Genomic DNA, 54,774 nt, shown 5'->3' with positions numbered 1-54,774 from the left:
CGCGGTGGTCCGCACCGTCGCGCCGACCAGGGCGGCTGCGAGATGGCGGATGTCGACCTCGGTGCCGACGGTGACCCAGCCCGGCTGAAGCGCAGGGCGGATCGCATCGCCCGACGTCATCTCCATCTCGAGGATCATCATCGGCGTCGCATAGACAAAAGGCATGCCCGGCACGAAGTGCCCGACCGTGCGCTCCACTGGGACCACCAGCGTGCGCTCCGCGCTCATGCCTGTCGTGATGAAGTCGCGTGCGTCCATGGTGCTTGCTCGTCATTCCGGGGCGCGCGAAGCGCGAACCCGGAATCCAGAAGTTTACAGCTCGAGATTCCGGGTTCAGCCCTAACGGGCTGCCCCGGAATGACGCTAACGCGTCACTTCTTCGCAGCCGCCGCGCGCTCCACGAACGTCTTGCCGCCCTTCATCTTGTGGCGGAGCGGGGCTTCGTTGATCTGGATGACGACGGCATCGGCGTCGACGCCGAGATTCTTCACCAGTGCCTGCGTGATGTCACGCATCATGCCGGCCTTCTGTTCATCGGTGCGGCCTTCGGCCATGCTGACGGTGATCTCAGGCATCGTTTTCTCCCTGCTGCTGTCGTCATGATCGGGCTTGTCCCGATCATTCAAAGTCGTGTGCATCAAACAGGACGTGGATGCCCGGGACAAGCCCGGGCATCAGGCGATGCGCGAATAGCTAGCCCCAGCTCACGTCATGGCGCGCCAGCACCTCGCGCACCTTTGCGACGAGATCGGCTTCGCCGCACGAGAACTGCGCCGGGCGGCTCTCGCGCCATTCCTGGTTGGAAGCAATCGCAGCGGCCGCTTTCGCGCCTTCGATCAGGTCCTTGATCTGCAGCTCGCCGCGCGCCTTTTCGTCCGAGCCCTGGATGATGACGCAAGGGCTGTTGCGGCGGTCGGCATATTTGAGCTGGTTGCCCATGTTCTTGGGATTGCCGAGATAGAGCTCGGCGCGGATGCCGGCGGTGCGCAGGCTTGCCACCATCTTCTGGTAGTCGGCGACGCGGTCGCGGTCGAACACGGTGACGACGACGGGACCGAACTCGGGCCGCGTGTCGAGCTTGCCGAGCAGCGTCAGCGCAGCCTGGAGCCGCGAGACGCCGATCGAGAATCCGGTCGCCGGCACCGGCTCGCCGCGGAAGCGCGAAACGAGGCCGTCGTAGCGGCCACCGCCACCGACGGAGCCGAAGCGTACCGGGCGGCCCTTCTCGTCCTTGGTGTCGAGCAGGAGTTCGACCTCGTAGACGGGGCCGGTGTAGTATTCGAGGCCGCGCACAACGGAGGGGTCGATCTTGATGCGGTCCGCACCGTACCCCGACGCCATGACCAGCTTGGCGATCTCTTCCAGCTCGCTCACGCCGGCCTGACCAACTTCGCTCTTGGCGAGGTAAGCTTCCGCCGCGGCAATGGCTTCTTTCCAATCGTCGCGCGGTTTGGTGATGGCCAGAACAACGTCGGCCTCCGCCGCGCTCAAATTGGCGCCTTTCGTGAAGTCGCCCTTGCCCTCTTCGCCACCATCCCACCTGCCGGGACCGAGCAATTTACGCACCTCATCGGCGGGAAACTTGTCGAGCTTGTCGATTGCGCGCAGCACAGTCAGCCGGCGTGCGGCATTCTCGTCGCCGGCAAGTCCAATGGCTTCCAGAACACCGTCGAGCACTTTTCGGTTGTTCACCTTCACCACGTACTGGCCGCGCTGAACGCCAAGCGCCTCCATCGTGTCCGCAGCCATCATGCAGATCTCGGCATCCGCCGCCGGCGTTGCCGAGCCGACCGTGTCGGCATCGAACTGCATGAACTGGCGGAAGCGGCCGGGGCCGGGCTTCTCGTTGCGGAAGACGTAGCCGACGCGGTAGCTGCGGTAGGGCAAGACCAGACCGTCCGTCCCGTAGCGCTCGCCGACATAGCGGGCGAGCGGCGCGGTCAGATCGTAACGCAAGCTGATCCACTGCTCGTCGTCGTCCTGGAACGAGAACACGCCCTCGTTCGGGCGGTCCTGGTCGGGCAGGAACTTGCCGAGCGCGTCGGTGTATTCCATCGCCGGCGTCTCCACCGGCTCGAAGCCGTAGAGCTCGTAGACGGCGCGGATCTTCTCGACCATCTCGCGCGTCGCCCGGATCGCGGCGGGATCGCGATCCTCGAGCCCGCGCGGCAGGCGCGCCTTCAGTTTCTGGGGTTTTTTGGGTTTTTCGGCCATGCGCGGCGTTTACCAGCCGACGCGCGAGGCGGCAACCGGGGCGGCAAGCCGGGGGGCCCCAAGTCCACCCGCCTCGGCGTCATTCCGGGGCGATGCGCAGCATCGAGCCCGGAATCTCGAGATTCCCCGGTGCGCAACTGCGCACCTCAGGTCTGGTCCTTCGGACCATCCCGGAATGACGACTGCTTCCCTACGGCTGCTCCATGCGCGCCCGGAGGGCGTCCGCATCCGCCTTCGGCAGCGACTTCAGCGTCGGCTTGATGGTTTCGCCGCCGACGATCTTGCCGTTGCGCATGAACATCCAGTCCGAGATGTCGGCTTCGCTGAATGTGACCTTATCGCCTGCCCGCTTGCCGGGCAGATCACGCGGTTCGTTGGCGAACACGCCCGAATAGGCCCCGTTCGGCAGTTTCTTCACCTCGGCGATCCAGATGTGCTCGCCGCCTTTGCGGGTGAAAAAGCGCACTTTCAGGGCGTGCCCGGTTTCCGACGGCTTGGGCGCCTCATAGGACGCCCAGAAGGTCGGGAGGGTGCCGCGGGCGCGTGCGATCGCGGTGTTCATCTCGGGGTCGGTGGTGCGCACATCGACAACGGGCGAGCGGTCTTCGGCTGCGACCTCCGGCTTGGGGCCGATGGTCAGGATGCCGAAGACGGTGATGCCGGTGATTGCGGCGAGGACGACCCATTTCAGGGGCTGGGAAAGCGTGGATGCCATGATCGCGATGTCCGGATGCGTCAATATCTCCGGGCTTTGTCGCGGGATCGTGGCGGGGCGTTCATGATGCCCGCTCTTCGCCTCTCCCCGCTTGCGGGGAGAGGCCGGAATGCGCGCAGAACGCGCGGATTCCGGGTGAGGGGTACTCTCCGCGAGTCCAACTGCCAGCGTCCCCGTGGAGACTCCCCCTCATCCCGACCCTCTCCCCGCAAGCGGGGAGAGGGAGAAAAATCAAAACACCTTGCGGATCCAGTTGTGGGGATCGTTGGTGCGGCCGTACTGGATGTCGACGAGCTGCTTGCGCAGGCCCATGGCGACCGGGCCGGCGGCGCCGCCGCTGATCTCGAAATCGCCGCTCACCGAGCGCACCTTGCCGATCGGCGAGATCACCGCCGCGGTGCCGCAGGCGAAGGCTTCCTTCAACTTGCCCGAGGCCGCATCCTTGCGCCACTGGTCGAGCGAGTACGGCTCCTCGCGCACCGTCTTGCCGGCATCCTTCGCCAGCGCGATGATGGAGTCGCGGGTGATGCCGGGCAGGATCGTGCCGAGCGGCGGCGTCGACAGCGAGCCGTCCTCGAACACGAAGAAGATGTTCATGCCGCCGAGCTCCTCGACGTAGCGGCGCTCGATCGCATCGAGGAAGACCACCTGATCGCAGCCGTGCTGAATGGCTTCCGCCTGCGCACGCAGACTCGCGGCGTAATTGCCACCGCACTTGACGGCGCCGGTGCCGCCGACCGCGGCGCGCGTGTAGTTCTCCGAGACCCAGATCGACACCGGCGCAGGTCCGCCCTTGAAATAGGAGCCGACCGGTGAGGCGATCACCGCGAAGATGTATTCGGACGACGGCTTGACGCCGAGGAAGGTCTCGCTCGCGATCATGAAGGGGCGCAGGTAAAGGCTGCCCTCGCCGCCCGGCATCCAGGCACGATCGATGCGCACGACCTGCTCGACCGCCTCGATGAAGACGTCTTCGGGCAGCTGCGCCATCGCCATGCGATCGGCCGAGTCCCTGAAGCGCCGCGCATTGGCGTCGGGGCGGAACAGGTTCACGCCGCCGTCGTCGCGCTTGTAGGCCTTGAGGCCCTCGAAAATTTCCTGGGCGTAGTGCAGGACGGCGCCGGCCGGATCGAGCTGGAAGTTGGCGCGCGCCTCGATGCGCGCCTCGTACCAGCCGCCCTTGGCCTGGTTGTAACGGACGATCGCCATGTGGTCGGTGAAGACCCGCCCGAACCCGGGGTCCACCAGCTTGGCGACGCGGTCCTTTTCTGGAGTAGGATTGGATGCGGGCTGGATGTCGAATTTCATGCTCATGTCCTTGGCTCCCGCTGCCGGTAGCGGCGCTGTTCTGGCGCCCGCCTGCCCTGTTTCGGGTCCGGCTGGCTTGATTAGAGTTGTGGCCGGGCCACCGCCAGCCTTGTTACGGCCGGTTTCCGTGGCCAGCATGTCGCCGAGGACATGCTTTTGCGGAAGGCGGAAGTCCAGTATGTTTTGTCGAAATGCCGCTCGACAATCGCACGGTAGATCTGATCCGGCCGTCGCCGCCTGTCCGGCTCTCTCCGGCCGCCTCAGCTTCGATGCCACCCGACGCGAAACGATCTAAAATTTCGTGCGGGCTGATCGTTTTGTAACATTGAACCCAAGATACGTCAATATGCCTGACATAAATTTCGCGACTCCCCCTCAAGACGCTGCCGAGCCCCGGCCGGCGGCAGGCGATGGAGGCAATTTGCGCTGGGATATCATCGAGCTGCTGTTCTTCGCCTATCGCGACTTCGTCGGCGATCCCGACCAGGAGCTGGAGGCGTTCGGCTTCGGCCGGGCCCATCACCGCGTCATGCACTTCGTCTACCGCTATCCCGGGCTCAAGGTCGCCGATCTCCTCGACGTCCTGCGCATTACAAAACAGTCGCTCGGCCGGGTGCTCAAGCAGCTCCTGGACGAGGGCTATATCGTGCAGAAGACCGGCGACAATGACCGCCGCCAGCGCCTGCTCTACGCAACGCCGAAGGGCGAGGCGCTGGTGCAGAAGCTCGCCGGGCTCCAGACCACGCGGATCACCAAGGCGCTCGCCGAGATGGCGCCGCAGGATGCGGAGACCGTCAAGCGCTTCCTGCGCGCGATGATCGATCGCGACGATCCGGACAAGGTGCTGGAGACGATCTTCGCCTCCGTCAATCAAGACCCAAAGGAGTGACCGTGCCACTCGCTGCCACGCTCGCCCGTCCGCCGGTGCAACCGGCCGACGACGCCCCGCATCTCCTGCTGGTCGACGACGACCGCCGCATCCGCGATCTGCTGTCGCGCTTCCTCGCCGGCGAAGGCTATCGCGTCTCGACCGCGGCGAGCGCCAGCGATGCGCGTTCGAAGCTCATGGGCCTGCATTTCGACCTCTTGATCCTCGACGTCATGATGCCTGGCGAGACCGGCTTCGACCTCGCCCGCTTCATCCGGACGTCCTCCTCGGTGCCTATCGTGATGCTGACGGCGCGCCACGAAGCGGAAGCCCGCATCGAAGGCCTTCAGATCGGCGCCGACGACTACGTGGCAAAGCCGTTCGAGCCGCGCGAGCTCGCGCTGCGCATCAACAACATCCTCAAGCGCGCCGCCCCGCCGCCGCAGGCAGCGGTGGTGGAGAAGATCGCGTTCGGCCCCTACGTCTACCATCTCGATCGCGGCGAATTGCGCCAGGGCGAAGAGGTCATTCACCTCACCGACCGCGAGCGCGAGATGCTGCGGATTCTCTCGGAGACGCCGGGCGAGACCGTGCCGCGCAGCGCACTGACCGGCAATGGCAGCGTCAACGAGCGCGCCGTCGACGTGCAGATCAACCGCCTCAGGCGCAAGATCGAGACCGATCCCGCCAATCCGCTGTTCCTCCAGGCGGTGCGCGGCATCGGCTATCGCCTGGTGGCCTCGCCTTAAACCGCAGTGAAGCGCGACCGATGAGCACGATCGATACCGGCCTGACGCTGCTGAAGAGCGCCGCCGGCCGCGTCTCCGCCGCCAATGGCTGGATGGGCAATGCGTTCAAGGGCTGGATGCCGACCGGCCTCTATGCCCGCGCGCTCCTCATCATGATCGTGCCGATGGTGATCCTGCAATCGGTCGTCGCCTTCGTGTTCATGGAGCGGCACTGGAACACGGTGACGCGCCGCCTGTCGGCCGCAGTGGTGCAGGACATCGCCGCGCTGATCGACATCTACAAGGGCTATCCGCAGGACAAGGATCGCGACCAGATCCGCCGCATCGCGCAGCAACGCCTCGGACTCGTGGTCGACTTCCTGCCCGCCGGCGACATGCCGCCGCCAGGACCAAAGCCGTTCTTCTCGCTGCTCGACCAGACGCTGTCGGTGCAGCTCGGCCGCCAGATCGGGCGCTCGTTCTGGATCGACACGGTCGGCCGCTCCAACCTCGTCGAGATCCGCATCCAGCTCGACGACGCCGTGATGCGCGTGTTCGCGCAGCGCAGCGCCGCTTACGCTTCGAACTCGGAGATCTTCCTGTTCTGGATGGTCGGCACGTCCTCGATCCTCTTGATCGTCGCAGTGCTGTTCCTGCGCAACCAGATCAAGCCGATCCTGCGCCTTGCCGATGCCGCCGAAAGCTTCGGCAAGGGCCGCGAGGCGCCGAACTTCAGGCCGCGCGGCGCGCGCGAAGTGCGACGCGCGGCGGTCGCCTTCCTCGAGATGAAATCGCGCATCGAGCGCACGATGGAGCAGCGCACCGCGATGCTGGCCGGCGTCAGCCACGACCTGCGCACCATCCTGACCCGCTTCAAGCTCGAGCTGGCGCTGATCGGCGACAGCCCGGAGCTCGAAGGCATGCGCAAGGACGTCGACGAGATGTCGATGATGCTGGAGGACTACCTTGCGTTTGCCCGCGGCGATTCCGGCGAGCAGTCGCAGCCGACCGACATGGCGCAGGCGCTCGAGGAGCTGCGCAGCGATGCCGAACGCCACGGCCACGCTGCAACCGTCGCATTCAACGGACTGCCGGTGGTGACGGTGAAGCCGGCCTCGTTCAAGCGCTGCCTCGCCAACCTCGTCACCAATGCGGCGCGCTACGGCAAGAGCATCGCCATCACCGGCCAGCGCGATCACCGTTATCTGACCGTCACGGTCGACGACGACGGCCCGGGCATCCCCGCGCATCTGCGCGAAGAGGTGTTCAAGCCGTTCCTGCGGCTGGACAACGCCCGCAACCAGGACGAAGGCGGCACGGGCCTTGGCCTCGCCATCGCCCGCGACATCGCCCGCTCGCATGGCGGCGACATCACGCTGGGCGACAGCCCGATGGGCGGATTAAGGGCGAGCGTGCGGATACCGGTGTAACTGCCGTAGCCCGGATTTCGCTACGCTCCATCCGGGCTACAATCTCGCCTACTTCGGCAGCAGGGCCTTCAGCTTGTCGACGTCGCGCACGTTCATCTTGAAGCCGCCGGGCATCACGATGTCGCCGGGCTTCTGGTCCGGCTTGCAGGCGCCCAGCCATTTCGCTTCGAGCGTCATGGTGGTGTCGCGCCCCGCCGCGCCGGCGGCGCCGCCTTGCGCGTGCGAGGTGGTCTTCACCGTATAGGCCGAGTTGAAATCGCCCGTGATCTCGGCGTGCGAGGTGGTGCTGATGCCGGCGACGCTGCACTCGGAATCGCTGACATAACCGGTCGCGGTCTTCTTGATGTCCTGCTTGGCGCAGATCTGCTTGGCCATCGGGGAGACGTTGTTGTTCATCTCCTTGTCGACGGTCTCGTCGGTGCAGTGCTGCATGGTCATTTCCGGCATCTGCGAGCCGGTCCTGACCATTTTCAATTCCCACAGGCCGGCCTTGCGCACCGGCAGATCGTCGGCACTGGCGCCGCCTGCCGACACCACAAGGCAAAGGGCCGAGCCGAGCAAAGCAAGTTTGCGCGTCATGTGGGAAGCTCCCGGCTGAGAGATCGCTGCGTTACGAAAACGCCTCAGTACAGCGTGCGGATCGGCTGGTTGGCGGCGCCATAGGGCACCCAGCGGCAGGAGAACGAGATGTAGCCGCCCTCATAGGCCTGCACGCCGAGGAATTTGACGACCTTGCCGTACCGCGCGCAATGATCGACCGCGACCTGCCGCGCATCGACCTGATTGGCCATCGAATAGGCGATGATGCCGCCGGTGTCGTTGCCCTTGAACGGGGGCACAGGAAGGATATCGGCGCGCGCCGACTGGCCCGCCATCATACCCAGGGCAAGAAGGCCCGCGGCCGCAATGATTCGCATTCCCGTTACTCCAATTGGTTGGCGCCAGTTTACGGTGCCGGGACGGAAGTGAAAAGAACTGAAGCCCTGTCGGATGCGACGTTCTGGTCAACTCCTGGCCAAGTGTTGCCGCGCTGCACTTGACCTCACCCGCCCTTCGCGGCACCGTCCGACCTCCGCAGATCATCTGTCTGGATTGCCCATGCGCGCCTCGACCTCCCTGAAATCGCTCCGCTTTGCCGCCGTGCTCGGCCTCATGTTCGGGGCGCTGTCGCTCGGTGAGGCCAGGGCCGCCAATCCGCTGGAGCTGAATTTCTGGCTGAGCGGACCGCGCTATGACGGCAATGTGGCAGATTGCGACAAGGCGCTGCCGACGATCGCCACCCAGTTCTGGGAGAAGGAAAGCGCCTTCTGGAATTCCTCGTTGAAGATCACCGGCTTCTCCGCCGTGCACGAGACCGCGTTCCGACCCTGGCAGTCCGACAATATTCCGCGCCGCTATTGCACCGGCGAGGCCATGCTGAACGACGGCAAGGTGCGCAAGGTGCATTTCTCGATCATCGAGGATGGCGGCTTCGCTGGTTACGGCAATGGTGTCGAATGGTGCGTGGTCGGACTCGACCGCAACTGGGCCTACAATCCGGCCTGTCGCGCCGCCAAGCAGTAATTTGACAGCCCTGATTCGGACCGGGCCAGCGGCCTGACGAGGGCCGCCCGAATTTTGTTCTTGAAATGTTCTTATCGCCTGCTAGGCTCGATTGCACAGTCTAGTTGAGGGGCGTCGCCATGTTTCATTCCAGATTGCATTCGTTCTCCCGCCTGATGATCTCGCTGACCCTGGCCTTGACCTTTGCCGCCGGGCTGGTCTTGCCGGCGGGCGTCGCGACAGCGCAGGACAGGCGGCAGAACGCGCCCGGCGAATTCGATTTCTATGTGCTGTCGCTCTCGTGGTCGCCCTCCTTCTGCGAGGAGGCGGCGGAGCGCGGCGGCCGCTCCCAGATCCAGTGCAGCGGCCGGCCCTATTCCTTCGTGGTGCACGGGCTGTGGCCGCAATATGAGAACGGCTTCCCGGAATATTGCCAGCGGCCGGCGCCGCGGCTGAACCGCAGCATCGTCTCCTCGATGCTCGACCTGATGCCGGCGCCGGGCCTGATCTTCAACGAGTGGGACAAGCACGGCACCTGCTCGGGGCTCGCCGACCGCAGCTATTTCGAGACGATCAGGAAAGCGCGCGCCGCGATCAAGATTCCGGCCGAATATCTGGAATTGTCGCAGGCCAAGACCGTGGCGCCTGCCGACGTCGAGGAGGCCTTCATCAAGGCCAATCCGGGCCTCGGCAGCGCCGCCGTCTCGGTCACCTGCAACCGGACGCGGCTGTCCGAGGTCCGCATCTGCCTCAGCAAGGACCTGCAATTCCGCGCCTGCGAGGAGATGGACCGCCGCGCCTGCCGCCGCGACCAGGTGACGATGCCGCCGATCAGGGGTGGGTAGCTGCTAAATCAGCTCCGTCATTCCGGGGCACGCGAAGCGTGAACTATGGTGCGCAGTTCGGTGCTACGTACCGCCCCGGAATGACGGGAGTTACTTTCATCGCGCGATGTCGTAACTCTCCGCCATGAACTACCGTCACGCCTTTCATGCCGGCAACTTTGCCGATGTCATCAAGCACATCGTGCTGGCGCGCATCCTCACTTATTTGCAGGACAAGCCGGGGGCGTTCCGCGTCATCGACACCCATGCCGGCGCCGGCCTCTACGATCTCGAAAGCGACGAGGCGCGGCGCGGTGGCGAATGGCTGACCGGCATCGCGCGACTGATGCAGGCGCGCCTGTCGAACGAGACCGCGGCGCTGACAAAGCCCTATCTCGACATCGTCCGCGCCTTCAATCCGAAGGGCGAGCTCAAGGCCTATCCGGGTTCGCCGCTGATCGCGCGCGGCCTGCTCAGGCCGCAGGACCGCCTCGTCGCCTGCGAACTCGAGCCGAAGGCACGCAAGGCGCTGATCGACGTGCTGCGCCGCGACGAGCAGGCGCGCGTGGTCGATCTCGACGGCTGGGTGGCACTGCCGGCCTTCGTGCCGCCGAAGGAGCGGCGCGGGCTCGTGCTGATCGACCCGCCGTTCGAGGCAAAGAACGAGTTCGAACGGCTGGGCGAAGCCTTCTCGGAGGCTTTCGCAAAATGGCCGACCGGTATCTATGTAATCTGGTATCCCGCCAAGAGCCGTCGCGCCACCGATACGCTGGCACAGCTCGTGGCGCGGCTCGCAGCCGCAGCAAAGCCACCGGGCAAATGCCTGCGCCTCGAGTTCAGTGCCGCGCCGCAGCTTGACGGCGCAGCCCTCACCTCCACCGGACTGCTGATCGTCAATCCCCCTTACACGCTGCATGGCGAGCTCAAGACGATCCTGCCCGAGCTCGAAATGCCGCTCGGCCAGGGCGGCGCTGCCAGATTCCGATTAGAGGTGCCGAGGCCGTAACACTCCGGCATTCTTGGGAAAAATATGCAGGAGCCGTAGTCAATCTGCAAAGAACCGTATTATGCTATTTCCGTGACTGGCTTTACGTTCCGCTTCCGCGAATGGTTGCGGCGGAGTGAAGGCCTAAGAAAGATCCGGCCGGACCGAAAGGTCCGCCCAAGGATGGCCAGCTCCCGGGCTCCGTACGGCCCGGTCATGTCGTGACGTGAGTCTGCGTCACGACGGAGGAGCAATGAGGGGGAGTTTCCCGATGGCCATGACGGGAACGGTCAAGTTCTTCAACGGCGAGCGCGGCTACGGCTTTATCAAGCCGGATGACGGCGGTCGCGATGTCTTCGTTCACATCACTGCTGTGGAGCGAGCGGGACTGAAGGACCTTGCCGAAGGACAGCGTATTACTTTCGAAGTCGAACCGGACAAGAAGGGGAAGGGACCGAAGGCGGTCAATTTGGTCATCCTCTCCTAGCGGGCCTGACGCAAAAAAACCTGGCGCAAAAAAAGTCCCGGCCGCGAGCGGCCGGGAGGTTATTGTCCGGTATTTTCTTATTTGGCTATCAGAAGTGATAGTTGACGCCTGCGCGCACAACGCTGGCGGTATAGCCGTTTGACACGCCTGTAATTGCGAACTGACTCGTCGACAGATCGATGTAGAGATATTCGAGCTTGGCGCTCCAGTTCGGCGCGAGGCCGACTTCCGCACCGGCACCGATGGTCCAGCCGGCGCTGGTGTGCGACTCCGTCCAGCCGAAGGTCTGCGCGCGCAGTTCGCCGAAGGCGAGGCCGGCGGTGCCGTAGAACAGCACGTTGCTGAAGGCATAGCCGGCGCGGCCGCGCAGGGTGCCGAACCACGGATTGGAGAACTTCCAGGGCGCGAAGGTGTCGTCGGCGCCAGCGGCCTGGATGTCGCCCTCGACGCCAAACACCCACGGCCCGTTCTGGAAATTGTAGCCGGCCTGAATGCCGCCGACGAAGCCGGACGGCTTTGAGGGATTGTTGTCGACCGAGCCCCACTCATAGCCGATGTTGCCGCCGAGATACGGACCGGCCCAGCTATAGGCGTTCAGCGGCTGGTTGACGGTATAGGGGGCACGCTGCCCGTAACTGAGATCGGCGGCCTCTGCCGAAGCTGTCCAGCCGGCGGCAACCAACGCGGCTGCGCCCACAACGAGCCTCTTCATCACACACTCCAACGCAACTGCCGCAACCGGTGCGATGCCGGCGCCGCCGCGCCATGTCGCATGGTTACGGAACCAAGACCTTTTCGCGTAAGATTTATCGAGAGTTTTAAGTTAAAGGGCTGTTAAGACCCGTTACCGCGCGCTTAACAGACTTAAGGAAGCGTTACCGGGAACTGCGCCGCCATCCTGTGCGTGCAGCATGGCCGGAACTTCAAATCGGTCCCCCCAGCGCCTAAATTCGTCCCATGGTTCACGATTCCACCGACGATCCGGACGACACCCGCGTTCGCAAATCAAGGCGCGGCACGGCACTGGATGCCCCGCCCCAGGAGACGGCACCGCCGGACCTCGATCCCGCCACCACGGGCGGCGACGACGAGGACGACGCGCTTCTGCCTGACATCCTGGAAGAGAGCGGCGCAGTCGGCGAAGAACCGCTGGCGAGCGGCCACGAGGCGATCGAGCGCGCGGTCCGGCTCGCGCCGACCTCGCCCGGCGTCTATCGCATGCTCAACGCGAATGCCGACGTGCTCTATGTCGGCAAGGCCAAGAACGTCAAAAAGCGCCTGTCCAACTACGCGCGCCAGAGTGCGCCGCAGCCGGCGCGCATCCTGCGCATGATCGCCGCCACGGTGACCGTGGAGATCGTCTCGACCAACACCGAGACCGAAGCGCTGCTGCTGGAAGCCAACCTCATCAAGCAGCTCCGGCCGCGCTTCAACGTGCAGCTGCGCGACGACAAGTCGTTTCCCTATATCCTGATCACCGGCGACCACTGGGCGCCGCAGATCCTGAAGCACCGCGGAGCGCAGACCCGGCCCGGACGCTATTTCGGCCCGTTCGCCTCCGCAGGCGCCGTCAACCGCACCATCACGGCGTTGCAGCGCGCGTTCCTGATCCGCTCCTGCACCGATTCCTTCTTCGAGAGCCGCAGCAGGCCCTGCCTGCTCTACCAGATCCGCCGCTGCGCCGGTCCCTGCACCCGCGAGATCGATTTCCCCGGCTATACGACCCTGGTGCGCGAGGCGACCGACTTCCTCTCCGGCAAGAGCCATGCGGTGAAGCAGGAGCTCGCCGGCGAGATGGAGAAGGCGGCCAACGAGCTCGAATTCGAGACCGCCGCGCTCTACCGCGACCGCCTTGCCGCGCTGTCGGCGATCCAGTCGCAGCAGGGCATCAATCCGCGCACGGTGGAGGAGGCCGACGTGTTCGCCATCCACCAGGAGGGCGGCTTCTCCTGCGTCGAGGTGTTCTTCTTCCGCACCGGCCAGAACTGGGGCAACCGCGCCTATTTCCCGCGCGCGGAGAAGACCTTTACGCCCGAAGAAGTGCTCGGCTCCTTCCTCGCCCAGTTCTACGACGACAAGCCGCCGCCGAAGAACATCCTGCTTTCGCATGAGATCGAGGAGAGCGAGCTGCTTGCCAACGCGCTGTCGATCAAGGCCGGCCACAAGATCGAGGTCACCGCGCCGAAGCGCGGCGAGAAGAAGGAGCTCGTCGCCCATGCGCTGACCAATGCGCGCGAGGCGCTGGGCCGGAAGCTCGCGGACACCGCGACGCAGGGCCGCCTGCTCGACGCCATGGCGACGACGCTGAGCCTGCCGCATGCTCCCAAGCGCATCGAGGTCTACGACAACAGCCACATCCAGGGCACCAATGCGGTCGGCGCCATGATCGTCGCCGGCCCGGACGGCTTCGTGAAGAACCAGTACCGCAAGTTCAACATCAAGTCGGAAGGGCTCACGCCCGGCGACGACTACGGCATGATGCGCGAGGTGCTGGAGCGCCGCTTCAAGCGCCTCATCAATCCGCCCGAGGAGGGCGCCAAGGTCAAGGACGACGATTTTCCGCAATGGCCCGACCTCGTGATCATCGACGGCGGCCGCGGCCAGCTCAACGCCGTCCGGGAGATCTTTGCAAATCTCGGCCTGACCCGGGTGTCGCTGATGTCGGTCGCCAAGGGGCCGGACCGGGATGCCGGCCGCGAGACCCTGTTCATGCCGGAGCGCGAGGCGATCAAGCTCGAGCCGCGCGACCCCGTGCTCTATTTCATTCAGCGCCTGCGCGACGAGGCCCACCGCTTCGTCATCGGCTCGCACCGCAAGCTGCGCAAGAAGGACATCCGCGAGGCCGGTTTGCAGGAGATTCCGGGCATCGGCCCGTCACGCAAACGTGCCTTGCTGCATCATTTCGGAACCCTGAAGGAGATCGAACGGGCCTCGATCGCCGATCTCGGCAAGGTTCCGGGGGTGAGCGCCGAAAGCGCCCGCAGGATTTTCGAGTATTTCCATCCCCAGCCGGGGTGAACTAAGGGGTCCGCAGCCATATGGTCGTCGCATCCTGCACCCCATTTGGGAGCGGGACGGTTGACCTTCAGGCTTGAGCGGTATTGGTAGGACGGATGAACATCGCCACGACACGAGGGACGACCAGCCGCGCGATGTCCCTCCCGAACATCCTGACCTATGGCCGGATCGCCGCGATCCCGGTCGTGGTCGGGTGCATCTACGCGCAGTCGATTCTGGATCAGCCGCTGTGGCTGCGCTGGGTCGCGGTCGCCATTTTCATCGCGGCGGCAGTCACCGATTACCTCGACGGCTATTACGCGCGGATCTGGAATCAGCAATCGGCGTTCGGCCGGATGCTCGATCCGATCGCCGACAAGCTGCTGGTCGCCTCCTGCCTGCTGATGCTGGCCGCCGACGGTATCATCCATGGCTGGTCGCTGTGGGCCGCCATCGTGATCCTGTGCCGCGAGATCCTGGTCTCGGGCCTGCGCGAATATCTCGCCGCGCTGCGCGTCAGCGTGCCCGTCACCAAGCTCGCCAAGTGGAAGACCACGGTCCAGCTCGTCGCCATCGGCTTCCTGCTCGCGGGCGAGGCCGGCGACCAGGTCGTACCTGTCGTGACCCAGATCGGCCTCTTGCTGCTGTGGGCCTCGGCGATCCTCACCATGTACACCGGCTACGATTATTTCCGCTCCGGCATCCATCACCTCATCAAGGAGGATGAGGTATGAAGGTGAAATATTTTGCCTGGGTGCGCGAACGCGTCGGCAAGGCCGAGGAAACCATCGAGCCGCCCGCGACCGTGCGCACCGTCGAGGAGCTGATCGCCTGGCTGTCCGGCCGGAGCGAGGCCTATGCCTATGCGTTCGAGAAGCCGAAGGTCATCCGCGCCGCGATCGACCATGCCCATGTCAAGTCGGACGCCGCAATCGCGGGCGCCCGCGAGATCGCGTTCTTTCCGCCGATGACCGGCGGCTAGGCCCATGACTTCCCCTGCGACCACCGGCCCCGTCACCATCCGTATTCAAGAGGACGATTTCGACATTGCGCGCGAGATCGCGCTCCTGACCAGGAGCCGGACCGACATCGGCGCGGTCGTGAGCTTCTCCGGCATCTGCCGCGGCGACGAGGATAGCGCGAAGATCGCCGCGCTGACGCTCGAACATTATCCCGGCATGGCCGAGGAAGAGATCAAGCGTCATGTCGACGAGGCAACCACGCGCTGGCCGCTCAACGGCGTCACGGTCATCCATCGCGTCGGGCGGTTCATGCCCGGCCAGAACATCGTGCTGGTGCTGACCGCCTCGCAGCATCGTCAGGCCGCATTCCAGGCGGCCGAGTTCCTGATGGACTATCTCAAGACCAGCGCGCCGTTCTGGAAGAAGGAAGAGAGCGCCACCGGCACCGGCTGGGTCGAGGCCCACGCCCGTGATGACGAGGCCGCCGCACGCTGGACGAAATCCTGATGGCAAGAGCTTCGAAAAAGACCGCGCGCGGCCGCGCCGCGCCAAAACTTGCGAAGGTCGGCCGCGGCGAGCTTGTCACGCTCATCGACTACGTCCGCTATGCCGTGAGCCGCTTCAATGAAGCCAAGCTCGCCTTCGCGCACGGCACCACCGATCCGGTGGCGGAAGCGGCCTTCCTGGTCTGCGAGGCCCTGCATCTGCATCCCGACCAGTTCGAGGCCTTTGCCCACGCCCGCGTCACCGCCGCGGAAGGCAAGACCCTCCTCGACCTGATTCATCAGCGCGTGACCACGCGCAAACCGGCCGCCTATCTCGTCAACAAGATCTACATGCGCGGCCTGCCCTTCTATGTCGACGAGCGCGTCATCGTCCCGCGCTCCTACATCGGCGAACTGCTGGATTCGCATTTCGGCGGCGACGGCGAGGCCGGCTCGCTGATCGACGACCCCACGGCCGTCGAGCGCGTGCTCGACCTCTGCACGGGTTCGGGATGCCTTGCCATCCTCGCCGCGTATCACTTCCCGAATGCAACGGTCGATGCCGTCGACATCTCCAAGGGCGCGCTCGAAGTCGCCGCGCGCAATGTCGGGGAGCACGGGCTCGATGAGCGGGTCACGCTCCATCGCGGCGACCTGTTCGCCCCGCTCGGCGATAACAGATACGACCTTATCATCACCAACCCGCCTTACGTCGATGCGGAAGGCATGGCGGCCTTGCCGCCGGAATGCCGAGCCGAGCCGAAGCTTGCCTTCGACGGCGGCGTCGACGGTCTCGACGTGGTGCGCCGGATCCTGCGCGACGCCCCTGAGCACCTGACGCCGGACGGCGGGTTGATCTGCGAGATTGGCCGCGGCCGCGAATTGGTCGACGAGGCCTTCCCGGAACTGCCGCTGCTCTGGCTGGACACCGAAGACTCCGAAGGCGAGGTATTCTGGATCGCGGCCGCCGATCTCGACTGATCGGCCGCCGCGGCGGCACTCCGCGCGGAACAAGTCAAATCCCGTCACGTTCATCCCCGACGAATGTCTCGCTCTCGGAGGATGTCCGCATGCTCGCGCCATCGGGCGAATTGCTGCGCGTCGGCGTGGCGCTGAAACTCAACCATCTCAAGCGTGCCGCCCGGTCCTACTTGCGTGACCGCACCAGCCAGGCCACGGGACGGGCGACGTCCTATGCGGTCGCGGCCGGCCTGTTCGCAGTGGCCGGGCTGTTCCTGATCGCGGCCTTCTTTGTCGGCCTGGTCGCCCTGTACCGCTGGATCGCGATCACCTACGGACAGTTCTGGGGCTTCGGTGCCGTCGGCGCCGTGCTGTTGGTCCTGGCTGCATGCTGCGGCGGCGCGGCTCTGGCCCAGATGAACCGTCGGGACAAGCCGATCGTGCCGCTGGCCAGCCGCCTGCGCGTTGCAATCGCCACCCCGCGGATTCCGCGCGGAACGGTCAAGCAGGCGGTGAAAGAGGTCGCGACGACGATTCCCCTGGCGCCGCTCGCACCCGGCGAACGCAGCCATGGCGGCAACACCCGGCCCGTGCGCGCCAACCGTCCCGTGCAGCTGGGTCTGATGCTCGCAGCCGTCGGGCTGCTGGGCTTCACGGCCGCGCGTCGGAGACGGCACGGGCACGGATTGGACGCTTGAGATGCCCGCGCGGCGCTCAGGGCAGCTCGACTCCTGGCTGCTGATCGCCACCACGGCCGTCTTCGTGCTGACCGCCGAGCGCTACTTCCAGGACCCCGGCGTGGTCCGGCCGGGGCCTCCGCAAGACCACCACAATGGCGAGGCGAATGCACCGGAAACGAGCCCGGCGCGTGCGGCCGTCCAGCCCGGCCATCGCCGCGGTGCGAAGAGTCCCCTCGCTATCCCCTGGGCCGGCTGGAAGGATATCTTCTGGCGTACCTATCAGCGCATCGACGACGATCGCCTGCTCGCCACGGCGGGCGGTGTCGTGTTCTTCGGGCTGCTCGCGATCTTCCCCGCAGTCACCGCGCTGGTCTCATCGTACGGCCTGTTCGCCGATCCCTCGACGATCAGCGCCAATCTGCAAACGCTTGCGGCGATGCTGCCCGAGGGCTCGTTCCAGATCGTCGAGGACCAGGTCGCGCGTGTGGTGTCGAAGGGCAATACGACGCTTGGTGTCACCTTCCTGCTCGGCCTCCTGCTTGCGATCTGGAGCGCCAATGCCGGCGTCAAATCGATCTTCGATGCCCTCAATGTCGCCTATGAGGAGCGCGAGAAGCGCAGCTTCATCCGGCTGAACTTGGTGTCGCTGGCCTTCACGGCCGGCGGCATCGTGGCACTGCTGCTGATGGTGGGCGCCGTCGTCGCCTTCCCGCTCGCGCTCGATCATCTCGGCCTGGCGCCCGAAAGCAAGTTGATCGTGGCGCTGGCACGATGGCCGCTCCTGTTCCTCATCCTGCTCGTGGCGCTTGCCATCCTCTACCGCTTCGCACCCAGCCGCGATGCGCCGCGCTGGCAATGGCTGAGCCTCGGTGCGGTGGCGGCCGCCCTGCTCTGGATTGCCGGCTCTGCCTTGCTGTCCTGGTATCTGTCCGAGTTCGCCAATTACAACGCCACCTACGGCTCGCTCGGCGCGGCGATCGGCCTGATGATGTGGATGTGGATGTCCGCGATCGTCATCATGTTCGGCGCCGAGCTGAACTCGGAGATCGAACGGCAGACCCTGCGCGACACGACCACCGGGCAACCGAGGCCGCTCGGAAGCCGCGAGGCGGTCTCTGCGGATACGGTCGGCGCCGCCGCCCCGGCCTGACCTCGCCGCGAACGGACCGCTATCCCCTCGAATCAACAATGATGTTAGGGTCACGCGGCTTGGGGGAGCATGAGGCGTGACGGGTTCGCACAGTAACCCGTGTTTTCCCGGGTGAGGCAGTCAGCTCTTGAGGCGTAACGCGCGGCATGATTCGCATTTCGACGATCTTCATCGCCATCTGCATGGTTCTGGTCGCGGCCTCGCTCGGGCTGGCGCTCTACGCGGTCGCCGGCATCAGCGGAACCGAATCCGCGATCGTGGCGCTGACCGCGCTGACCTTCCTGATCCTCTACAACGCGGTGTCGATGCGGCTGCGCGACCGCAGCGACGTCGGCAGCCAGATCGCCGACCTCTCGCGCGGCACCGCCGACCTCGCCCGCCAGGTGGCCGAATTCGGCCGCCGGTTGGCTGCGATCGAAGGGCGTATCGCCTCGTCCAATTCGACCAATTCCGACCGCATCCAGTCGGTGGTCGGCGAGATCAACGAGCTCGGCGGGCTGGTCAGGCAGCTCGCTTCCACCGTGTCGACCCATGAGGACCTGCTGGCCGGCGCGACGCCGCCCTCTCCCGCTCCGGTCGCAAGGGCGGAACCGGAAGCACCGATCGACCTGATCGCGCCGCTCGGGGAGCAGCCGGTGGCGCCACCACCGCTTCCCGCGGCTCCCCCGCCTCCCGCAGCGCAGCCGCGGCCGGCACCGTCAGTTCAGGCCCAAACCGCCCATCCGGTTCAGACTGCCAACGGACGCAACCAGACCCAATTGCTGGCGACGCTGCGCAGCGCGATCGACGAGAACCGCGTCGACATCTTCCTCCAGCCGATGGTGACGCTGCCGCAGCGCAAGGTGCGGTTCTACGAGGCGGTGACACGGGTCCGCGACGAGCGCGACCAGTTGATCGCCGCCGAGGAGTTCATCAGCATCGCGGAGGCCTCGGGCCTGATCGGGCGTGTCGACAACATGGTGATGCTGCGCTGTGTGCAGGTGCTGCGCCGCCTCATGGTCCGCAACAAGGACGTCGGCGTGTTCTGCAACGTCGCGGCCTCCACGCTCGGCAATTCCACCACCTTCGCGCAATGCCTCGACTTCCTCGAAGCCAACCGGGCGCTGGCGCCGTCGCTGGTGCTGGAGTTCAAGCAGTCGACCTTCCGCAATCTCGGCCCGGCCGAGTCCGAGAACCTCGCCGCGCTCGCCCAGCGCGGCTTCCGCTTCTCGATCGACCATGTCACGGATCTGCGCATCGAGCCGCGCGAGCTCGCCGACCGCGGCGTGCGCTTCATCAAGGTGCCGGCCACGCTGTTGCTCGATCCGAGGCAGGCCTCGACCTCCGACATCCACCCGTCCGACCTCTCCGACCTGCTCGGCCGCTTCGGTATCGACCTGATCGCCGAGCGGATCGAGGGCGAGCGCGCCGTGGTCGATCTGCTCGACTATGACGTGCGGTTCGGCCAGGGGTTCCTGTTCGCGCCGCCCCGGCCATTGCGGCCGGAGGGGGCATCTGCTACCGGCGGGGCCTCGCCGAACCAGGCGCAGGACATTCAGGGATCCAATGTCTCCGGCACACCCAGCCCAGGCGCGACGTCAGCCGCTCCTCCAGCACAACGCATCACCGGCAACGCGGCGCTCGCGCGCCGCATCTGATCGGCCGTGCGCATCATGACCACGCTGCATTTCGCCGAAAGCCTGCGCGAGCTCGTGGGCGATGTGGACGTCGTGCTCAGCGACATCTGGGGCGTGGTTCACAACGGCCTGGAATCTTTCCCCGAAGCCTGCGAAGCGCTGCACACCTATCGCAGCCGCGGCGGTACGGTAATCCTGATCACCAATGCACCGCGCCCCGCCGACTCCGTACAGCGGCAATTGCGCAAGCTCGGCGTCGCCGACGAGACCTATGACGCGATCGTCTCGTCAGGCGATCTGACCCGGCTCTACGTCGCCGAGCATCCCGGCCGCAAGATGTTCTGGCTGGGCCCCGAGCGCGACAACTCGATCTATCGCGGCCTCGATGCGGTGACCGCACCGCTGGAAGAGGCCGACTACATCGTCTGCACCGGCCTCTATGACGACGAGACCGAGACGGCGGAAGACTATCGCGGCATGATGCTGAAGGCGCGCGAGCGCAAGCTGACGCTGGTCTGCGCCAACCCGGACATCGTGGTGGAACGCGGCGACCGGCTGATCTATTGCGCCGGCGCGATCGCCGAGCTCTATCGCGAGCTCGGCGGCGAGGTGATCTTCTACGGCAAGCCGCACCGGCCGATCTACGAGCGCGCGATGGCGCTCGCCGGCGAACGCCAGGGCCACCAGATCGACCGCAGACGCGTGCTGGCGATCGGCGATTCCGTCCGCACCGACCTCACCGGCGCGCGCGAATTCGGCATCGACTGCCTGTTCGTCACCCGCGGCATCCATGCCGAGGAGTTCGAAGGTCTCGACCAGCTCGACCCGGCGTCCGTGATGGAATTGTTCGGCCACCCGCCGAAGGCGCTGATGCGTGAATTGAAGTGGTGACGGCATAGCCGTCATCCCGGGATGGTCCGAAGGACCAGACCTCAGATGCGCAATTGCGCATCGGGGGATCTCGAGATTCTCAGGTGCGCAATCGCGCACCATAGTTCGGTGCTGCGCACCGCCGCGGAATGACACTCGCAATGCAGAAGGCCCGGGACGAGCCCGGGCCTTGCGAATTCAACCGATAGCCCAGGCGCGCTTACGCGCTCGCCATGTCCGGGAAGACCGCCTCGATCTTGGTCTTCAGCGTCGCCGCGTTGAACGGCTTGACGATGTAGTTGTTCACACCGGCCTTCTTGGCCGCGATCACGTTCTCGGTCTTCGATTCCGCCGTGATCATGATGAAAGGCGTGGTGGCGAGGTTCGGATCCGCGCGCACCTCGCGCAGCAGGTCGTAACCCGTCATCGGCTCCATGTTCCAGTCGGAGATCACGAGGCCGTACTTCTTGCCGCGCATCTTGTTCAGCGCCGCCGAACCGTCGCTGGCATCGTCGATGTTCTCGAAGCCAAGCTGCTTCAGCAGATTCCTGATGATACGGATCATGGTGCTGTAGTCATCCACCACCAGAACCGGCATCGACAAATCAACCGCCATCTCGACTCCCCCAACGCAAACTCAGGAATATTACGATCGGAGCCGCCAGGCCGGAGGCCCGTGCAGTTCCACGTTTCAAGGACTAGCACCAAGGCGTTAAACAGCGCGTTAACTGCCGCCGCCCCCGAAGAATTGAAATGGCGTTCAATGCCGCCGCCTCCCCCCGCTTGACTTCGCCGGGCGGGTCACGCCACGGTCCCGGCCGGTCCCGCCGGCTCGAGAATTTCCCCTGATGGCCCCGCATTTTACCGTTATCCGCGACACCACGCCGGATTCCGCGATCCCCCGGGGCGCCGTGGTCGCCATGGGCAATTTCGACGGGGTTCATCTCGGTCATCGCGCCGTGATCGCAGCGGCCCTGGAGATGGGCCGGGCGCATGGCCGCCCTGCGCTGGCGTTGACCTTCGAGCCGCATCCACGGCGGTTTTTCAGCCCCAACACCCCGCAATTCCGCCTGACGGACGAGCGGGCCAAGCTGCGGCTTCTGGCCGGGACCGGGCTCTCCGGCGCCGTGGTCATGACCTTCGACAAGGCGAGAGCCGGCACCAGCGCGCAAGATTTCATTCACCATGACCTGATCGGACGTCTCGGCGTCAGCGCAATCGCGGTCGGCTACGACTTCCATTTCGGCAAGGGACGGGTCGGCTCGCCGAGCCTGCTGGTCAACGAGGCGCCCCGGCTCGGCATCGAGGTCGACGTGCAGCCGCATGTCGATTTCGACGAACGGCCGGTTTCCTCCAGCGCCATCCGGATTGCGCTCGCCGAGGGCCAGCTTGACGAAGCCACCACCATGCTCGGCGCCCCCTGGTTCATCACCGGCGAGGTGATCCATGGCGAAAAGCGCGGCCGCGACCTCGGCTACCCCACCGCCAATATCCGCCTCGACGCCAATTGCGGCCTCAAGCACGGCATCTATGCGGTGCGGGTCGGCCGCGGCGCCGAGCGCCTGGACGGCGTGGCGAGCTTCGGCCGCCGCCCGACCTTTGACAATGGCGCCCCGCTGCTGGAAATCTTCCTGTTCGACTTCAAGGGCGACCTCTATGGGCAGGCGCTCGACTGCGCCTTCGTCGGCTTCATCCGCGAGGAGCTGAAGTTCGACAGCCTGGAGACCCTGATCCGCCAGATGGACGACGATTCCGCCCGCGCCCGCGCCATGCTGGCCGCCGCCCCCGACGCATTTCCGCGGCTGGGCGTCATCGATTGAGGCCGAAAACCGGCCTGCCGGACCTTTGCGCTTCCTCCGCCCGGCTGCTATGGAGTGCCCATGTTTGCGGGGCGCATCATAGGGATTAGCGGCCCGGCTTCCGCCTGAGCCTGAAGGCTCGGCGCAAGACCGGGATTTCGTCGTTTCACCCCGCGATTCCGCATCGCCATCCGTTCCCGCGCCCTTCCGAGCCAGTCAGCCTCATGTCCGAAAAGCCGCAAAAGTCCGAAAAGTCCGAAGCCAAAGACTATTCGAAAACCCTGTTCCTGCCGCAGACCGAATTCCCGATGCGCGCCGGCCTGCCGCAGCGCGAGCCGGAGATCCTGAAATACTGGAACGACATCGGCCTCTACGACAGGCTGCGCCAGGAAGCCGAGGGCCGCACCAAATTCGTGCTGCATGACGGCCCGCCCTACGCCAACGGCAACATCCATATCGGCCACGCGCTGAACAAGATTCTCAAGGACGTCGTGACCAAGAGCCAGCAGATGCTCGGCTTCGACTCCAACTACGTGCCCGGCTGGGACTGCCACGGCCTGCCGATCGAATGGAAGATCGAGGAGGAGAACTACCGCAAGAAGGGCAAGCAGAAGCCCGACTTCCGCGACTCCGCCGCGATGGTCGCGTTCCGAAAAGAGTGCCGCGCCTACGCGACGCACTGGATCAACGTGCAGCGCGAGGAATTCAAGCGCCTCGGCATCATCGGCGACTGGGATCATCCCTATCAGACGATGAGCTATCCAGCCGAAGCGCAGATCGCACGCGAGTTGATGAAGTTCGCCGCCAACGGCACGCTGTATCGCGGCTCCAAGCCGGTGATGTGGAGCGTGGTCGAGAAGACCGCGCTTGCGGAAGCCGAGGTCGAGTACGAGGACTACACCTCCGACATGGTCTGGGTGAAATTCCCGGTCACCTCGCCAGCGCACGGCGCGCTCGCCTCCGCCAGCGTCGTGATCTGGACCACCACGCCGTGGACGCTGCCCGGCAACCGCGCCATCTCGTTCTCACCGAAGATCGCCTACGGCCTCTACAAGGTGACGGATGCGCCTGCGGACAATTGGGCGAAGACCGGTGATCTCCTGATCCTGGCCGATGCGCTGGCCGCAGAAGTGTTCAAGCAGGCCCGCGTCACGACCTATGAGAAGGTGCGCGAGTTGCCGGCGGACACGCTCGACGCGGTGGAATGCGCACATCCGCTGAAGGGTTTTAGCGGCGGCTACGAATTCACGGTGCCGCTGCTGCCGGGCGATCACGTCACCGACGATACCGGCACCGGCTTCGTGCACACCGCGCCCGGCCACGGCCGCGAGGACTTTGACGTCTGGATGGCGAATGCGCGCGAGTTGGAAGCGCGCGGCATCAACACCACGATCCCCTACACCGTCGACGAGAACGGCGCTTTCACCGACCACGCGCCGGGTTTTGTCGGCAAACGCGTCATCAACGACAAGGGCGAGAAGGGCGATGCCAACGAGGCCGTGATCAAGGCGCTGATCGACGCCGGCAAGCTGCTGGCCCGCGGCCGCCTCAAGCACCAATATCCGCATTCCTGGCGCTCGAAGAAGCCGGTGATCTTCCGCAACACGCCGCAATGGTTCATCGCGATGGACAAGGACATCAGCGCGAACGGCCATGCGAAGAAGGGCGACACGCTGCGCGCCCGCGCGCTGCACGCGATCTCGGTCACACAATGGGTGCCCCCGTCGGGCGAGAACCGCATCAACGGCATGATCGCCAACCGTCCGGACTGGGTGATCTCGCGCCAGCGCGCCTGGGGCGTGCCGATCGCCGTGTTCGTGCGCGAGAAGAGCGACGGCTCGGCCGAGATCCTGCAGGACGAGATCGTCAACCAGCGCATCGCCGAGGCCTTCATGGAGGAAGGCGCCGACGCCTGGTACATGGACGGCGCCCGCGAGCGCTTCCTCGGCTCCCGCGCGAGCGAAGACTGGAAGAAGGTCGACGACATCTGCGACGTCTGGTTCGATTCCGGCTCCACGCATGCCTTCGTGCTCGAGGATCGCCAAAACTTCCCGCAGCTCGGCAACATCGTCCGCAAGGTCGACGGCGGCAGCGACACCGTGATGTATCTCGAAGGCAGCGACCAGCATCGCGGCTGGTTTCATTCCTCGCTGCTGGAGAGCGCGGGCACGCGGGGCCGCGCGCCCTACGACATCGTGCTCACCCACGGCTTCACGCTCGACGAGAACGGCCGCAAGATGTCGAAGTCGCTCGGCAACACGGTCGAGCCGCAGAAGGTGATCAAGGATTCGGGCGCGGACATTCTGCGCCTGTGGGTCTGCGCGACCGACTATGCCGACGACCAGCGCATCGGGCCCGAGATCCTGAAGAACACCATCGAGACCTATCGCAAGCTGCGCAACTCGATCCGCTGGATGCTTGGAACGCTGCATCACTTCAAGCCGAGCGAGAAGGTCGCCTATGCCGAGATGCCCGAGCTCGAGCGGCTGATGCTGCACGAATTGGCCGGCCATGCCGAGACCGTTCGCAACGCCTATGCCGCCTTCGACTACAAGACCGTGGTCGCAAGCCTCGCGGCCTTCATGAACTCGGAGCTGTCGGCGTTCTATTTCGATATCCGCAAGGACACGCTCTATTGCGATCCGCCGTCCTCGCCGGCGCGCAAGGCCGCGCTCACCACGATCGACCTGTTGTGCGACGCCATCCTGAAATGGCTCGCGCCCATCCTGAGCTTCACGACCGACGAAGCCTGGCGGATGTTCCGCCCCAACGCGGAGCCGTCGGTCCATTTGACCCTGTTCCCGGCGGACATCGAAAAGCTCCGCGACGACAAGCTCGCCGCGAAATGGGAGACGATCCGCAACGTCCGCCGCGTCGTCACCGGCGCGCTCGAGCTCGAACGCGCCGCCAAGAACATCGGCTCGTCGCTGGAGGCATCGCCCGTGATCTATGTCGCCGACCGCGACATGCTGGCGACGCTATTCGACACCGACCTCGCCGAGGTCTGCATCACCTCGAACTACGAGGTGCGCGAGGGCGAGGCGCCGGCTTCGGCGTTCCGTCTCGATGCGGTGCCAGGCGTTGCCGTCGTGATCGAGAAGGCGGTCGGCACCAAATGCGCCCGCTCCTGGAAGATCTCGCAGACGGTCGGCGAAGACCCTGAGTATCCCGACGTCACCCCGCGCGACGCCCAGGCGCTGCGCGAATGGAAGGCGCTGGGGGTGGGGGTCTGATAGTCGTCCCGGCGAAAGCCAGGCCCATCACCACCGCCGTCAAAGGTGAACAGAGATCGATGACCCCGAGTCTTTCAAACGATTACCGCCTGGGGTTATGGGTCCTGGCATTCGCCAGGACGACGGCGGAGTATGCCGCGGCGGCGTTGGGTCACGCACGATGACCCCCCTCCGCGCCGGCATCCTCTCCGCCATCGCCACGGTCATCCTCGACCAGGCCTCGAAACTCTGGCTGCTGCACGGGTTCGACCTCGCCCATCGCGGCGCGGTGCGGGTGACGCCGTTCTTCGACCTGGTGCTGGCCTGGAACATCGGCATCAGCTTCGGCTGGCTCCAGAACGACAGCCAGGCGGCGCAGCTCGCGCTGATGGCGGTCAAGGCCATCGCGGTGGTCGCGCTGGCGATCTGGATGGCCCGCTCCCACACCCTGCTTGCGACCGTCGCGCTCGGGCTGATCATCGGGGGTGCCATCGGCAACGGCATCGACCGCCTGGCCTATGGCGCGGTGGTCGATTTTGCCCTGTTTCATCTCGATATCGGCGGAAATACCTATAATTGGTACGTGTTTAACCTCGCGGACGTAGCCATCGTTGCTGGGGTGGCGGGGCTATTGTATGATTCCTTCCTGGGGGTACCCGCCGCAAAAGCGCCCTGATCCCGGCCGATACGGACCGGCAGGTGGAACCCGGCCTTTTGCGAGGGTTGGCCGCGCGCGAGCGGCAATCTGCCACAATATGGAACAGGTACAGTGATGCGCAGCTCGAAGACCAGCGGTTCGATGGTTCGAGACCCCAAATGGGGGTTCATGCGGGCATTGAAATTGTCCGCTGTCGCGCTCGGCATCGGTCTCGTCATGTCGGCAGGCCCGGTCCGCGCCGGTGACGACGGCGACGATGATGACGACATGACCTTCGAAGAGAAGCTCATCGACAATCTGATGTCCGGTATCGGCGCCAAGAGCATGGAGAAGAAAGGTATCGAGTACCGCGAGCGGTCGCCGCTGGTGGTGCCGCCCAAGCTCGACCTGCCGCCGCCCGCCGGCACCGAAGCCAAGAACGCGCCGAACTGGCCGAAGGACCCCGACGAGAAGCGCCGCAAGGAGGCCATCGCTCAGAGGAAAAAGGCCGTCAAGGCGACGGAGAACTGGCAGGCGGCCCAGCCGCTGACGCCCGCCGAGATGAGAGCCGGCACGGCAGCTGCCCCGGAGCGCACCAGCAACGATCCGATTCAGCCGGGCACCAACGGCAACCCGTCGCTCAGCCCCGCCCAGCTCGGTTTCTCCGGTGGCCTGTGGAACATGATGAAGGGCGGCAACAGCTCCGAGGAAAAGCAATTCACGAGCGAACCCCCGCGCCAGTCGCTGGTCGAGCCCCCGCCGGGCTATCAGACGCCGTCGCCGAACTACGCCTATGGCGCCGGTCCGGACAAGTCGCGGCGGACCTATTTCGACATCATGTCGGGCAAGGACAAGGAGCAATAGCCCCCCTCGCCCGCCGCGACGTCCTGACATTAGCGAACCTGGCGCCGGCGGCTCATGCGCGCCGGACGCGGCCCTTGAATTGCTTATCAGTAACTTGCCTACGCGTTGAGTTCTCTGCTTCGTGACGCGAAGCCTCAGCCGCACGGTGTAGCATGCCGTGCCTCCGAGCCGGACATCCGGGCTCGGCCTTTCACCAGGGATCATGATGTCCGCAAACCGATCGGTTGCCTGCCTTTTTACCGCGCTGCTTTCGACGAGTGTCCTGACAGCCAACGCCGCCCTCGCCCAGACCACGGTGACATCGGCCCCGCCCGCCAGCTTCACGCTCAGCAACGGCCTCCAGGTCGTGGTGATCCCGGACCACCGCACGCCGGTGGTCACGGAGATGATCTGGTACAAGGTCGGCTCGGCCGACGAGACGCCGGGCAAGTCCGGGCTCGCGCACTTCCTCGAGCACCTGATGTTCAAGGGCACCGAGAAGCACCCGGTCGGCGAATTCTCGCAGACCGTGCTCCGTGTCGGCGGCAACGAGAACGCCTCGACCTCAGTCGACTACACCAACTACTACCAGCGCGTGCCGCGCGAGCAGTTGCCGACCATGATGGAGTTCGAGGCCGATCGCATGACCGGCCTGATCCTCAAGGACGAGAACGTGCTGCCCGAGCGCGACGTCGTGCTCGAAGAGTACAACATGCGCGTCGCCAACAATCCGGACGCGCGGCTCAACGAGCAGATCATGGCCGCGCTCTATCTCAACCATCCCTATGGCCGGCCGGTGATCGGCTGGCATCAGGAGATCGAGAAGCTCGATCGCGAGGATGCGCTGGCCTTCTACCGCCGCTTCTACGCGCCGAACAACGCGATCCTGGTGATCGCCGGCGACGTCGAGGCCGCCGACATCCGCCCGCTGGTCGAGCGCAATTTCGCCTCCATCCCGGCCCAGCCCGCGATCCCGGCACGCCGCGTCCGTCCGCAGGAGCCGGACCCGGCGGCGCCGCGCACCGTCACGCTGTCCGACCCGCGCGTCGAGCAACCGAGCCTGCGTCGCTATTATCTCGTGCCCTCCGCCACGACGGCCGCGGCCGGCGAGAGTGCGGCCCTCGACGTGATGGCCCAGCTGATGGGCAGCGGCAGCAATTCCTATCTCTACCGCGCGCTCGTCGTCGACAAGCCGCTCGCGGTCTCCGCCAGCGCCAGCTATTCGAGCATCTCGCTCGACCCGACCCAATTCGCGATCTCGGCCGCGCCGAAACCGGGCGTCGGCTTCGCCGAGGTCGAGCAGGTGATCGACGGCGTCATCGCCGACATCGCGCAGAACCCGATCCGCGCCGAGGATCTCGAGCGGGTCAAGACGCAGCTCATCGCGGAAGCGATCTACGCTCAGGACAACCAGGCGGTGCTGGCGCGCTGGTATGGCGGCGCGCTAACCACGGGCCTGTCGATCGAGGACATCAGGAGCTGGCCCGACCGCATTCGCGCGGTCACCGCCGACCAGGTTCGCGCTGTTGCGCAGAAATGGCTCGAGAAGAAGCGTTCGGTGACGGGCTATCTGATCAAGGACACCACCGCCACCAAGCGCGAGGAGAAGCGTTCGTGACCTATCCCTTCCTTCGCACGCGTCGTTTCGCGCTTGCCTTCGTCACCGGCGCTGCGCTTGCGCTCGCCGCGGTCCAGCCGTCGCAGGCCGCTGCAAAGATCCAGCGCCTGGTCTCGCCCGGCGGCATCGAGGCCTGGTTCGTGCAGGACGCCACCGTGCCGCTGATCGCCATGGAATATTCCTTTGCCGGCGGCTCGGCCCAGGACCCCAAGGACAAGTCGGGCGTTGCCAATCTCGTCGGTGATCTCCTCGACGAAGGCTCCGGCGATCTCGACTCCAAGACCTTCCACGAGCGGCTCGACCGCCGCGCCATCGAGCTTTCCTTTAGCGCCACCCGCGACACCTTCCGCGGCAGCCTGCGCATGCTGCGCGACAACAAGGACGAAGCCTTCGACCTGCTCAGGATGGCATTGACCTCGCCGCATTTCGACACCGCCGACGTCGAGCGCATCCGCTCGCAGGTGATCTCGGGCCTGCGCCGCGAGACCACCAACCCGACGTCGCTCGCGAGCCGCAAATTCCTGGAGGTCGCCTTCGGCGATCATCCCTACGGCCGGCAGACCAACGGCACGCTGGACAGCGTGCCGACCGTCACGGTCGCCGACATGAAGGACTATGTCGGCCGCGTGCTCGCCAAGGACGGGCTGAAAGTCGCGGTGGTCGGCGACGTCGATCCGGCCACTCTCGGCAAGCTGCTCGACCACACCTTCGGCAGCCTGCCCGCCAAGGCCAATCTCGTGCCGGTGCCCGACGTCGAGGCAGCCAAGCCGCCGCAGCGCGCCTTCGTGCCGCTCGACGTGCCGCAGACTGTCATCACCTTCGGCGGCCCCGGCGTGAAGCGCAGCGACCCGACCTTCATGGCGGCCTATGTCGTCAACCACATCCTCGGCGGCGGCGGACTGTCCTCGCGGCTCTATCGCGAGGTTCGCGAGAAGCGCGGGCTCGCCTATTCGGTGTTCGAATCCTTGCTCTGGATGGAGCATTCGGCGGTCTTCATCGGCAATACCGGCACCCGCGCCGACCGTGCCGGCGACACCATCGACGCCATCGAGAAGGAGGTGCGCCGCATCGCCGAGGAGGGCCCGACGCAGAAGGAGCTGGACGAGGCCAAGTCCTACCTCAAGGGCTCTCAGATGCTGGCGCTGGATACGTCCTCCAAGCTCGCGCAGGCGCTGCTGCAATACCAGCAGGACAAGCTGCCGATCGACTATATCGAGAAGCGCAACGCGATCGTCGACGCGGTGACGCTGGATGACGCCAAGGCGGCCGCCAAGCGCCTCTGGGGCCAGGGCCTCCTGACCGTCGTCGTCGGCCGCGCCCCGCAGGCCGCCGCGCAGCCGGCGGCAGCAGCGCCCAAGTCGAACTGAGGTCTTCCGTACGTTTTCTGAAATGGCCGGGCTCGCCCGGCCATTTGCGTTTCCACGATGCGCCATTGCCGAACGTGAACGTCCGGGATATGTCCGGACATCACGAATGGTGCCATCATGCTGCGGATATCCCGCGATCTCGTCATCGACGAGGACGACATCGAGATCGGCTTCGTCCGCGCCTCCGGCCCCGGCGGGCAGAACGTCAACAAGGTCGCGACCTCGGCCCAGCTGCGCTTCGACACGCGCAAGCTGACCCTGCCGGAGGATGCAGCGATCCGGCTCGCCCGCATCGCCGGCCAGCGCATGACCAAGGACGGCGTGATCGTGATCCACGCCCAGCGCTTCCGCACCCAGGAACGCAACCGCCAGGACGCGATCGACCGGCTCGTCGAGATCCTGAGCGAGGCGATGATACGGCCGAAGCCACGGCGCGCGACACGGCCGACCTTTGGCTCCAAGCAGCGCCGGCTCGAAGGCAAGAAGCGTCGCAGCGACGTCAAGGCCGGACGCGGCCGGAGTTTCGACGATTGAATGGGCAAAGACCTCCGGCCGCCGAGCGGCCGGAGGTTTGCAGGTTCACGTTCCGGCGTCAGTAACGCTTGCCGGTGGCGGGGCTGCCCGAAGCGGAATCGTCGACCGTCCCCTTGTGCGCTGCGCTTCCCGTTGTGCCGACCGTGCCCTTCGTCCCCTTGGTCGACTTCATGCCCGTCTTCTCACCCGCAGCTCCCGGCTGCGTAGCGAGATCCTCATCTTCGCCGACTGACGCACCCCCCTGCATGGGTTTGCTTTGCACGGTGCCGCCAGGCTTGATGCCAGATGACGTGCCTTGCGCGAAAACGGGCGTCGCAATGAGGGCCGCAAGAGCGCATGCGATTGCAGAAGTCTTCACCAACTTCATCCATTTCTCCTGGATTTTTCGCGATGAACGGGTCGGCTGCGTCCTGCGCCACCCGCCTGCACCGGACCGGTTCATCGCATAGAGAGTTCGAGCGGCGCGATCGCGATGCAATCCGCCTCGTGTGGTCATCGTTTAGGGATTTCGAGGCGGTTTCGCGGAATTGTGCTCCGCATATGCGGCAGCGCGGAACACGCTCCCCACGAGCATCTCCGCTTGCAGCGAAACAGCCCGCTACTACCACCGCATGTTTGGCGGCGCCTAGAGTTTGCGCACGTTGAATTTGACGTGGATGGGCGAGCTCTTGGCGATGCGCGCAGTCGTGCTGGGATTGTGCACCGCAGTGGTGCTGGTGGTGCGGGTTGCCGACGCGCAGATGCCCTTGCCGGCCGCAAAGCCGCCGGACGGCGCGACACTGTTCAAGCAGCAATGCGCGGTATGTCACACTTTGAGCCTGTCGGAACCGTTGCGGCAAGGTCCGCCGCTGGTCAAGATCGTGGGCCGGACCGCCGGCAAGGTCGACGGCTTCCGCTATTCGGACGGCCTCGCCAAAGCCGACTTCGCCTGGGACGAGACCCGGCTCGATGCGTGGCTGACCAATCCGCAAGCCGTCATTCCCGGCGTGGTCATGGCCTACCGGCAGGGTAAGCCGGAGACGCGCGCCGCCATCATCACCTACCTCAAGGAGCTGAACTGAATGGCCAAGCCCGTCCATTCCATGATCCGCGTGCTGAATGAGGCGCGCTCGCTCGACTTCTACCAGCGCGCCTTCGGCCTCGAAGTCACCGATCACCTGAAGTTCTCGGACTTCGCCCTGATCTATCTGCGTCACCCCTCCTCACCTTTCGAGGTGGAGCTGACGGTGAATTTCGATCGCAAGGAGCCGTACGCGCTCGGCGACGGCTACGGCCATCTCGCCGTGGTAGTCGACGATCTCGATGCCGAGCATGCCCGCTTCGAGCGCGAGAAGCTCGCACCGGGCCCCTTGCGCGACTTCAAGCACGACGGCAGGACGCTGGCGCGCTTCTTCTTCGTCAGTGATCCCGATGGCTACAAGATCGAGGTGATCCAGCGGGGCGGACGTTTCAACTGATCAACTCACAAAGATCCAAATCACAAAAATACGGAGGAATGCCATGAGAGAAGTCGATCGTCGAAGCAAGCACAGCCGCCGCGTCTTTCTCAAGGGCGCGGCGACCGCCGTGCCGGTCGTCGCTGTCGCGACCAGCGTCGCCGTCAGCATCGAGGACGCATGGGCCGATGATTCCAGCGCGTTGTCCCCGGCGACGATGAAGACGCTGCTGAAGGTCGCGCGCGACATCTATCCGCACGATATTCTCGGCGACAGCTACTACATCACCGCGATCAAGCCATGGGACGGCAAGGCGGCCAAGGACCTTGCCGTCAAGTCGCTGATCAGCGACGGCATCGCGCGGCTCGATCAGAACGCGCGGGATCGCCACAAGGTGGCTTACGCCGAAGTCCCCTGGGAAGCCGACCGCGTGGTGCTGCTGAAGGAGATCGAGCAGAGCGACTTCTTCCAGAAGGTGCGCGGCGACCTCATCGTCTCGCTCTACAACCAGAAAGAGGTCTGGCCGCGGTTCGGCTACGAGGGCTCCTCCGCCGAGCACGGCGGCTACATCAACCGCGGCTTCGCCGACATCGACTGGCTGCCGAAGGCTTAGATCGCCACCCAACGGTTCAGGAGAACGCATATGGCAAAATTCGATCTGAACGACTCCAGCGTTGTGGTGATCGTCGGCTCCGGTGCCGGCGGCGGCACGCTGGGCAACGAGCTCGCGCAGAAGGGCGTCAAGGTGGTCATTCTCGAAGCAGGGCCCCGCATCGAGAACCAGGACTTCATCAACGACGAGTGGGAGAGCTTTTCCCAGCTCGCCTGGACCGACGCCCGCACCACGTCGGGGACGTGGCGCGTCGCCAAGGACTTTTCGGGCCTCCCCGCCTGGATCGTCAAGGCGGTCGGCGGCTCGACCGTGCATTGGGCCGGCGCCTCGCTGCGCTTTGACGAGCACGAGTTCAGGGTGAAGACCGCCTACGGCAATATTCCCGGCGCCAATTTGCTCGACTGGCCGGTGACGCTGGCGGAGATGGAGCCATGGTACGCCAAGGCCGAGAACAAGATGGGCGTAACCCGCACCAACGGCATTCCCGGACTTCCCGGCAACAATAACTTCAAGGTGCTGGAGGCCGGCGCGAAGAAGCTCGGCTACAAGACCGTGCACACCGGCAACATGGCGATCAACAGCCAGCCGCGCGATGGCCGCGGCTCCTGCCAGCAGATCGGCTTCTGCTTCCAGGGCTGCAAGTCCGGCGCGAAATGGTCGACGCTCTACACCGAGATCCCCAAGGGCGAGGCGACCGGCAATCTCGAGGTGCGGCCGAGCAGCATGGCGGTCAAGATCGAGCATGACGCCGGCGGCAAGGTCACCGGTGTCGTCTACGCCGACGAGGCAGGCGCAATGCAACGCCAGAAGGCGCGCATCGTCGCGGTCGCCGGCAATTCGATCGAGAGCCCGCGGCTGCTGCTCAACAGCGCCTCGACCATGTTCCCGGATGGCCTCGCCAATTCGTCGGGACAGGTCGGCCGCAACTACATGCGGCACATGACCGGCAGCGTCTACGCCGTGTTCGAGAAGTCGGTGCACATGTATCGCGGCACCACCATGGCCGGCATCATTCGCGACGAGGCCGCCAACAATCCGAAGCGCGGCTTCGTCGGCGGCTATGAGATGGAGACGCTGTCGATCGGTCTACCGTTCATGGCGGCCTTCCTCAATCCCGGCGCCTGGGGCCGCCAGTTCACGTCAGCACTCGACGGTTATCCCAGGATGGCCGGCATGTGGCTGGTCGGCGAGGACATGCCGCAGGAGACCAACCGCATCACGCTCGACCCCGTCGTGAAGGACAAGTTCGGCCAGCCGGTCGCGAGCGTGCATTTCGACGACCATCCCAACGACGTCGCGATGCGCGCACACGCCTACAAGCAGGGCGCCGCGGTCTACGACGCCGTCGGCGCCACCGTGACCTATCCCACGCCGCCCTATCCGAGCACGCACAATCTCGGGACCAACCGGATGAGCGAGAAGCCGCGGGACGGCGTGGTCAACAAGTTCGGGCAGAGCCACGACGTCAAGAACCTGTTCGTCTCCGACGGCAGCCAGTTCACCAGCGGCGCGGCCTGCAACCCGACCCTGACAATCGTCGCGCTCGCGATCCGGCAGGCGGATTACATCGCCGGCGCGATGCAGAAGAAGGAGATCTGAGGTTAGATAGGCAACCGCTCTCTCCCCCGTCATTGCGAGCGGAGCGAATCAGTCCAGACTGCCGACGCCGAAAGATTCTGGATTGCTTCGTCGCAAGCGCTCCTCGCAATGATGATGTGGAGGCAGTTGCGAAGCCCGGATGGAATCTCGTAGCCCGGATGGAGCGAAGCGTAATCCGGGGCGCGGACGGATGACCAGAACCCGGATTGCGCTACGCTCCATCCGGGCTACGCACTTTTGTTGGGACAGCTATTCGGCCGCATCGAGGATCGGCGCCACCGTGGCCTTGAACTCCTGCACCGTCGCCATGTTCCTCGACCGGTAGATCAAACATGAGCAGCGCAGCAGCGAGGCGAAATTGTTGACCTCGCCGTGATGGTCGAGCACCTCGTTGTAGAGCGTGGTCAGGAACTTCCCGAGGCTCATGTTCTCCCTGGCCGCGATCTCCTCCAACGTGTCCCAGAACGCCATTTCCAGCCGGATCGAGGTGCAGTGGCCATCGATCCGCAAGGAGCGGGTCTGGGATTCGTAGTCGCGTTGGGGCTGGTGCGCGAAGAGATGGCACATGGCGTCCTCCCGTCCTGTTGCCGTTTTTTCACGATGCTACACCGCGGCCCGGCACCCCACAATCAGGACTGCAGCCGGAGATCGGTCCGTCCCGCCTGCGCGATTTTCTCGAACGTCCAATGTCTTCAATGTGATAGATATCCCTCTTCCCCAGCCCGCCACGTTCCTGTTGCTCAACACATGCTTTTGACGCAACACGGCTTAAGATAACGCCGTTCGCGAACCCAAGACCCGAGCCCATGCCCGTCCGCCAACTGCCAGAGCAAGTCGTCAACCGCATCGCCGCCGGCGAGGTGGTCGAACGGCCCGCGAGCGTGGTCAAGGAGCTGGTCGAGAACGCGATCGATGCCGGCGCGAGCCGAATCGACGTCTTCACCGACGGCGGCGGCCGGCGGCGGATCGGCATCACCGACGACGGCAGCGGGATGACGGCGAAGGACCTCGCGCTCGCGGTGGAGCGCCACGCCACCTCCAAGCTCGACGACGAGGACCTGCTCCAGATCCGCACGCTCGGGTTCCGCGGCGAGGCCCTGCCCTCGATCGGCTCGGTGGCGCGTCTGTCGATCACCACGCGCCATGCCGGCGAGCCGCACGCCTGGGCACTCACCGTCGAGGGCGGCGAGAAATCGGAAATCATGCCGGCGGCGCTGGCCCACGGCACGCGCGTCGAGGTCAACGACCTCTTCTACGCGACGCCGGCGCGGCTAAAGTTCTTGAAGACCGACCGCACCGAGGCCGAGGCGATCCGCGAGGTGGTGCGGCGGCTCGCAATGGCGCGACCGGACGTCGCCTTCACGCTTGCGGGCGAAGAGCGCGCGCCCGTGACCTGGGCCGCGGCGCTACCCGGCGCCGCCGGACGGCTGACGCGGCTCGGCGACATCCTCGGCGCGGAGTTTCGCAGCCACGCCATCGAGGTCCATGCCGAACGCGAGGGCATCGTCGTTTCCGGCTATGCCGCAGCCCCCGCGCTGACGAAAGCCAATGCGCTCGGGCAGTATCTCTTCGTCAACGGCCGCCCGGTGCGCGACAAGCTGATCTTAGGGGCCGTGCGCGCGGCCTATTCCGATTATCTGCCGCGCGACCGCCATCCCGTGCTGGCGCTGTTCGTCACGCTGGATCCGCGCGAGGTCGACGCCAACGTGCATCCCGCCAAGACCGAGGTTCGCTTCCGCAACGCCGGCCTCGTGCGCGCGCTGATCGTCCATGGATTGAAGGAGGCGCTCGCGCGCGAGGGCCGCCGCACCGCCGCCAACAGCGGCGAGAGCGCATTGTCCTCGTTCCGGCCCGCCTTCACGCCGCGCCCGGCGAGCTGGGACTGGCGGGCCTCGCCGTCCGCGCCGGTCGCACCGATGCCGTCATTCGATGGCGCGGCGGCGCCCGCCTTCACGGAGCGCGCCCAGGCGGCGTTCGATGTCGGCGCGCCCAGTGCAGACGTGCGGTTCGAGACGCAGCCCGTCAGCGACCTCGTCGACCGCCCGCTCGGCGCGGCGCGCACGCAGATCCACGAGACCTACATCGTCTCGCAGACCCGCGACGGCCTGATCATCGTCGATCAGCATGCCGCGCATGAGCGCATCGTCTATGAGCGGCTGAAGGCCTCGCTCGCCGCCAACGGCGTGCAGCGGCAGATCCTCTTGATCCCCGAGATCGTCGAGATGGACGAGGCCACGGTGGAGCGCCTGCTCGAGCGCAGCGACGAGCTGGCCTCGTTCGGGCTTGCGATCGAATCCTTTGGCCCGGGCGCGGTCGCCGTGCGCGAGACGCCGTCGCTGCTCGGCAAGACCAATGCGGGCGGGCTCTTGCGCGACCTCTCCGAGCATATGGCCGAATGGGACGAAGCGCTGCCGCTCGAGCGCCGCCTGATGCACGTCGCCGCCACCATGGCCTGCCACGGCTCGGTGCGCGCCGGCCGCAGGCTGCGGCCCGAGGAGATGAACGCCCTGCTCCGCGAGATGGAGGAGACGCCGAACTCCGGCCAGTGCAATCACGGCCGGCCGACCTATGTCGAGCTGAAGCTGAGCGACGTGGAGAAGCTGTTCGGGCGGAGGTGACGCGAGGGTCCGTAGGGTGGCTTAGCTAACTCGCCCTGCGCAGCTTCGACCAATTTCATCCGCAAGCCATTAACTCTTAGCTGCTACCTGAGGCTGTCCTGCGATGTCTGGGGTCCAGTATGTCTTGGTGGCAAGTCCTGGTCGTATGCGCCGTGGCGTTTGTTGTTTGGGATTTTCGCCGCTTTCAGCGGGCGAGAGCCACGACCTCGCCCCCGTGGCCAGGTCCGGCGACTTTCGCGCGGGTGCGGCGCGACGCGCCGATTCCACCGCTGCTTGGGATCAGCGAGAGCGTATCGGTCGTCTTGCGACGGCAGATTCCGCCGCGGTTCGAACCGCCACGATCATGGCTGGGCGGGCTGCCGATGATGCCCCATCACATCGAATGGCCGCGGTCGATTTCGTCGGAATATCCTGATAGAAGCGAGCGGCCGCTGCACTTCATAGCGCAGATTGCCTGCGCCGACCTGCCGGCCGAATTATGGGGCGGGCTCGGGCCGCGCCAGGGCTGGCTCCTGCTGTTCATCGACCCCAATCAGGGCGCGCCTCAGGGACCTGATGCCTTTCGCATTCTGCATGTCGATGCGCTCGGCTCCGAGCGGGAGCCGCCGGCCGATCTCGGGCCTGTGCACGACGGCGTCTACAGCGGGTTCGACTATGACTATTGCCGCACTGCCGACGAGGTGCCGCGGCGCTGGCGGCGCTGGCCGGTCGATCTCGTCGTCGTGCCCAATGAGGCGCGGATCGAAGGCCGGCGGACGCGCGTGGCGCCGGAGAATTTCGCGAGCATCCTCTATCCGGGGCAGCCCGTCGCGTCGGACCGCGAGCGGCCGGACGAGATCGAGCCTTTCACCTGGCGCGGCGCGCTTCGCGTGCTTGACAGCATGGCGCGCACTTATCCGCCGTCAGCCAAACCGCCGGACGAGCTTAAGATACCCGATCGGCTGGTCGAGCGGCTGAGCCAGCCGGGTTATATCGGCTCCATCCTCGCCGTGATCGAGGCCGATGACGCCAATTGGACCGCGATGTCCCGGGCTGATCTCGAGGGCCCCGAGCCGGAGGACGAGGCGATGCGCCTGCGCCGTGCGCAGACGCGGCGCGCGGCGGAGAACCGCAGAACACGACGCGAAGCGCTGGCGGCTTTCCTGGCCAGCCATCCCACGCTGGAGTCGATCGTGGACTATCTGCACCGGTCCGAGCGCGAGCTTGGCGAGTGGAGCACCGCGATGCGCGAACGCGTTGCCGGCGAGAGATCAGTCGTGCTGGCGCACGACCTCGACAGCCCGATTCCGGACGATGCCTGGCGAGCGCTCAAGGCGCGCCTGCAGCAGGACGCATTCCGGTTCTGGAGATATTCCTCCGCCGACCGGGATGGCGAGCGGAGCCACGTTGCCTTTTACGAACACGAAATTTCCGCCTGGTCCTTCCAGCGCGGCCACATTCGCGAGCTGGTGGCCGACTATTACGTCGATGAAGCGAAGCGGCCACTGATCCCGCCCGCCGTGCTTTCCGAATTCGAGCCGTATTGGCGCAGCCTCTATCACAACCGTCCCCATCGCATCGGCGGTTACCACGACGGCTTGCAATCAGATGCGCGGATCGGCCCAACCCGGAAGCTCCTGCTGTTCCAGATCGCAACCGACGACGCCATGCACTGGTGCTGGGGCGACGTCGGCGCCTACTATGTCTTCATCGACATGGACGCGCTGAAGAAGATGGATTTCTCGCAGGCAACGATCACTCTGGAATGTTACTGACGATGCACAGCAGTTCGGCACGCGTGGTTGCCACTCCGCTCGCACACGCCGACCTCATGCGAAGTGGACAGCCTTCGCTGTTTGCCGCGATGCGGATGTCGAGCGAACACAGCCATCTGTTCAAAGAGATGGCCGTCGGAACACACGGATTCGTCAATGAGGTAGGCTTCGCTGCAGGCTGGGCTGCCCCTTTGTCCCCGCTGCCGCGCAACAAGGCGTTTTACAGGGAGTTCATGCGCGACCGCTTCTTCTGGGTGACGACAGCCGATTGCGGCGGCCATTTGGGACGGCTGGAGATCAACGAAGCGCTGGTGGAAGATACCTACATGCGCGGGGCGATCGACTACACCGGTTTCGAACTGATCCTCACCCTCGGCGAAGACGCCCACAGCATCTTCGCGAATCGCGTGGAAATTGGAAAACCGAGGCCCGACTTCGATCATCGCAACGTGATCCTCGGCATACCGACGCCGCCGTTTGCCTTTCCTGCGCAGCGCGAGAAACCCAAGCCTGGCGATGCCAGAATAAAATGCCCGACTGACCTTCGGCCAATCAAGCGGCTTGAGCTGGCCGACATGATCGTCGCCCTCGTGAACCGCCGCGCGGGCGAGCCACCCGACGGCGCCTCGATGCATGACCGCTTCGAACTAATTTCTGCTGCAAGGCTAACGCTGGCAGCTGAAGGAGCCTGAGTGCTTCACGCTCCTGAGCATGAGGGCTTATGAAGCAGAAGTGTTGGGCTACAACTTCTTCAGGAAGACGAACTCCGTGTCGTCATAGGCGCGCCGCTCCAGCTCCTCGAAACCTTCAGGCGCCGTAAACTGCGCGGCCTTGGCCTCTTCCACCACCAGCAGCGCGCCCGGTGTCAGCCAGCCGCCGTCGCGCAAGCTCACAAGCGCCTTCTCCGCAAGTCCCCTGCCATAGGGCGGATCGAGGAACACCAGCGAGAACGGCTCGACGGGATGCGCCGGGCCGAGATCGGTCGCATCGCGGCGATAGACTTTTGTCACCCCGCCGAGGCCGAGCGATTCTACATTGTTGCGCAACAACGCCCGCGCCTCCGCACCGTTGTCGACGAACAGCACGAACTTCGCGCCGCGCGAAGACGCCTCGATGCCGAGCGCGCCGGTGCCCGCGAAGAGATCGAGCACGCGCGCGTCCTCGATCGGATCGTCATAGGCGTGCACGAGGATGTTGAACACGGACTCGCGCAGGCGGTCCGCCGTGGGGCGGATGTCGCGCGAGGACGGTGAGGCGAGATTACGCCCCTTCAAGCGACCGCCGACGACGCGCAATTAGTCCTCCCGCGGCGTCAAATCGCGCTTACCGTGATAGCCGCGCTTGGGACGGCGCGGGGGGCCATAGCCGCTCGCCTCCGCCTCGTTGCGCTCGCGCGCCTCCTCGCTGCCGGTGCGCTGCACCAGCACGCGGCGGCCCTTGCGGTCGTTGATCACGGCGCGCTTGCTGGCGGGCTTCTTCTCGTGCGGCGCGCCGTCATCGGTCGCAGCGGCCTTCTGCGGCACGTCGAACTGCGCACCCGACTTCTCGATCACCTTGTCGCCGAGCTGCTCGCGCAGCACGCGCGACTTGATCTCCTCGACCTGGCCTTCGGGGACCTCGCCGAGCTGGAACGGGCCGTAGGACACGCGGATCAGCCGGTTCACCTCGAGCCCGAGATGGGCGCAGACGTTGCGCACCTCGCGGTTCTTGCCTTCACGGATCGCGAACACCAGCCAGACATTGGCGCCCTGGTCGCGCTCGAGTGTCGCATCGATCGGGCCGTATTTGACGCCCTCGACCTCGATGCCAGCCTTCAGCTCGTCGAGCTGGGCCTGGGTGACGTCGCCATGGGCGCGGACGCGGTAGCGGCGCAGCCAGCCGGTGTCCGGCAGCTCGAGCGTGCGCGCGAGGCCGCCGTCATTGGTGAGCAGCAACAGGCCTTCGGTGTTGAAGTCGAGCCGGCCGACGCTGATCAGGCGCGGCAGACCTTCGGGCAGATTGTCGAACACGGTCGGACGACCCTCGGGATCGTCATGCGTGGTCATGAGGCCGCGCGGCTTGTGATAGAGGAACAGCCGCGTGCGCTCGCGCGGCGGCAACGGCTTACCATCGACAGTGACGACGTCGTTCGGTGTGATGTCGAGCGCCGGCGAATTGATGACGCGGCCGTTGACGGCGACGCGGCCCTGCGTGACCATCTCCTCGGCGTCGCGGCGCGAGGCAAGCCCCGCGCGCGCCAGCGCCTTGGCTATGCGCTCGCCGGCCTTCTTCGGCTTCGGCGCTTCTTCGCGGCGCGGCCGCCCCTCGAAATCCCGATCGCGCTCGCGATAGGCGCCGCGGCCGCCGAAGGCCGGGCGCTTCTCGAAGATCCGGCTCTCGTCCTCGTTTTCGCGGCGCGGACGATCACCGAACCGGCCTTCGCTGCGCGGATGCTCGTGCCAGTCGGAGCGGCCTTCCGAGCGCTCGCGCGGGCGATTGAATTTCGGGCGGTCGCCGCCGCGCTCGCCATCGCCGTCACGACGGGGACGATCGAATTTTGGACGATCATCGCGCGGGCGATCGAACTTGGGACGATCAAACTTGGGACGATCGAATTTGGGCCGCTCGCGGAACGGACGATCGCCCGACGGACGATCGTCGCGCGAACGCGAGAACCGCGGACGGTCGTCGCCGCCTTCGCGCTTCTGCCAGGGCTTGTCTTCGCTGCGATCGCGGCCGCCAAAATCCTTGCGTGGACCCTTGCTGAAATCCTTGCGCGGCGGCCGGTCGCCGCGCGGACCCGCATCGCGCTTCTGCCACGGCTTTGAATCGCTGCGCTCGCCACGATCGCGCGGGCGGTCGCTGCGGTCGGGTGCGCCGCGCGAGAATTTCCGCTCGCCGTCGAACTTGCGTTCCGGGCGGTCGCCACGCGGCGCGTAGGGCCGCTTGTCGCCAAACTTCTTGTCACCGGTCCGGCCGGCGGGGCGGGAGTCGTCGCGATCCCGGCTGCGCGGCGGACGGTCGTCACGGCCATAGGACGGGCGATCGCCGCGCGGCTTGAACGGTCGCTTCTCGCCGTCGCGCGAGCCGCGATCCGAAAACGGGCGGTCGCCACGCGGCTTGAAGCTGCGCTCACCGCGCTCCTCACCACCGCGGTCGTCGCGCTTGAAGCGCGGGCGGTCGCTGAAATCGCGGCGCGGGGCATCGCCCTCTTCGCGGCGGCGGAACGGACGCCCCTCGCGGTCGCCGCGGGGCGGACGGCTGTCGCCCTTGCCCTCAAAGCCGCGCTTGGCGAACTTCTTCTCGGGGCCGCGCGCCTTGCCGGAACGGCCCTTGGCCGGGCCTCGATCACGCCGGCCGCGGGAATCGTTGTCTTTGTCGCTGTCGCGAGGCATGAATAATCTCACTCAGGGGGTGGCCAGAGGGCAGTGTGCGCGCTCGTTCCGAGCCGCATGCTCAGGCAAAACCGGTATTCACTCTTGCTGAAGGCGGAGCTACTAGCAGGTTTCTGGCGATGATACGAGGCTTGAAAGCCCCCTCTTTCATGGATTTGGCGCTCAAAACGGCCGAAAATGCCGGAAAGGCGGGCGAAGTTCCGATCGGATGCGTCGTGGTCCGCAATTACGAGGTCATCGCCACGGCCGCCAACCGGACGCTGACCGATTACGACCCCACGGCCCATGCCGAGATTGTCGCGCTGCGCGAGGCCGCGAAAAAGATCGGCAGCGAGCGCCTGGTCGACTGCGACCTCTACGTGACGCTGGAGCCCTGCACCATGTGTGCGGGCGCGATCTCTTTTGCAAGGGTCAGGCGACTCTATTACGGCGCCGCCGACCCCAAGGGCGGCGCGGTGGAATCAGGCGTGCGCTTCTTTGCCTCGCCGACCTGCCATCACGCGCCGGACGTCTATTCCGGGGTCGGCGAGAGCGAAGCGGCGCGGCTGCTCAGGGAGTTCTTTCGGGAGCGGCGCTAGCTGCCTGCGAAGAACTCGCGCAGCGCCTTTGCGGTGACGTCGGGGTTCTCCTCGGTGAGGAAGTGCCCCGAGTCCACCGGCATGCCGTCGACGTTCGTGGCCCATTGCTTCCACGTATCCAGCGGTGTCGCTGCGGCCTGCGCGACGCCGGCGTTGCCCCACAGCGCCAGCATGGGAATGGTGATCTTCTTGCCAGCCTCGAAATCGGCCTTGTCGAGGTCGTAGTCGAAATAGGCGCCGGCGCGGTAGTCCTCGCACATCGCGTGCACGCGGGCGGGATCGCGGAACGGGGCGATGTAGTGTTCGAGCGCGCGCTCGTCGATGGCCTCTAACGTCTTCGATTTGGTCTGGCTCGCCATCTTGAAGCGCAGGAAGAACTCGCCATTGCCCGAGATCAGCGTCTCCGGCAGCGGGGCGGGCTGTGCCAGGAAGGTCCAGTGATAGATCTTCAGCGCGTAGGCGCGGTTCATCCGCTCCCAGTAATTATAGGTCGGCAGGATATCGAGCACGGCAAGGCGCGACAGCCGGCCGGGATGGTCGAGCGCGAGGCGGTAGGAGACGCGGCCGCCGCGGTCGTGGCCCGCCAGCGCGAAGTGCACGTGGCCGAGGCGCTCCATCGCCTCCACCATGGCCTTGGCCATCGCGCGCTTGCTGTAGGGCATGTGCAGCGCGTCGCTCTCGGGCATGTCGGACCAGCCATAGCCCGGCAGGTCGGCGATGATCAGCGTGAACTTGTCGGCAAGCTGCGGCGCGACGCGGTGCCACATCACATGCGTCTCGGAGAAGCCGTGCAGCAGCAGGAGCGGCGGTCCCTTGCCGCCGACGCGGGCAAAGATGCGGCCTAAGGAGGTGTTGATCCACTCGGAGGCGAAGCCGGGATAGAGGTCGGCGAGATCGGACATCTTTCTGCATCCTTGTCTGGTCAGTCCCGGAGCCGCTCCCAACAAAAATGTCGAAAACAACCCCATGCACAGTAGCACGCGTCCTCGGCGAAGGGCGCTAAGCCCAACAGCCGACTACGCATTTCTGAAATGTCGATGTGGCGGCGCGATGGCGCAAGGTTTTTTGCGCGGCGACCGGAAAAACCGCTGTCAGCCCCTGGCCTTCTCGGCTTCCACCGCCTGCCAGCCGATGTCGCGGCGACAGAAGCCCTCCGGCCAGTTGATGCGGTCCACGGCCTGATAGGCGCGCGCCTGCGCCTCCGTCACGGTCGCCCCCAGCGCGCAGACATTGAGCACACGGCCGCCATTGGCGAGGATCGCGCCGTCCTTTGCGACCGTGCCGGCGTGGAAGATCTCGACGGTGTCGACCTTGGCGGCCTCCTCCAGCCCCTCGATGCGCGTGCCCTTCTGGTAGTCGCCGGGATAGCCCTTCGCCGCCATCACCACGGTGAGCGCGGATTCCGGATACCAGCGCAGATCGAAATGCTTCAACTCCCCGTCGCAGGCGGCAACGAACGCCGGCACGATGTCCGACATCATGCGCAGCATCAGCACCTGGCACTCGGGATCGCCGAAGCGGACGTTGAACTCGAACAGCTTCGGCCCCTGCGTTGTCAGCATGATGCCGGCATAGAGCACGCCGCGGAACGGCGTGCCGCGCTGCTTCATGCCGGCGACCGTCGGCAGAATGATCTTCGCCATGATCGCGTCATGGATCGCGGGCGTCACCAGCGGCGTCGGCGAATAGGCACCCATCCCGCCGGTGTTCGGGCCGACGTCGTGGTCGAACACGCGCTTGTGGTCCTGCGCGGAGGCCATCGGAATGGCGGTCTCGCCGTCGCACAGCGCAAAGAAGCTGATCTCGCGGCCTGGCAAAAATTCCTCGATCACGACTTCGGCGCCGGCTTCGCCAAAGGCGCCCTCGAACATCATGGCGATGGCGTCCTCGGCCTCGCGCACGGTCTTGGCGACGACCACGCCCTTGCCGGCGGCGAGGCCGTCGGCTTTCACCACGATCGGCGCGCCCTGGCTCTGGACATAGTCGCGCGCGTCCTTGGCGTTGGTGAACCGCTTGTAGGCGCCGGTCGGAATGCCGAATTCGGTGCACAGTGCCTTGGTGAAGCCCTTGGAGCTTTCGAGCTGGGCGGCCGCCCCGCTCGGCCCGAACGCCTTGATGCCGGCGGCGGTGAGGTCATCGACGATGCCGGCCGCCAGCGGCGTCTCCGGGCCGACCACGACGAGCTCGACCGCGTTCGTCTTGCAGAAGTCGATCACGGCAGCATGGTCGGCCACGTCGAGCGCCACGCACTCCGCCTCGCGCGCGATGCCGGCATTGCCGGGCGCGCACCAGAATTTGGTCACCAGGGGGGAGGCTGCGATCTTCCAGGCGAGGGCATGTTCGCGGCCGCCGGAACCGAGCAGGAGAATGTGCATCGAAGGCTCGAAAAGAGGGGTTTGCTGGGGGCGGAGGTCGCACGAATCGCGGCGGGCCTCAAGGGGGCAAGCCCCGAACTCCCCGGCATTCCGGACGGCTTGCTCCGCTGCGCCTTCTCCCCTTCCAATAGCAGAAAAAGCGAAACAATATCAATGTAAAGACCGCCCAGTGTCCAGCGGGTGCTCAAAATAGAAATTCCGCTGGCACTTCGTGTGGCATTGATATCGCAGCAACAACTAACACGATCAGAGTCGCTACAGAACGCGGACTGCGCTACCCTCGTCGAATGACGGGCATCACTGACTATTTTTTCGTCGGATTTGCCGGATTCCTCTACGTGATCGGCGAGTACAAACTTGCCTTTTGGTTCAGCGCATTTGGGATCGTAAATAACGCTGGAGCCGCCGTGAGGGCCGTTGTGGACCCGGATTGGTACATGCGCAAACGATTGGAAGCGAATTTACCAGTCGATTTCTTCAACTCTGGAATACGGAGTCTTCTGGCAATCAAGGTCATACTAATTGGCGTGCTCTCTTGGGCGGCGTGGCGTGCGGGCACACACGCCGGATATTTTTGACAGTCCGACTATGCCAACCTTGCTAGCCATTATCTTCGGGGTTGCTGCTTACGCCGGGTACAAGGGATGGCCCCTTTACACTGTGATTTTCGTGGGCGGCGCTATGGTAATTTGGAACTTGATGTATTTCGGAGCGCGGCCAATGCAGGCCGCATCAGGCGGTCCGCTAGCCTACCTCTTTCGAATATCAATCATAAACATTCTCCAAGCGGCAGCGGCCTACGCTGCAGGCTTTGGGCTGTATCGCCTGATTGGATAATCCCCCGTCATCTCAACAGACGATTTTTTCCGCAAGGAAGGGGCGAAATTGGTGCCGCCGCCGACCGGTGATGACCCGTACGAGGAGGAGGCGTATCGGCTCTGGGCGATCAAGCAGCGAAGCAGGCCGTGAACGTCCACTCCGGTCCAAGACCCGACTATTGGCGGAGCTTTGCTGTATATTATCACGGCACAAGGGGGTTCGATTTGATGGCTTTCCTAACGCCCGAGCAGATCAAGGAAATCGAGGAGAAGCGTGGGACGCTCCTTCTCAAGTACAACAAGATGCTGCTCAAGCTCCCGTTCACACGTTTTCAGCAAGAGAAGGCGGCGGAATACTTCCTGCACGGCTTCGTGCGTCGCTTGGGCACGCTGGTGCGATGCGTAGACAACGTTTTTGCACTCATCCCGATGGATAGAGAGCACGTACCGGAGAAGAACGTGCTGCATGATGCCCAGATCAACATCCAGTCATTTTTCGCGAACGTCTATGGCTGCGTCGACAATCTCGCGTGGATCTGGGTGTATGAAAAAGGCCTTGATCGCAAGATACGGCGCAACAGCGTCGGATTGCGGGCAAAGCATACGGAAGTGCGGTCCACGTTAAGTGTCGGCTTTCAGGACTATTTGGTGAAGCTCGATCCGTGGCTGGACTACATCATCGAATATCGTGATGCGCTGGCCCACCGCATTCCGTTGTACGTGCCGCCCGGCGGAGTGCCAACCCAGCATGTCGACGCCTACAACACCCTCGAGCGCGGCATTCAAGAGGCTCTGTATGTTCGCGGCGACCCCTACGAATATGAACGATTGTCGGCAGAGCAAAATATGCTGCTCGTGTTTCAACCGCTAATCTCGCATTCTGTGACGGAAACTACCGCTCGTTTCGCCTTTCACGTGCAGATGGTCGTCGACTTTCTCACGGTCGATGAGAGGGGCAACAAGATGCTGGATGAATTGGGTCCTGCGCGCCCTTAGACACCGCATTGGAATTACGGTGACAGTACACTAAATCCCAAAGTCTAAGCATTAGTTGCTCCCGTTTAGTGCACTGTCACCGTAATTCCAAGAGTCAGGTGGCCCATAGCGGCCATGATCTCACGTGCAGTCGCGCCCGCGTCAGCGAGCAATCGGCCAAATGTTCTTCTTAGGCCGTGCGGTTGGCAACGCAAATCCATGATGCCGGCGGCCTTGATCGCATCGCGCACCCATCCGCTGAATCCGTCGACATTCGGATCGAGAACGGTATGCCTGTGGCCCAGGATCGCAGTCTGCCTAGCGGGGGTCTCTGCCCCCTACTACCCCAGGAGCACCGCGAGCACAGCGGAGGACGTCCAGCACACGATCACAGCGAGCACACCTGAGGCCTCCTAACCTATTGGAATTACTTCGATATGAAATCCATCGCGTGCTGTTTCGCGCAATTCAATAAAATCATTATCCTTGAAACCGTGCGTTCCGGATGCCTCAATATGTCTCTCAGGTGCCTGAGTTGAGCTAGATCATCGAGCCTATCCTATCGTTGTGGAAATCCGGCCTCGCGGCGAAAGTGCTGCGAACCGCGATGGACAGGAGAGTTGGCGATGGCAAATGGACGGCAGGCGACGGCCAAGCGCATGAAGATGGCCGAGCGCGCGCAGCAATTGATGAACCTGCATTTCCCGAACGTTGATTCTTCGTTCATATGGCATCGCAAGACCAACGATGGCTTCACGACGATTCCCCGCACGCTTCCCATCGTGATGAACGCCATCGACGCTCAATCGAAGGGCCAGCCCGCCGGGCACGCGCTCTTCTGCCTTTGGGCTCGCTCTCCGGATAACCCTGTTATCACGATCGAGAACCCGGCAACATTCGCCGGTGAAGCCGGCTTCATTGGTGAGCGCGCCACGGACACTTGGCGAAAGCGTATGAAGCGCCTGCGTGAACTCACAATGATCATGACCAAGCCAGGTGCGTCCGGCGAGTTTCACTACGTGATGCTCCTGAATCCGAACGCTGGGTTGGAGTGGATGCGAAGCCATGGCTTGGTCCAAGACGGCATTTATGGCCGCTTCATCGAACGTCTAATGGAGGTTGGCGCCTACGGCGAAATCGAAGCCGTCCGCGAGTTCTGGGTCAATTATCAGACCGCGCAAACGGCAGCCGCCGCTGCGGCTCAGGCAGCATCTCCGCAGTCCGCTGCTCCGGCAGAGACTACGGCGACCTGAGTATGGAGGAGGCAAAATGACGAAGTTAAGGGCCTGCGGCCTCTGATGCCGGCTTACCCATCAGGGGCCGATGCAACGAACGGCCTTGGCCAGAGTGTGTCCAGCCAAGGCCGATGGTGAGCGTTCATAACCTCGCCAGTGGAGCACGGCTGCAAACCTTCGCTCCGCTGGCAGCATACCTCACGAACGGAGCCCGCGATAGCGCGGGCTCCTGCTTGCACGCCCGAACTTGGAGTGCAGCAAACTTCAGTGCTCGGAGCGGGTCGCCTAGCCACTTGCGTGCTGCTCCGGATCTTCGCCGGCGCGACTGAGTTCGGCGCCGCCCGCGAGAAGACGCTACGACACTGTCACCGACAGTGTGCCTGTGACTGTGTAGTTGACTTTGAGACATCACGGACGTCTTTGTTATAAGTCGTGATTTTGACAAGCAGTTTGCCGTTCTCTTTAGAGTAGTTGACGGCGTATGTGCTTAGATTGAAAATCCGCTCCCCATTGAATGCCGGTTGCTTGCTCCCGCCCAACTGTACCAGTCTCATCGATGGGCCTAACCCTGCTTCCCCGCAATGATCTCCTGCAGTGTCGCCACATGCCGCGCGAAGGCGCCGCGGCCGGTTGCGGTGGCGGTGACCGTGGTCTGCGGCTTCTTGCCGACGAAGGCCTTCTCCACGGACACATATCCCGCCTTGGCCAGCGTCTCGATATGCGCGCCGAGATTGCCGTCGGTGGCGCCGGTGAGCTTTTTCAGCCGCGAAAATTCCAGGCCCGCCGTCGCAGGCAGCGCGTTCAGCGCCGCCATGATCTTGAGCCGCAACGGCTGGTGGATGATGTCGTCGAGCTCGGCCATCAGATCCGCCGCATCCAGAGGCCGCCGAGGATCAGCCCGCCGCCGTTGACGAAAGCCATCCAGAGCGGGAACGCCTCGCCGATGGTGAAGAAGCCGATCAGCGTCAGCGCGGAGATGCCGAGACCGATCGCCACGAAGGCATAGCCGAACCAGAGTCCGGCCAGGGTGTAGAACAGCATGAAGTAGAGCGGCCAGAACGCACCCAGCTGGCGCGGGCCGAAATGGCCGATGACGTTGGTGCAGAGATAGCCGAAGGCGAAGAACAGCACGAACACCAGCAGCAGCCTGATGTCGAAGGCTGCTCCCCGGGGATGATGCGGCGGATTGAGCAGGCGGAGCGCAACCAGGCCGCCGACACCGAGAACATCGACCGCGACCCAGGCATGGACCGCGTAGATCGGCCAGAGCCAGGTCACGAGATTGCCTGCGAACACCAGCACGCCCCACCAGACGGCCGCATAGCTCGCCAGCTCGTAGAGCTGCGATTGCTTCACGCGCTGGACGATGTCGTCGATGTCGGCCAGCGCTGCGGACGCCTCCTTGCTGTCGATCATGTCGTCCCTTTCAGTCCCAGGGCTATCTCGTATGACGCTCGGTGACACCTGAGCGCACGCCTCGTCCTTCGAGACGACCGCTTCGCGGTCTCCTCAGGATGAGGCTCGGCTGCACCAGTCCCCGTTGAAGCGACCGCCGCAAACTCCGCCCTCATCCTGAGGGTCCGCCGCAGGCGGGCGTCTCGAAGGATGGCCGCGGGGAAGCCGCTCCCATATGCGCTTGCCTTGCCATCAGCGGATCGCATCATGACTGCCCCGCCCCGCGCGTTGCCACGTCCTCGGCGATTGCCGAGATCGCCTTCGGGCTGGTGACGATGCCCATGTGGTTGATGCCGTCGATGATCTTGACATCGACCGACGGTTTGATCGCTTGCACCGCCTCCGCATATTTATCCGAGATCATCATCTCGTCCTCGGCACCGCCGAAGATCGTGACGGGGTGTGTCGTCGCCGCGAGATCGAGACGATAGCCGCGCGTCGCGAAATTGCGCATCAGGCGGTCGGAATAGGTGGGGACGAGATACTTCGCCGAATTCGCAGGCACGGCCAAAGCAAGCACCGGTAGCTGCGAGCAGCAGTCGATGCCGAGCTTGCGGAGAGCGGTGAGGCCGAGGAGGCGGGGAACGTCGGCATTGGCCCAGCCGCCGGAATGCGGCTTGTTGGTCGGCGCGTCATAGCCGAGATAGGGCGCAAGCAGCACGGTGCGCACGAACATGTCCTGCATGATCGGCGTCGCGGCAACGCGCAGCGCGAAGCCGGCGCCGGCGGAATGGCCGATCAGGGTCAGCGGCAGATCGGGCGCAGCCTTGCGGACATGAGCGACGAAATCGACGAGATCGTCCTCGAGCTGACCGACATAGCCAATATCGCCGCGCGTGCCCGAGGCGCCGTGGCCGCGCATGTCGAGCGCCCAGGTCTCGACGCCGCGCGAGGCGATCGCATGGGTCAGCGCGTGATTGACGGTGCCGCTGGAGCCGGAGGAGCCGTGGATGAAGATCGCGCCACGGCCGCTCGCCGGCCCGTTCGGGACGTAGTGGCGAAAGCCGAGCCAGGTGCCGTCACGGGCCTGAAAACGCTCGAGCGGCGGCATGGTCGAGAAGTCGACAAGCTTCACCGACTCCGAGACCGACCGCATCTCAGGCGGCCGCTCCGGTGGCGTTGCGATCATCGCGACCAGGATCAGCGCCACGGCGCCGACTGCGCACAGAGCCCATTTCAGTCCGTTCAACACGCCGCGCAGCAGCTGCCTCGCCATGGCTCAACTCCATTGAACTCAAAAATAATAGAGAACTCTATAATGCAGAGTACTCTCCAGATCAATCCCCGGATTGGCGCCGCGCGGCGAAAATCCTTAACGTCGGGTCTGACCCCAAGATGCCGAATCGTTTGCCGATGCCGCCCGCGGAACCCCTGCTCAACGCCCCCGAATTCACCGTCTCCGAGCTTTCACAGTCCCTGAAGCGGACGGTGGAGGATGCCTTTGGCCATGTCCGGGTCCGCGGCGAGATCTCGGGCTTTCGCGGCGCCCACTCCTCCGGCCATTGCTATTTCGCGCTCAAGGACGAGAGCGCCAAGATCGAGGCGGTGATCTGGAAGGGCGTGCACGGCCGGATGCGCTTCAAGCCCCAGGAGGGGCTCGAGGTCATCGCCACCGGCAAGCTCACCACCTATCCGGGCTCCTCGAAATACCAGATCGTCATCGAGGCGCTGGAGCCGGCCGGCATCGGCGCGCTGATGGCGCTGATGGAGGAGCGCAAGAAAAAGCTCGCCGCCGAGGGCCTGTTCGACGAGGCGCGCAAGCAGCTGCTGCCGTGGCTGCCGGAGGTGATCGGCGTCGTGACCTCGCCGACCGGCGCCGTCATCCGCGACATCCTGCACCGGCTGGAGGACCGCTTCCCCCGCCATGTGCTGGTGTGGCCGGTCAAGGTGCAGGGCGAAGGCTCGGCCGAGCAGGTTGCGGCCGCGATCCGCGGCTTCAACGCGCTGCCGGAGGGCGGCAAGATTCCGCGCCCCGACGTCCTGATCGTCGCGCGCGGCGGCGGCTCGCTGGAGGATCTCTGGTCGTTCAACGAGGAGATCGTGGTGCGGGCCGCAGCCGAGAGCATGATCCCGCTGATCTCCGCGGTGGGCCACGAGACCGACATCACGCTGATCGATTTCGTCGCCGACAAGCGCGCGCCGACGCCGACGGCGGCGGCCGAGATGGCCGTCCCCGTGCGCAGCGATCTGTTCGTCGAGGTCGCCGATCTCGCACGGCGCACCCGCGCCTATTGGCAGCGCGCCCACGAAAGCCGCCGCAGCGAATTGCGTGCGGCTGCGCGTGCGCTGCCGGCGGCCGGAGATCTGCTGGCGATCCCGCGGCAGCGGCTGGATTCGGCGGGCGCCGCCCTGCCCCGCGGCTTGAAAGCCAACACGCATGCGCATTTCCGCAGGTTTACTGCGGCGGGCGCAAAGCTGACGCTGCGGGTGCTGCACGGGCAGATCTCGCAGGCCGATCACCGGCTCACCGTGTGCGGCGAGCGGCTTGGTCTCTCCGCGCGGTCGCTGCTGCGGCAGCGGCGCGACCGCTTTGCCGGTCTCGAGGTGCGGCTGCGTGCCTCAAAACTCTCCAACGCGCAGGCGCAGCGCAACGCGATTGCCCGCCAGCGCGAGCGCACGCATCGTCTGGCCGAGCGCGCCAACCGTGCGCTGGTGACGCTGCTGCAACGGCTTGACGCCCGCGTCGAGGCCAGCGGCAAGCTGCTCTCGGCGCTGTCCTATCGCGGCGTGCTCGCGCGCGGCTTTGCGCTGGTGCGGGACGAGGCCGGCCATCCCCTGCATTCGGCTGACAGCGTCGGTCCCGGCGCGCGCGTCGAGATCGAGTTCGCGGACGGACGCGTCGGCGCGACAACGGATGCGGATCGTCCGGCGCCTCCTGCCAAGCGCGCACAGCAACCGAAGCCGGCCGCGCAGGAGACCAAACCCGCGCCGAAGCGCGTCGGCAAGCCGGTGGATCAGGGCAGTTTGTTCTGAGTTGGCGGCTCACTCTCCGTGTCGTCCCGGCGAAAGCCAGGACCCATTACCCCAGGAAGTAGTTTGGCGAAGACTGATCGTTCGGGACTAATGCCGCGTACAATCGATAGATTCCGCGGTATGGGTCCTGGCTTTCGCCAGGACGACGTCGGGGAGAGTTGGTCGCCCTCTCAATACATATCAGCGCGGAAGGGTAGGAGTCGCAACAGCCCGCCTAGCGGCAGGACAATCCCGCGTCGATCGTGGTCCAGAAGCCGCAATGTTCAGGCGCGAGCATTGGCGCGCCGGCGTGGGCTTCGAACAGGAAGATCGCGACGGTGAAGACGATCAGTGCGGAGGAAAAGAGGACGATGCGGTTGCGCATGTGGGATGCGTTTAACCGACATCGTGGTCGAATGATGGCACCGTCCCGTGCTGAAACCGCAGCCATGCGCGATCCGTAGATTCACGGTCGGCCACTCTCCGTGCAGGGCGGTGGTCGATGCGGGGCTGTCCGCCTCAAGTTGTTCCTCGGGCGGCCCCGCTTGGGAATCCGTAGCCCCCTAGCCCGCATGAGCGCAGCGATATCCGGGCTTCTGGATCTTCATCACCGCGCCAGCCACTCCGCGACGTCCTTCTGCGACTCCGCGCGCGCGACCGCATCGGTGCCGAGATGGCCGTGCTCGGGCGCGGCGGCGTCGCTGCTGCCGCTAGCTGCGTGCAGCGGCGTGTTGGCGCGGTCGAAGTCGTGATAGGCGCCGGGATAGACCACGATGCGCGCGAGCGCGCTGCGGCCATGCGCACCCTCGACCATCTGGCGGCAGGCCGGCGGCGACGACACGTCGTCATTGGCGCCGATCAAAACCAGCGTCGGCACCCGCGTGCTCCAGCCGAGGCCGGCGGAGATGCGGCAATCCGGATAGAACGCGATCGCCGCACGGAAATCCGGCCCTGCGTCGCGCGCCGCGTTCTGCGGGCGCACCGCCCACAGCAGCGTGCTCGCGCCGTTGGCCCAGCCGATCAGGCTGACGCGGTCGCGCGCGACCCAGGCCTGCTTCATCAGCCAGGCGCGCGCGGCCGCGACGTCGGCGACACGCTCGCGCCGCGCCTTGACGTGCGTCTCCTTGACGCGGCATTGCGGCCCGAGCTCGCGCGAGCCGTAGCTGTCGGGCAGCAGCACCGCGTTACCGGCCTTGAGCAGCCGCTCCGCCCAGTCGCGATAGCGCGGCAATACGGGATCGGCATGGCCGCCGAGGCCGCCGCAGCCATGCAGCGCGATCACGGTCGGAAACGGCCCGGCGCCCTCGGGCTTGTAAAGCTGGGCATGCAGGATTCCGGAGCCGAGCGGAATCTCGACCTGCTGCGGCGCAGGCGCAGCGCGCGCGGCCGACATCAGCAGCATCAGGAACAGGGCGGTCAATCGAAGGCGCATCGGGCTCTGCCGTATCAGGTGCCGGCCGCTTGCGCCGGGACGATCCTTCGCCCGAAGCACTATCATGCGAAAACGGCGGCAAAACATCACAAACCGGTGGGTTTACCGGGCGGACAGGCCGCCCTATCTATGCTACATCCCGTCCAACACATCGTGCCCTCCAGGGTTTTTTACGGAGAGGCCTTCCACGGAGACTTTCGACCGTGCTGAACAAGTTCGGCTCTTCCGGCAATGGCGAAGCGCAGGTGCAATATCTCGACGGCGATTTCCGCGTGATCTCGCCGGGGACCTATGTGCGCTGCGCGATCACCGACACGCGGATCCCGCTCGACGAATTGAAGTACTGGAGCGTGGACCTTCAAGAAGCCTACGCCACGCCGGCCGCGGTGCTGCAGCGGCATTTCCCCGGCGCGCCGAAGCCGCAGCCGTGAGGCCGCGCCTGCGCTGCTAGTGCTGCTCAGTGGCATCCCCGCCCACGCAGGTCTTGATGAAGGTCTTCCTGGGCTCGCCGACGACCTTCTGATCGATCGCCTGCTTGAGGCAATCGACCCGCGCCTGCGCCATGCAGAGCTGCATCTGGTCGCGCTTGTCCTGTCCCTTCAGGTTTTGCGTCGTGCCGAGACACGTCACGCGCCTGGTCGCGGGAACCGGCACCGTGCCGGTCGAAGCGGCGGGCGGCGTCGTTTGTGCAAACACGGGCGCAATGATCAGACACACAAGGCTGGCGGC

General features: G+C 65.1%; 58 protein-coding genes (2 of these 58 running past the window's edge). 36 read left to right on the top strand and 22 right to left on the bottom strand.

What is annotated here, in order from left to right:
- From AAFG50_RS06625 to AAFG50_RS06605, 5 genes are all read right to left on the bottom strand, one after another.
- Window positions 1-258: the 5' portion of a thioesterase family protein gene (locus AAFG50_RS06625; protein ID WP_011090189.1), read on the bottom strand. The gene continues 147 nt to the left of window position 1, outside the view; only the first 258 of its 405 coding nucleotides appear in the window; the start codon lies at window positions 256-258; its stop codon lies off the left edge, out of view.
- A gap of 113 nt (window positions 259-371) precedes the next feature.
- Window positions 372-638 (bottom strand): tautomerase family protein, encoded by a 267-nt coding sequence (locus AAFG50_RS06620; RefSeq protein WP_011090190.1) that lies wholly within the window; start codon window positions 636-638, stop codon window positions 372-374.
- Between the two features lie 55 nt (window positions 639-693).
- Window positions 694-2,214, bottom strand: a complete 1,521-nt coding sequence (gene hisS, locus AAFG50_RS06615) for a histidine--tRNA ligase (protein WP_028174668.1) — start codon at window positions 2,212-2,214, stop codon at window positions 694-696.
- A 190-nt stretch (window positions 2,215-2,404) separates the two neighbouring features.
- Entirely contained in the window at window positions 2,405-2,929 is a 525-nt protein-coding gene (locus AAFG50_RS06610) for a DUF2314 domain-containing protein (protein ID WP_011090192.1), read from the bottom strand.
- Between the two features lie 231 nt (window positions 2,930-3,160).
- On the bottom strand, window positions 3,161-4,243 hold the full coding sequence (locus AAFG50_RS06605; RefSeq protein ID WP_028174667.1) for a branched-chain amino acid aminotransferase: 1,083 nt from the start codon (window positions 4,241-4,243) through the stop codon (window positions 3,161-3,163).
- Between the two features lie 340 nt (window positions 4,244-4,583).
- On the opposite strand from AAFG50_RS06605, the gene AAFG50_RS06600 reads away from it, so the two are divergent.
- The 3 genes from AAFG50_RS06600 to AAFG50_RS06590 are packed head-to-tail and all read left to right on the top strand — an operon-like array spanning window position 4,584 to window position 7,263.
- Window positions 4,584-5,126, top strand: coding sequence for a MarR family transcriptional regulator (locus AAFG50_RS06600; RefSeq protein WP_028174666.1), 543 nt, complete (start codon window positions 4,584-4,586; stop codon window positions 5,124-5,126).
- Window positions 5,123-5,854, top strand: a complete 732-nt coding sequence (locus AAFG50_RS06595) for a response regulator transcription factor (RefSeq protein ID WP_028174665.1) — start codon at window positions 5,123-5,125, stop codon at window positions 5,852-5,854. Before AAFG50_RS06600 ends, AAFG50_RS06595 begins: the two co-directional genes overlap by 4 nt.
- A 20-nt stretch (window positions 5,855-5,874) precedes the next feature.
- Window positions 5,875-7,263: an ATP-binding protein gene (locus AAFG50_RS06590; protein ID WP_011090196.1), complete on the top strand. Its 1,389-nt coding sequence runs from the start codon at window positions 5,875-5,877 to the stop codon at window positions 7,261-7,263.
- Window positions 7,264-7,311: 48 nt separating this feature from the next.
- On the opposite strand, the gene AAFG50_RS06585 is transcribed toward AAFG50_RS06590, so the two are convergent.
- Both AAFG50_RS06585 and AAFG50_RS06580 read right to left on the bottom strand, forming a co-directional pair.
- Window positions 7,312-7,842: a DUF3617 family protein gene (locus tag AAFG50_RS06585; protein ID WP_011090197.1), complete on the bottom strand. Its 531-nt coding sequence runs from the start codon at window positions 7,840-7,842 to the stop codon at window positions 7,312-7,314.
- A 44-nt stretch (window positions 7,843-7,886) separates the two neighbouring features.
- Window positions 7,887-8,180 (bottom strand): hypothetical protein, encoded by a 294-nt coding sequence (locus tag AAFG50_RS06580; protein WP_011090198.1) that lies wholly within the window; start codon window positions 8,178-8,180, stop codon window positions 7,887-7,889.
- Between the two features lie 181 nt (window positions 8,181-8,361).
- On the opposite strand from AAFG50_RS06580, the gene AAFG50_RS06575 reads away from it, so the two are divergent.
- The 4 genes from AAFG50_RS06575 to AAFG50_RS06560 all read left to right on the top strand — a co-directional run bounded on the left by AAFG50_RS06575 (window position 8,362) and on the right by AAFG50_RS06560 (window position 11,101).
- Entirely contained in the window at window positions 8,362-8,826 is a 465-nt protein-coding gene (locus tag AAFG50_RS06575) for a hypothetical protein (RefSeq protein WP_028174664.1), read from the top strand.
- 119 nt (window positions 8,827-8,945) lie between these two features.
- Complete coding sequence (locus AAFG50_RS06570) at window positions 8,946-9,650, top strand: ribonuclease T2 (RefSeq protein WP_028174663.1); 705 nt, start codon at window positions 8,946-8,948, stop codon at window positions 9,648-9,650.
- A 124-nt stretch (window positions 9,651-9,774) separates the two neighbouring features.
- Window positions 9,775-10,635, top strand: coding sequence for a 23S rRNA (adenine(2030)-N(6))-methyltransferase RlmJ (gene rlmJ, locus AAFG50_RS06565; protein ID WP_027546000.1), 861 nt, complete (start codon window positions 9,775-9,777; stop codon window positions 10,633-10,635).
- Window positions 10,636-10,885: 250 nt separating this feature from the next.
- Complete coding sequence (locus tag AAFG50_RS06560; RefSeq protein WP_008544396.1) at window positions 10,886-11,101, top strand: cold-shock protein; 216 nt, start codon at window positions 10,886-10,888, stop codon at window positions 11,099-11,101.
- An 88-nt stretch (window positions 11,102-11,189) separates the two neighbouring features.
- Here AAFG50_RS06560 and AAFG50_RS06555 read toward each other — a convergent pair whose 3' ends face one another.
- On the bottom strand, window positions 11,190-11,813 hold the full coding sequence (locus tag AAFG50_RS06555; protein WP_028174662.1) for an outer membrane protein: 624 nt from the start codon (window positions 11,811-11,813) through the stop codon (window positions 11,190-11,192).
- 245 nt (window positions 11,814-12,058) lie between these two features.
- On the opposite strand from AAFG50_RS06555, the gene uvrC reads away from it, so the two are divergent.
- The 9 genes from uvrC (at window position 12,059) to AAFG50_RS06510 (ending at window position 20,842) form a co-directional block, all read left to right on the top strand.
- Window positions 12,059-14,119, top strand: coding sequence for an excinuclease ABC subunit UvrC (gene uvrC / locus AAFG50_RS06550; RefSeq protein WP_028174661.1), 2,061 nt, complete (start codon window positions 12,059-12,061; stop codon window positions 14,117-14,119).
- A 95-nt stretch (window positions 14,120-14,214) separates the two neighbouring features.
- On the top strand, window positions 14,215-14,832 hold the full coding sequence (gene pgsA, locus AAFG50_RS06545; RefSeq protein ID WP_011090204.1) for a CDP-diacylglycerol--glycerol-3-phosphate 3-phosphatidyltransferase: 618 nt from the start codon (window positions 14,215-14,217) through the stop codon (window positions 14,830-14,832).
- The gene (gene moaD, locus AAFG50_RS06540; protein WP_011090205.1) at window positions 14,829-15,080 is read left to right on the top strand and encodes a molybdopterin converting factor subunit 1; all 252 of its coding nucleotides are present in this window, start codon (window positions 14,829-14,831) and stop codon (window positions 15,078-15,080) included. Before pgsA ends, moaD begins: the two co-directional genes overlap by 4 nt.
- Window positions 15,081-15,084: 4 nt before the next feature.
- Window positions 15,085-15,567 (top strand): molybdenum cofactor biosynthesis protein MoaE, encoded by a 483-nt coding sequence (locus tag AAFG50_RS06535; protein WP_011090206.1) that lies wholly within the window; start codon window positions 15,085-15,087, stop codon window positions 15,565-15,567.
- The gene (gene prmB / locus AAFG50_RS06530; protein ID WP_028174660.1) at window positions 15,567-16,526 is read left to right on the top strand and encodes a 50S ribosomal protein L3 N(5)-glutamine methyltransferase; all 960 of its coding nucleotides are present in this window, start codon (window positions 15,567-15,569) and stop codon (window positions 16,524-16,526) included. The genes AAFG50_RS06535 and prmB overlap by 1 nt, the downstream gene beginning before the upstream one ends.
- Window positions 16,527-16,615: 89 nt before the next feature.
- Window positions 16,616-17,203, top strand: coding sequence for a phage holin family protein (locus AAFG50_RS06525; protein WP_011090208.1), 588 nt, complete (start codon window positions 16,616-16,618; stop codon window positions 17,201-17,203).
- Window position 17,204: 1 nt separating this feature from the next.
- Window positions 17,205-18,335: a YihY/virulence factor BrkB family protein gene (locus AAFG50_RS06520; protein ID WP_028174659.1), complete on the top strand. Its 1,131-nt coding sequence runs from the start codon at window positions 17,205-17,207 to the stop codon at window positions 18,333-18,335.
- 146 nt (window positions 18,336-18,481) lie between these two features.
- The gene (locus AAFG50_RS06515; RefSeq protein ID WP_028174658.1) at window positions 18,482-19,972 is read left to right on the top strand and encodes an EAL domain-containing protein; all 1,491 of its coding nucleotides are present in this window, start codon (window positions 18,482-18,484) and stop codon (window positions 19,970-19,972) included.
- 15 nt (window positions 19,973-19,987) lie between these two features.
- A complete protein-coding gene (locus tag AAFG50_RS06510) occupies window positions 19,988-20,842 on the top strand; it encodes a TIGR01459 family HAD-type hydrolase (RefSeq protein ID WP_028174657.1) in 855 nt (284 codons plus the stop codon).
- 199 nt (window positions 20,843-21,041) lie between these two features.
- Here AAFG50_RS06510 and AAFG50_RS06505 read toward each other — a convergent pair whose 3' ends face one another.
- The gene (locus AAFG50_RS06505) at window positions 21,042-21,437 is read right to left on the bottom strand and encodes a response regulator (protein WP_008567674.1); all 396 of its coding nucleotides are present in this window, start codon (window positions 21,435-21,437) and stop codon (window positions 21,042-21,044) included.
- Window positions 21,438-21,669: 232 nt separating this feature from the next.
- On the opposite strand from AAFG50_RS06505, the gene AAFG50_RS06500 reads away from it, so the two are divergent.
- The 7 genes from AAFG50_RS06500 (at window position 21,670) to arfB (ending at window position 30,831) form a co-directional block, all read left to right on the top strand.
- On the top strand, window positions 21,670-22,641 hold the full coding sequence (locus tag AAFG50_RS06500) for a bifunctional riboflavin kinase/FAD synthetase (protein ID WP_028174656.1): 972 nt from the start codon (window positions 21,670-21,672) through the stop codon (window positions 22,639-22,641).
- Window positions 22,642-22,844: 203 nt separating this feature from the next.
- Window positions 22,845-25,853, top strand: a complete 3,009-nt coding sequence (gene ileS, locus AAFG50_RS06495) for an isoleucine--tRNA ligase (protein WP_028174655.1) — start codon at window positions 22,845-22,847, stop codon at window positions 25,851-25,853.
- Between the two features lie 160 nt (window positions 25,854-26,013).
- On the top strand, window positions 26,014-26,508 hold the full coding sequence (gene lspA, locus AAFG50_RS06490; protein ID WP_028174654.1) for a signal peptidase II: 495 nt from the start codon (window positions 26,014-26,016) through the stop codon (window positions 26,506-26,508).
- 96 nt (window positions 26,509-26,604) lie between these two features.
- The gene (locus tag AAFG50_RS06485) at window positions 26,605-27,333 is read left to right on the top strand and encodes a hypothetical protein (protein WP_028174653.1); all 729 of its coding nucleotides are present in this window, start codon (window positions 26,605-26,607) and stop codon (window positions 27,331-27,333) included.
- Between the two features lie 202 nt (window positions 27,334-27,535).
- A complete protein-coding gene (locus AAFG50_RS06480) occupies window positions 27,536-28,930 on the top strand; it encodes a pitrilysin family protein (RefSeq protein ID WP_186363036.1) in 1,395 nt (464 codons plus the stop codon).
- A complete protein-coding gene (locus AAFG50_RS06475) occupies window positions 28,927-30,297 on the top strand; it encodes a pitrilysin family protein (RefSeq protein ID WP_028174651.1) in 1,371 nt (456 codons plus the stop codon). Before AAFG50_RS06480 ends, AAFG50_RS06475 begins: the two co-directional genes overlap by 4 nt.
- A 117-nt stretch (window positions 30,298-30,414) precedes the next feature.
- Window positions 30,415-30,831: an alternative ribosome rescue aminoacyl-tRNA hydrolase ArfB gene (arfB, locus tag AAFG50_RS06470; RefSeq protein ID WP_028174650.1), complete on the top strand. Its 417-nt coding sequence runs from the start codon at window positions 30,415-30,417 to the stop codon at window positions 30,829-30,831.
- Between the two features lie 58 nt (window positions 30,832-30,889).
- Here the strand turns inward: arfB and AAFG50_RS06465 are convergent, their stop codons facing one another.
- Window positions 30,890-31,198: a hypothetical protein gene (locus AAFG50_RS06465; RefSeq protein ID WP_028174649.1), complete on the bottom strand. Its 309-nt coding sequence runs from the start codon at window positions 31,196-31,198 to the stop codon at window positions 30,890-30,892.
- A 373-nt stretch (window positions 31,199-31,571) separates the two neighbouring features.
- Between AAFG50_RS06465 and AAFG50_RS06460 the strand changes: the two genes are divergently transcribed.
- Genes AAFG50_RS06460 through AAFG50_RS06445 form a run of 4 tightly spaced genes read left to right on the top strand, consistent with a single transcriptional unit; the run spans window position 31,572 to window position 34,479 of the window.
- Entirely contained in the window at window positions 31,572-31,892 is a 321-nt protein-coding gene (locus AAFG50_RS06460; protein ID WP_038967308.1) for a c-type cytochrome, read from the top strand.
- On the top strand, window positions 31,893-32,288 hold the full coding sequence (locus tag AAFG50_RS06455; protein WP_028174647.1) for a VOC family protein: 396 nt from the start codon (window positions 31,893-31,895) through the stop codon (window positions 32,286-32,288).
- Between the two features lie 43 nt (window positions 32,289-32,331).
- The gene (locus tag AAFG50_RS06450; protein WP_028174646.1) at window positions 32,332-32,880 is read left to right on the top strand and encodes a hypothetical protein; all 549 of its coding nucleotides are present in this window, start codon (window positions 32,332-32,334) and stop codon (window positions 32,878-32,880) included.
- A 30-nt stretch (window positions 32,881-32,910) separates the two neighbouring features.
- Window positions 32,911-34,479: a GMC family oxidoreductase gene (locus AAFG50_RS06445; protein WP_028174645.1), complete on the top strand. Its 1,569-nt coding sequence runs from the start codon at window positions 32,911-32,913 to the stop codon at window positions 34,477-34,479.
- A gap of 249 nt (window positions 34,480-34,728) precedes the next feature.
- Here the strand turns inward: AAFG50_RS06445 and AAFG50_RS06440 are convergent, their stop codons facing one another.
- The gene (locus tag AAFG50_RS06440; protein WP_011090224.1) at window positions 34,729-35,046 is read right to left on the bottom strand and encodes a ribbon-helix-helix domain-containing protein; all 318 of its coding nucleotides are present in this window, start codon (window positions 35,044-35,046) and stop codon (window positions 34,729-34,731) included.
- Window positions 35,047-35,285: 239 nt separating this feature from the next.
- Between AAFG50_RS06440 and mutL the strand changes: the two genes are divergently transcribed.
- From mutL to AAFG50_RS06425, 3 genes are all read left to right on the top strand, one after another.
- Window positions 35,286-37,097 (top strand): DNA mismatch repair endonuclease MutL, encoded by a 1,812-nt coding sequence (gene mutL / locus AAFG50_RS06435; RefSeq protein WP_028174644.1) that lies wholly within the window; start codon window positions 35,286-35,288, stop codon window positions 37,095-37,097.
- Window positions 37,098-37,459: 362 nt separating this feature from the next.
- Window positions 37,460-38,851, top strand: a complete 1,392-nt coding sequence (locus AAFG50_RS06430) for a DUF1963 domain-containing protein (RefSeq protein WP_162185894.1) — start codon at window positions 37,460-37,462, stop codon at window positions 38,849-38,851.
- The gene (locus AAFG50_RS06425) at window positions 38,842-39,543 is read left to right on the top strand and encodes a hypothetical protein (RefSeq protein WP_131234221.1); all 702 of its coding nucleotides are present in this window, start codon (window positions 38,842-38,844) and stop codon (window positions 39,541-39,543) included. The genes AAFG50_RS06430 and AAFG50_RS06425 overlap by 10 nt, the downstream gene beginning before the upstream one ends.
- A 48-nt stretch (window positions 39,544-39,591) precedes the next feature.
- On the opposite strand, the gene rsmD is transcribed toward AAFG50_RS06425, so the two are convergent.
- A complete protein-coding gene (gene rsmD, locus AAFG50_RS06420; protein ID WP_028174642.1) occupies window positions 39,592-40,146 on the bottom strand; it encodes a 16S rRNA (guanine(966)-N(2))-methyltransferase RsmD in 555 nt (184 codons plus the stop codon).
- The gene (locus AAFG50_RS06415; RefSeq protein ID WP_028174641.1) at window positions 40,147-42,225 is read right to left on the bottom strand and encodes a pseudouridine synthase; all 2,079 of its coding nucleotides are present in this window, start codon (window positions 42,223-42,225) and stop codon (window positions 40,147-40,149) included.
- Window positions 42,226-42,344: 119 nt separating this feature from the next.
- Between AAFG50_RS06415 and AAFG50_RS06410 the strand changes: the two genes are divergently transcribed.
- Window positions 42,345-42,803: a nucleoside deaminase gene (locus AAFG50_RS06410; protein ID WP_038955606.1), complete on the top strand. Its 459-nt coding sequence runs from the start codon at window positions 42,345-42,347 to the stop codon at window positions 42,801-42,803.
- On the opposite strand, the gene AAFG50_RS06405 is transcribed toward AAFG50_RS06410, so the two are convergent.
- The gene (locus AAFG50_RS06405; protein ID WP_028174639.1) at window positions 42,800-43,705 is read right to left on the bottom strand and encodes an alpha/beta hydrolase; all 906 of its coding nucleotides are present in this window, start codon (window positions 43,703-43,705) and stop codon (window positions 42,800-42,802) included. The genes AAFG50_RS06410 and AAFG50_RS06405 overlap by 4 nt on opposite strands.
- Window positions 43,706-43,894: 189 nt before the next feature.
- Entirely contained in the window at window positions 43,895-45,178 is a 1,284-nt protein-coding gene (purD, locus tag AAFG50_RS06400; RefSeq protein WP_028174638.1) for a phosphoribosylamine--glycine ligase, read from the bottom strand.
- A gap of 287 nt (window positions 45,179-45,465) precedes the next feature.
- On the opposite strand from purD, the gene AAFG50_RS06395 reads away from it, so the two are divergent.
- Both AAFG50_RS06395 and AAFG50_RS06390 read left to right on the top strand, forming a co-directional pair.
- Window positions 45,466-45,756, top strand: a complete 291-nt coding sequence (locus tag AAFG50_RS06395) for a hypothetical protein (protein ID WP_028174637.1) — start codon at window positions 45,466-45,468, stop codon at window positions 45,754-45,756.
- 468 nt (window positions 45,757-46,224) lie between these two features.
- The gene (locus tag AAFG50_RS06390) at window positions 46,225-46,992 is read left to right on the top strand and encodes a hypothetical protein (RefSeq protein WP_028174635.1); all 768 of its coding nucleotides are present in this window, start codon (window positions 46,225-46,227) and stop codon (window positions 46,990-46,992) included.
- A 65-nt stretch (window positions 46,993-47,057) separates the two neighbouring features.
- Here AAFG50_RS06390 and AAFG50_RS06385 read toward each other — a convergent pair whose 3' ends face one another.
- Window positions 47,058-47,276 carry a site-specific integrase gene (locus tag AAFG50_RS06385; protein WP_257787585.1) on the bottom strand — a complete coding sequence of 73 codons (219 nt, stop codon included), beginning with the start codon at window positions 47,274-47,276 and terminating at the stop codon, window positions 47,058-47,060.
- Between the two features lie 321 nt (window positions 47,277-47,597).
- Between AAFG50_RS06385 and AAFG50_RS06380 the strand changes: the two genes are divergently transcribed.
- Window positions 47,598-48,224 carry a hypothetical protein gene (locus AAFG50_RS06380; protein ID WP_198046588.1) on the top strand — a complete coding sequence of 209 codons (627 nt, stop codon included), beginning with the start codon at window positions 47,598-47,600 and terminating at the stop codon, window positions 48,222-48,224.
- A gap of 544 nt (window positions 48,225-48,768) precedes the next feature.
- Here the strand turns inward: AAFG50_RS06380 and AAFG50_RS06375 are convergent.
- The 3 genes from AAFG50_RS06375 to AAFG50_RS06365 all read right to left on the bottom strand — a co-directional run bounded on the left by AAFG50_RS06375 (window position 48,769) and on the right by AAFG50_RS06365 (window position 50,877).
- A complete protein-coding gene (locus tag AAFG50_RS06375) occupies window positions 48,769-49,068 on the bottom strand; it encodes a transcriptional regulator (RefSeq protein WP_028174633.1) in 300 nt (99 codons plus the stop codon).
- Window positions 49,068-49,622 (bottom strand): hypothetical protein, encoded by a 555-nt coding sequence (locus AAFG50_RS06370; RefSeq protein WP_028174632.1) that lies wholly within the window; start codon window positions 49,620-49,622, stop codon window positions 49,068-49,070. The genes AAFG50_RS06375 and AAFG50_RS06370 overlap by 1 nt, the downstream gene beginning before the upstream one ends.
- A 244-nt stretch (window positions 49,623-49,866) precedes the next feature.
- On the bottom strand, window positions 49,867-50,877 hold the full coding sequence (locus tag AAFG50_RS06365) for an alpha/beta hydrolase (protein WP_028174631.1): 1,011 nt from the start codon (window positions 50,875-50,877) through the stop codon (window positions 49,867-49,869).
- A 119-nt stretch (window positions 50,878-50,996) separates the two neighbouring features.
- Between AAFG50_RS06365 and xseA the strand changes: the two genes are divergently transcribed.
- Window positions 50,997-52,634 (top strand): exodeoxyribonuclease VII large subunit, encoded by a 1,638-nt coding sequence (gene xseA / locus AAFG50_RS06360; RefSeq protein WP_049832534.1) that lies wholly within the window; start codon window positions 50,997-50,999, stop codon window positions 52,632-52,634.
- Window positions 52,635-52,848: 214 nt separating this feature from the next.
- Here xseA and AAFG50_RS06355 read toward each other — a convergent pair whose 3' ends face one another.
- Window positions 52,849-52,998: a hypothetical protein gene (locus tag AAFG50_RS06355; protein WP_165448178.1), complete on the bottom strand. Its 150-nt coding sequence runs from the start codon at window positions 52,996-52,998 to the stop codon at window positions 52,849-52,851.
- Window positions 52,999-53,220: 222 nt separating this feature from the next.
- Window positions 53,221-54,045 (bottom strand): dienelactone hydrolase family protein, encoded by an 825-nt coding sequence (locus AAFG50_RS06350; protein WP_028174629.1) that lies wholly within the window; start codon window positions 54,043-54,045, stop codon window positions 53,221-53,223.
- 203 nt (window positions 54,046-54,248) lie between these two features.
- On the opposite strand from AAFG50_RS06350, the gene AAFG50_RS06345 reads away from it, so the two are divergent.
- Complete coding sequence (locus tag AAFG50_RS06345) at window positions 54,249-54,476, top strand: DUF2093 domain-containing protein (RefSeq protein WP_011090242.1); 228 nt, start codon at window positions 54,249-54,251, stop codon at window positions 54,474-54,476.
- Window positions 54,477-54,492: 16 nt separating this feature from the next.
- Here the strand turns inward: AAFG50_RS06345 and AAFG50_RS06340 are convergent, their stop codons facing one another.
- A protein-coding gene (locus AAFG50_RS06340) for a hypothetical protein (RefSeq protein ID WP_028174628.1) crosses the window boundary here: on the bottom strand, window positions 54,493-54,774 show its 3' portion. Its footprint extends 24 nt past the window's final position; only the last 282 of its 306 coding nucleotides appear in the window; its start codon lies off the right edge, out of view — the gene reads right to left on this strand; its stop codon occupies window positions 54,493-54,495.

Source organism: Bradyrhizobium sp. B039 (assembly GCF_038965675.1).
Classification (GTDB): domain Bacteria; phylum Pseudomonadota; class Alphaproteobacteria; order Rhizobiales; family Xanthobacteraceae; genus Bradyrhizobium; species Bradyrhizobium diazoefficiens.
This window is presented reverse-complemented; position numbering and strand designations above follow the sequence as displayed.

Bases quoted from the DNA above. Each gene is read 5' to 3' on its own strand.
- hisS (WP_028174668.1), bottom strand. From the start codon at position 2,214: ATGGCCGAAAAACCCAAAAAACCCCAGAAACTGAAGGCGCGCCTGCCG.
- AAFG50_RS06515 (WP_028174658.1), top strand. From the start codon at position 18,482: ATGATTCGCATTTCGACGATCTTCATCGCCATCTGCATGGTTCTGGTC.
- AAFG50_RS06510 (WP_028174657.1), top strand. From the start codon at position 19,988: ATGACCACGCTGCATTTCGCCGAAAGCCTGCGCGAGCTCGTGGGCGAT.
- AAFG50_RS06380 (WP_198046588.1), top strand. From the start codon at position 47,598: ATGGCAAATGGACGGCAGGCGACGGCCAAGCGCATGAAGATGGCCGAG.
- AAFG50_RS06580 (WP_011090198.1), bottom strand. From the start codon at position 8,180: ATGCGAATCATTGCGGCCGCGGGCCTTCTTGCCCTGGGTATGATGGCG.
- AAFG50_RS06355 (WP_165448178.1), bottom strand. From the start codon at position 52,998: ATGCGCAACCGCATCGTCCTCTTTTCCTCCGCACTGATCGTCTTCACC.
- AAFG50_RS06610 (WP_011090192.1), bottom strand. From the start codon at position 2,929: ATGGCATCCACGCTTTCCCAGCCCCTGAAATGGGTCGTCCTCGCCGCA.
- AAFG50_RS06425 (WP_131234221.1), top strand. From the start codon at position 38,842: ATGTTACTGACGATGCACAGCAGTTCGGCACGCGTGGTTGCCACTCCG.
- AAFG50_RS06590 (WP_011090196.1), top strand. From the start codon at position 5,875: ATGAGCACGATCGATACCGGCCTGACGCTGCTGAAGAGCGCCGCCGGC.
- AAFG50_RS06415 (WP_028174641.1), bottom strand. From the start codon at position 42,225: ATGCCTCGCGACAGCGACAAAGACAACGATTCCCGCGGCCGGCGTGAT.
- moaD (WP_011090205.1), top strand. From the start codon at position 14,829: ATGAAGGTGAAATATTTTGCCTGGGTGCGCGAACGCGTCGGCAAGGCC.
- AAFG50_RS06410 (WP_038955606.1), top strand. From the start codon at position 42,345: ATGATACGAGGCTTGAAAGCCCCCTCTTTCATGGATTTGGCGCTCAAA.
- AAFG50_RS06465 (WP_028174649.1), bottom strand. From the start codon at position 31,198: ATGAAGTTGGTGAAGACTTCTGCAATCGCATGCGCTCTTGCGGCCCTC.
- pgsA (WP_011090204.1), top strand. From the start codon at position 14,215: ATGAACATCGCCACGACACGAGGGACGACCAGCCGCGCGATGTCCCTC.
- AAFG50_RS06560 (WP_008544396.1), top strand. From the start codon at position 10,886: ATGGCCATGACGGGAACGGTCAAGTTCTTCAACGGCGAGCGCGGCTAC.
- AAFG50_RS06365 (WP_028174631.1), bottom strand. From the start codon at position 50,877: ATGGCGAGGCAGCTGCTGCGCGGCGTGTTGAACGGACTGAAATGGGCT.
- AAFG50_RS06405 (WP_028174639.1), bottom strand. From the start codon at position 43,705: ATGTCCGATCTCGCCGACCTCTATCCCGGCTTCGCCTCCGAGTGGATC.
- AAFG50_RS06600 (WP_028174666.1), top strand. From the start codon at position 4,584: ATGCCTGACATAAATTTCGCGACTCCCCCTCAAGACGCTGCCGAGCCC.
- xseA (WP_049832534.1), top strand. From the start codon at position 50,997: ATGCCGAATCGTTTGCCGATGCCGCCCGCGGAACCCCTGCTCAACGCC.
- AAFG50_RS06395 (WP_028174637.1), top strand. From the start codon at position 45,466: ATGACGGGCATCACTGACTATTTTTTCGTCGGATTTGCCGGATTCCTC.
- mutL (WP_028174644.1), top strand. From the start codon at position 35,286: ATGCCCGTCCGCCAACTGCCAGAGCAAGTCGTCAACCGCATCGCCGCC.
- arfB (WP_028174650.1), top strand. From the start codon at position 30,415: ATGCTGCGGATATCCCGCGATCTCGTCATCGACGAGGACGACATCGAG.
- AAFG50_RS06390 (WP_028174635.1), top strand. From the start codon at position 46,225: ATGGCTTTCCTAACGCCCGAGCAGATCAAGGAAATCGAGGAGAAGCGT.
- AAFG50_RS06570 (WP_028174663.1), top strand. From the start codon at position 8,946: ATGTTTCATTCCAGATTGCATTCGTTCTCCCGCCTGATGATCTCGCTG.
- AAFG50_RS06430 (WP_162185894.1), top strand. From the start codon at position 37,460: ATGATGCCCCATCACATCGAATGGCCGCGGTCGATTTCGTCGGAATAT.
- AAFG50_RS06535 (WP_011090206.1), top strand. From the start codon at position 15,085: ATGACTTCCCCTGCGACCACCGGCCCCGTCACCATCCGTATTCAAGAG.
- lspA (WP_028174654.1), top strand. From the start codon at position 26,014: ATGACCCCCCTCCGCGCCGGCATCCTCTCCGCCATCGCCACGGTCATC.
- purD (WP_028174638.1), bottom strand. From the start codon at position 45,178: ATGCACATTCTCCTGCTCGGTTCCGGCGGCCGCGAACATGCCCTCGCC.
- AAFG50_RS06440 (WP_011090224.1), bottom strand. From the start codon at position 35,046: ATGTGCCATCTCTTCGCGCACCAGCCCCAACGCGACTACGAATCCCAG.
- AAFG50_RS06480 (WP_186363036.1), top strand. From the start codon at position 27,536: ATGATGTCCGCAAACCGATCGGTTGCCTGCCTTTTTACCGCGCTGCTT.
- AAFG50_RS06555 (WP_028174662.1), bottom strand. From the start codon at position 11,813: ATGAAGAGGCTCGTTGTGGGCGCAGCCGCGTTGGTTGCCGCCGGCTGG.
- rlmJ (WP_027546000.1), top strand. From the start codon at position 9,775: ATGAACTACCGTCACGCCTTTCATGCCGGCAACTTTGCCGATGTCATC.
- AAFG50_RS06500 (WP_028174656.1), top strand. From the start codon at position 21,670: ATGGCCCCGCATTTTACCGTTATCCGCGACACCACGCCGGATTCCGCG.
- AAFG50_RS06585 (WP_011090197.1), bottom strand. From the start codon at position 7,842: ATGACGCGCAAACTTGCTTTGCTCGGCTCGGCCCTTTGCCTTGTGGTG.
- AAFG50_RS06605 (WP_028174667.1), bottom strand. From the start codon at position 4,243: ATGAGCATGAAATTCGACATCCAGCCCGCATCCAATCCTACTCCAGAA.
- AAFG50_RS06460 (WP_038967308.1), top strand. From the start codon at position 31,572: ATGCCCTTGCCGGCCGCAAAGCCGCCGGACGGCGCGACACTGTTCAAG.
- AAFG50_RS06505 (WP_008567674.1), bottom strand. From the start codon at position 21,437: ATGGCGGTTGATTTGTCGATGCCGGTTCTGGTGGTGGATGACTACAGC.
- AAFG50_RS06375 (WP_028174633.1), bottom strand. From the start codon at position 49,068: ATGGCCGAGCTCGACGACATCATCCACCAGCCGTTGCGGCTCAAGATC.
- AAFG50_RS06450 (WP_028174646.1), top strand. From the start codon at position 32,332: ATGAGAGAAGTCGATCGTCGAAGCAAGCACAGCCGCCGCGTCTTTCTC.
- ileS (WP_028174655.1), top strand. From the start codon at position 22,845: ATGTCCGAAAAGCCGCAAAAGTCCGAAAAGTCCGAAGCCAAAGACTAT.
- AAFG50_RS06575 (WP_028174664.1), top strand. From the start codon at position 8,362: ATGCGCGCCTCGACCTCCCTGAAATCGCTCCGCTTTGCCGCCGTGCTC.
- AAFG50_RS06520 (WP_028174659.1), top strand. From the start codon at position 17,205: ATGCCCGCGCGGCGCTCAGGGCAGCTCGACTCCTGGCTGCTGATCGCC.
- AAFG50_RS06525 (WP_011090208.1), top strand. From the start codon at position 16,616: ATGCTCGCGCCATCGGGCGAATTGCTGCGCGTCGGCGTGGCGCTGAAA.
- uvrC (WP_028174661.1), top strand. From the start codon at position 12,059: ATGGTTCACGATTCCACCGACGATCCGGACGACACCCGCGTTCGCAAA.
- AAFG50_RS06455 (WP_028174647.1), top strand. From the start codon at position 31,893: ATGGCCAAGCCCGTCCATTCCATGATCCGCGTGCTGAATGAGGCGCGC.
- AAFG50_RS06485 (WP_028174653.1), top strand. From the start codon at position 26,605: ATGCGCAGCTCGAAGACCAGCGGTTCGATGGTTCGAGACCCCAAATGG.
- AAFG50_RS06620 (WP_011090190.1), bottom strand. From the start codon at position 638: ATGCACACGACTTTGAATGATCGGGACAAGCCCGATCATGACGACAGC.
- AAFG50_RS06370 (WP_028174632.1), bottom strand. From the start codon at position 49,622: ATGATCGACAGCAAGGAGGCGTCCGCAGCGCTGGCCGACATCGACGAC.
- AAFG50_RS06445 (WP_028174645.1), top strand. From the start codon at position 32,911: ATGGCAAAATTCGATCTGAACGACTCCAGCGTTGTGGTGATCGTCGGC.
- AAFG50_RS06350 (WP_028174629.1), bottom strand. From the start codon at position 54,045: ATGCGCCTTCGATTGACCGCCCTGTTCCTGATGCTGCTGATGTCGGCC.
- prmB (WP_028174660.1), top strand. From the start codon at position 15,567: ATGGCAAGAGCTTCGAAAAAGACCGCGCGCGGCCGCGCCGCGCCAAAA.